Below are 52,923 nucleotides of genomic sequence, written 5' to 3'. Positions count from 1 at the left end.
GACCGGCGCCCGAGAACGGCACGTGCGTCATCTGGATCCGGCCGATGATCTTGAACAACTCTCCGGCGAGATGCGGCGTCGTCCCGAGGCCGGGGCTCGCATAGTTCAATTCGTCCGGGTTGGCCTTCGCGCGCGCAACCAGGTCGGCGACTGAATTGATGCCGAGCTTCGGGTCGACCAGGATCACGTTCGGCGAGGTGCCGAGTTCGGCGATGGGTGCAAAATCCTTGTCGGGGTCGTACGGAATCTTGCTGTAGAGGCCCGGGTTGACGACCAAGGCACTCGACGAGATCAGCAGGGTATAGCCGTCGGGATCGGCATGCGCCGCAAGACCGATCCCGATATTGCCGCCGCCGCCGGGACGGTTCTCGACCACGATGGTGGCGCCGAGCGCTTCGCCGAGATGGCTGCCGAGGATGCGCGCCATGATGTCGGTCGGTCCGCCCGGCGCGAACGGCACGATGATCTTGACGGGACGGTCCGGATAGCCGGCGGCGACTGCTTGCCGGGTGAGGGCGGCGATCGCCAGCGCGCCAGCGGCCGTCAGGATCGTGCGACGCGAGGGAGGGGCCGATCTGCTGCCTGTCATCGGAGATCCCTCATCCGCATCCCGACTTCTACAGATCGAACACCGCCACCGCGCGGATCGGCGATGCGGTGCCGCCGCGCCACTTCATCGGCAGACCGATGAAGGTGAACGGCCCTTCGCCCAGCAGGGCTTCGAGATTGCACAGGCTCTCGATGTGGGTGATGTCGAGGTCGAGGCAGGCCTTGTGGACGAGCAGGTTCTCGTCGCTGTCGGGGCCCGGCCGCATCGAGTCGATGCCGAAATGGACGATGCCCTGTTTCGCCAGCCACTCGGTGGCCGCGACATTGACGCCGGAATTGTCGGTCGAATATTCCTTGCGCGGAAAGGTCCGCGCGTGATGGCCGGTGCAGAGCAGCACGGTGCCGCCCTTCGGGATCGGCTGCCCGGCCGCCTTCGCCGCCGTGTCGAGATCAGATGGGGTGATCTCGGCACGCGGCGCAATGTGGCGCAGGTCGAGGCAGATGCCGGGGACGATGCACTTCTCCAGCGGGTATTCATTGATCGGGATGCCGCTCGGGCCGAAATGCCGGGGTGCGTCGATGTGGGTTCCGCCGTGGTCGGGCATCGAAATGAACATGGATGCCAGCCCATAGACATTTCGCGACTCCGCCAACGCCTCCTCGTGGTTCTTCCACATCCCGTGCATGATTGGCGGATGGCCGGGATAGCTCGGTGTGCGGTGATAGAGCTCCCGGCTCAGGTCAATGATCCTCACGGCGGTGCCCTTTCTTGACGGAGCTGGCGCAGGCGCGCTTCTGCGGCAATGCTGACGCGTTTGCGGCTGTTCTGCAAGATGCCGCTTGCCCTCAGTGCAGGACCTGAAGCTGCCGCGGCAGCCAGAGCGAGATTTCCGGCAGATAGGTCACGCACATCAGGACGAAGAACATCACCGTGTAGAACGGCCAGATCTTGCGCATGACCTGCTCGATGGTGACCTTGCCGACCGCGCAGCCGACGAACAGGATCGCACCGACCGGCGGATGGCACAGGCCGATACCGAGATTGAGCAGCATGATCATGCCGAAATGAACCGGATCGACGCCGAAGTTCTTCATGACCGGCAGCAGGATCGGCGTTGCGATCAGGATTGATGGCGCCATGTCGACCAGCGTGCCGAGCACCAGCAGCAGGACGTTGATCAGAAGCAGGATGACGTACTTGTTGTCGGAGATCGACAGGAAGAAGGTGGTCATCTTGGCCGGCATCTGGGTCAGGGCCATGATGTAGCCGACGCTGGAAGCGCAGGCGATCAGCGTCATCACCATCGCGACGGTACGCAGCGTGCGATGCAGCAGCACCGGCAGGTCGCGCCAGCGATAGTCGCGATAGATGAACATCGTGACGAAGAAGGCCCAGATGCACGCGATCGCGCCGGCTTCGATCGCGGTGAAGATTCCGCCGAGAATGCCGCCCAGGATGATGACCAGGGTGACGAGGCCCCAGGAGGCGTCGATGGCGATCCGGATTGCGTCCTTGGCCGGTACGGTCTGGCCGTGCGGATGCTTCTCGCGATAGGCGACGGCGAGGCACAGGATGATCAGCGAGAAGCCGAGCAGCAGCCCGGGGAATACGCCGGCCATGAAGAGGGCGCTGATCGAAATCGTTCCGCCCGTCGCCAGCGAGTAGAGCACTGCATTGTGGCTCGGCGGTACCAGAAGGGCCTGCACCGACGAGGTGATCGTCAGGTTGGTCGCGAACACGCGTGGATAGCCGTTCCGCTCCATCTGCGGGATCATCACCGAGCCGATCGCGGACGTATCGGCGACGGCCGATCCGGAAATGCCGCTCAGGAATGTCGTCGCCAGCACGTTGACGATCGAGAGGCCGCCGCGCAGACGGGTCAGCCCGACCAGCGCGTCGGCGAACGCAACCAGGCGGCGGGCCATGCCGCCCTCTGCCATGATCGCGCCGGCCAGCACGAAGAACGGGATCGTCAGCATTGCGACCTTGCTGACGCCGTCGGAGATCTTGAGCATCACCGCCTCCAGCGGAATGCCGATCCACAAGGCGCCGACGATGGCCGCCATCGCCAGCGAGTAGGCGATCGGCATACCGATCAGGAAACAGAGCAGCATGGTCGCGAGCAGAATGGAGATGTCCATGATGGCCTCGCGGGGTCAGTCGATCGATGCGTCCTGGTGCGAGCCGATCGGGTCGGGCGGCGCACCGAGGAAGATCCGTTCGATGATGAACAGCAGCAGGCAGGCGCCGCCGATCGGAATCGGAAGATAGGTGACGCCGACCGACAGTGACGGAAAGTCGGCGATCGTGTTGTGCCAGGTCACGTCGACGAGCCGGTAGCCCCAGATGATCATGAAGAGCGCGATCAGGCCCATCAGGAGCTGTACGACGAGGTCGGCGAGCGCCCGGAGCGGGTCAGGCAGCTTGCCGGCGAAATAGCCGACATTCATATGCAGGTTGAGCCGATAACCCGCCGCCGCTCCGATGAAGGTCACGACGATGGTGAGCAGCACCGCGAGCGGTTCGGGCCAGGAGGCCGCGCTGTTGAGCACGTAGCGCGTGAACACCGCCCAGGGGATGACCGCTGAAATCAGGATCAGCGCGGCAGAGCCCGTGATGACGCAGGCAAGATACAGATAGTCCATCGCGCGGCGATATGATCCGGCCATGTCATGTCCTGTCGGATGTCGATGTCCCGTGTGGCGGCGTGTCAGGCAGACTGGATGCGTCCGATCATGTCCTGGTATTTCGGGCCGTATTTGTCCCATACCGGCTTCACCGCGTTCTGGAACGGCGCCTTGTCGGCGATCTCGATGATCTCGCAGCCGGCGGCTTTCGCTTTTTCCATCGCCTGCTGCTCGTAAGTGTTCCAGAGCCCGCGCTCTTCCATCTGCGCCTCGCGAGCAAGCTTCCTGATCAGCGTCTGGTCGTCGGCCGACAGCGCGGACCATGCCCGCTTCGAGAACACCAGCACCTCGGGAACGATCAGGTGCTCGGTGAGCGAGAAGTGCTTGGCCGCGGTGTAGTGGTTGCTGAAGACGTAGCTCGGAGGATTGTTCTCTGCGCCGTCGATGACGCCGGTCTGCAGCGCGCTGAACACCTGGTCGTAACCCATCGCGACGCCGTTGCCGCCGAGCGCATTCATCATGTCGATGAAGATCGGATTGCCGATGACGCGGAATTTGAGGCCCTTGATATCGGCGATTGTCTTGATCGAATGCTTGGTGTTGTAGAGGCTGCGAGCGCCGGAATTCATCCAGCACAGTGCGACCAGCCCGGCATTGGGGCTTGCCGTGATTTTGTCCAGCAGCTCCTGGCCGATCGGGCCGTCCATCATCCGCTCGGCATGCGCCATGTTCTTGAACAGGAACGGCATGTTGACGACGTTGATGTCGTCGACGATCGGGCCGATTGAGCCCGCGCTGACACGCAGCATCTGGACCGCGCCGATCTGGGTCTGCTCGATGGTTTCCTTCTCGCCGCCGAGCTGCATCGAGGGGAACATCTGCAGCGACAGGCGGCCGTTGGTCGCCGCCGCGAGCTTCTTGCCGAGCTTTCTGTCGCGACCACGGTCGGGTAGCCCGGCGGTTGCACGTCTGACGCCTTGAACACGGCCTTCGATTGGGCGAGGGCGGTCTGCGCCGAGGTCGCAACAGCAGCGCCAAGACCGGCGCCGATCTTGATGATGTCGCGACGGTTGAGCCCGGCGGCGCGGGTCCGCGATCGGTCTGTACGATTCATGTTATTTCCTCCCAAAGATGCCTTGCCGGAGTCCGGCCGCGGTCATGGCGGCTGGCTTTGCGCGTCGAAGAACTCCGGATTGTTGTGCTGGGTGGCCGAGATGTCGGCCAGCAGCCGTTCGAGATGTCTCGTCATCGCAGCTCCCGCGGCTGCCGGGTCGCGTGCTTCGATCGCGCCCATGACCGCTTCATGCTCGGCGATGACCTCGGCCATCCGCCCACGCTGCGGCAGCGTCAGCCAGCGGAAACGGTCGACGTGAACCTTGACCTGCAGGATCAGCTTCCAGATGCCGGGGTGCCCGGCAATTTCGGCGATGGCGGCGTGAAAGGCCTCGTCGGCCTGATGGAATGCCTCGCGGTCGCCGGCCTTGTCGGCCTCGCGCTGGCGTTCGAGGATCGCTTGCAGGCCGAGGATCTGGCTGGCGCTGGCGCGCTCGGTCGCCATACGGGTCGTGGTTTCCTCCAGCGACCTGCGGACGATGATCGCCTCCGGAAGCGCAGCGAGCGGGATGCGCGAGACGAAGATGCCGGATTGCGGGAAAATCTCGACCAGGCCCTCGTCCGACAGGCGCAGGATGGCTTCCCGCACCGGGGTCCGGCTGACGCCATAGGAGCGCGCGATCTCGGCCTCGATGATCGGATCGCCCGGCCTGCGCTGCAACGAGACGAGCTCGGCGCGCAGCTCGGCATAGATCCGCGCCGCCGCCGTTGCGGTCCGTGGACGACCGGTCCGCCGTTGGCCGGCGAGGCGGCGAAGCTCCGATTTTTTCGGCGCGCGGGCGGGCATGCTTGCTCCCGGAATTGATATATTAGTATATGAAGCATTCGCTGAAGGCAAACACGCATCGCTCGCAAACCGGGAGGTCCGCATGACCGACTACCGCAAGCTGTTCGATCTCACCGGCAAGACCGCCGTGGTGCTTGGCGCCGCCTCGGGTATCGGGAAATCCTCGGCTGAAGCGCTGGCGTCGCTTGGCGCCCGCGTGCTGTGTGCCGATCGTACGCAGGAGGGCGCGGATGCGACCGCCGCGGCGATCCGGGAGCAAGGCGGATCGGCAACGGCCGCCGCTTGTGATGCGGCCGACCGTGCGGACGTCGAGGCGCTGGCGGCGAAGGCGCTCGCGGAATTGCAGCGCGTCGACATCGCGGTCACCACGCCGGGGCTGAACATCCGCAAGACCATCCTCGACTACACCGAGGAGGATCTCGACCGCGTCATCAACCTCAACATCAAGGGCACGGTCTGGTTCTTCCAGGCGTTCGGCCGCATCATGGTCAAGCAGCAAGGCGGCAGCCTGATCGCCTGCTCCTCGGTGCGCGCCGTGACGATCGAGCCGGGGCTTGCGGTCTATGGTTCGACCAAGGCGGCGATCGGCCTCCTGGTCAAGGGCTTCGCATCCGAGGTCGGCCGCTCCGGCGTCCGCGTCAACGCCATCGCGCCGAGCATCGCGGAGACCGCGTTGACCGGCCCGTTCAAGCAGCGACCCGACATCTACGATCTCTATGCCGGCCACACCGTGTTCAATCGCTGGAGCAGCGCCGACGAAGTGGCTACCGCCGTTGCCTATCTTGCATCCGACGCGGCGAGCTATGTCAGCGGCAGCACGCTGTTCGTCGACGGCGGCTGGACAGCGGTTGATGGACCGCCGACGGGTCTCACCCAATTGGCGCGCTAGCTACGACGTGGTGTTGGAGACGAAACCGGCCTGACTGCGCAGGCCAGATGCATCCGTCGACGTCAGCAGCGCGATCAGGCGTTGCGCCTGCGGTGCAGCCGAGGCCTGCGTTGCAACGGCAGCCGCATAGATGGTCGCGAGGGCGCATCCCGGCGGCAACGTGCCCGACAGCACGACACCGGGAGTGCTGATGATCTCGGTCGACTGCGTGCAACCGATCGGCCGCTTGTCTCGGGACTCGGCCAGATGCCGCATCGCCGTCGCACCGTTCGGAAAGATCTTCAGCCGGTCGGCGACGGCGTCAGTGATGCCGAGTTGCGCGAGCACCTTGGCGACATGAATTCCGGCGGTCGACGCCTTGGTATCCGGCACGAAGATCGCGTCTGCAGCGAGCAGCACGGTACGCAGGCTTGCCGGGTCCTCGGCGCGCGCCAGCGGATCGCCGGCGCGGACCGCGAGCGCCGTTTCAACGCGGCCGATGTCGGCGATCGAACTGCGCAAGACCAGCCCTTCGTCGGCAAGCGTCGCGATCAGCGCGGCAGTCAGGATGACGATGTCGGTTGCAACACCGGCCCGCAACCTGTCGGCCATGGCGCCGACCGCGCCAAAGTCACCGGCAATGCCGAGGCCGGTTTCGGCTTCAAACGCAGGCGCAAGGCTGCGCACCAGGCCCTGCGCTGCGCCGCCGCTCAGGATGTTCAACGTCTTCATAGGCCCTGTTCCATCACCCCGGTCCTGCCGCCACGTGCCTATTCGGCCTTGTCCAGTCGTTTGACGACGTCGGCCCACTTCACGATATCGGCGCGCAGGAACCCGCCGAATGCCTCCGGCGTCATCGTCATCGGCACCGCGCCCTGTTCGGCCCAGAGCCTTTCGACCTCCGGCCGCTTGATCGCAGCGCTCACGGCCGTGTTGAGCTTGTCGATGATCGGCTTCGGTGTCCCCGCTGGCGTCATCAGGCCGAGCCAGATCGTCGCTTCATAGCCGGACACGCCCGCCTCGATGACGGTGGGAATGTTGGGCAGCACCGCGGAACGCGTCTTGCCGGTTGTGGCGAGCGCGCGCACCTGGTTTTCAGCAATGTTCGGCGCCATCGCCGGAACGGCATCGATCATCATCTGGACCTGGCCACCGATGACGCCGCTGCGGGCTTCGCCACTGTTGCGGTAGGGCACGTGCACGATGTTGATGCCGGCCATGGCTTTGAACAATTCGCCCGCCATGTGGTACGGCGTCCCCTGGCCCGACGAGGCGTAGTTCAGCTTTCCGGGCTCTGCCTTTGCGAGCGCGATAAGTTCCTGCAGCGTCCTGGCCGGCACGGCGGGGTGGACCACGATCACGAGATCCGAAGTGTTCAGGGATGCGACCGGGGTCAGGTCGCGCATCAGCTCGTATTTGCGTTGCGGCACCAGCGATTCATTCGCGGTCTGGGTGTTCGACATCATCAGCAGGGTGTAGCCGTCGGCCGGCGCCTTCGCGACCTCGAGCGTGCCGATCACGCCGCCGGCGCCGGTGCGGTTCTCGACCACAAAGGGCTGGCCGAGGCTTTCCTGCAAGATGCTGCCGATCTGCCGCGCAACGACGTCGGCCGGACCGCCGGGGCCAAAAGGAACGATGATCCTGACCGGCCGCGCGGGATAGTCCTCGGCGTCGGCATGTGAGCCCGACATCGACACGGTCAGCAATGCCGCGACACACATCAAGGCGTACCGAAAGCGCGCCATTGATCGTCTCCCCCAACTTTAGTCTTCTTTCTTGACGAGAAGTCTAGCTGCAACCTGAAGGCTCTGTCGACGACAGACTCTGTCTTCACGCATCGGAATATCGGCGGGAAGACGGTGTACCAACTTCGCCATCACGTGCGGGGAATCAGATGAGGAAACATTCCGGGCTATCGCGCCGCGATCTGCTGAAGGGCTCCAGCGCCGTGCTGGCGGGCGCCACATTGTCGACGCGCGTGATGGCCGCCGCGCCACCTGCGGAACCGGTGACGCCGGCGCTGATCGAGGCGGCGAAGAAAGAGGGGCAGATCGTCTACTACACCTCGACCGATCTGCCGGTCGCCGAGAAGTTGGCGAAGGCATTCGAAGCGAAATATGCCGGGATCACCGTACGGGTCGAACGCACCGGCGCCGAGCGGGTGTTCCAGCGGGTCGGCCAGGAATATTCCAGCAACATTCATGCGGTCGACGTCGTCAATTCCTCCGATGCCGCACATTTCATCGTGTGGAAGCGCGACGGCATTCTGGCGCCCTATGTCCCGGAGGAGGTCGCTAAATACTATCCGGACGAGCATCGCGATCCAGACGGACAGTTCGCAAGCTTCCGGGTCTGGCTGTCGATCATTGCCTACAACACCAATCTCGTGAAGGCCGAGGAGGCGCCGAAGAGCTTTGCCGATCTGCTCGATCCGAAGTGGAAAGGCAAGATCGTGAAGGGGCATCCCGGCTATAGCGGCACCATCATGACCGCGACCTATCAGATGCAGCGCGATCTCGGCTGGAGCTTCTTCGAGCAGCTCGCCAAGCAGAACATCATGCAGGTGCAGTCTTCGACCGATCCGCCGAAGAAGCTCGACCTCGGCGAGCGGGCTGTGATGGCCGACGGCAACGAGTACAACATCTTTCAGCTGAAGGAAGCCGGCCGCCCGGTCGAGCCGGTCTATGCCACCGAGGGGTCGCCGATCATCGTCGGCCCCAACGGGATCTTCAAGGACTGTCCGCATCCCAACGCGGCAAGGCTGTTTCAGTCGTTCGCGCTCGGGCGTGAGGGGCAGCAGCTCAATGTCGAGATCGGCGGCCTCAGGTCCGTCCATGCGCAGGCCCAGGAGAAAGCCGGGCGCAAGCCGTTGAAGGACATCAAGACGATGAAGGACGATCCCGTGGCGGTGGAACGGGAAGGCGAATCGATCAAGGCGCGCTACACCCGCATCTTCCACGTTTGACCGACGGTTGAGGCCGGTAGCCGAGCATTTGGGCGTTTGACGCATGGCATATGCTCGGTTTTCGCGCGGACCGGGTCAATAATGCCCCTCGGCGGGGCCGGTGTTTGATGTTACCAATTTGGCATGAACCAGCATGCCAAGGTCGACATCCGCCATTCCACCTGTCCGCACGACTGCCCCTCGGCATGTGCGCTCGACGTCGAAGTGATCGACGGACGTTCGATCGGCAGGGTGCGCGGCTCCAAGCAGCAGACTTATACGGCAGGCGTGGTCTGCGCCAAGGTCGCGCGTTATGCCGAGCGCATTCATCATGCCGAACGGCTGATGCACCCGCTGCGCCGGACCGGGCCGAAAGGTTCGGGCCAGTTCGCGCGGATTTCCTGGGACGAGGCGCTGGACGAGATCGCCGCGCGTTTCGATGCCGCCGAGCGCGAGTTCGGCGCCGAGTCGGTCTGGCCTTACTATTACGCCGGCACCATGGGGCTGGTGATGCGCGACGGCCTCAACCGGCTGTCGCATGTGAAGAAATATTCGCGCTTCTACGGCACGATCTGCGCGACCATCGCGCGCATCGGCTTTACGGCCGGCACCGGCAAGATCGCCGGCGTCGATCCCCGCGAGATGGGGGTCTCCGACCTCGTCGTGATCTGGGGCACCAATCCGGTCAACACCCAGGTCAACGTGATGACGCATGCGTCGCGTGCTCGCAAGGAGCGCGGCGCGAAGATCGCTGCGGTCGACGTCTACAACAACGAGACCATGAAGCAGGCCGACATCAAGATCCTGCTGCGGCCAGGGACCGACGGCGCCTTCGCCTGCGCCGTGATGCACGTGCTGTTCCGCGAGGGATTTGCCGATCGCGATTATCTGGCGCGCTACACCGATTGCCCCGACGAGCTCGAGGCGCATCTGAAGACCCGCACGCCGGAATGGGCTTCGGCGATCTCGGGCGTGCCGGTCGAGGAGATCGAGGCGTTCGCGCGGCTGGTCGGGACCACCCAACGCTCCTTCTTCCGTCTTGGCTACGGTTTCACCCGCAGCCGCAACGGCGCCGCCCAGATGCACGCCGCGCTGTGCATCCCCGCGGTGACTGGCGCCTGGCAATATGAGGGCGGCGGTGCCTTCTTCAACAATGCAGCGCTCTGGCGCTTCGACGAGTCGATCATCGAAGGCCACGACGCGATCGATCCCACCACCCGGGTGCTCGATCAGTCGAAGATCGGCCGCATCCTGACCGGCGATGCCGAGGCGCTGCGCGGCGGCGGGCCGGTCAAGGCGATGCTGATTCAGAACACCAATCCGATGACGGTGGCGCCCGAGCAGGCGCTGGTGCGCCAGGGGTTCGCCCGCGAGGATCTGTTCGTCGCGGTGCACGAGCAGTTCATGACCGAGACGGCGCAGATGGCCGATATCGTGCTCCCGGCGACGATGTTCATGGAGCACGACGACCTCTATTACGGCGGCGGCCATCAGCACATCTCGGTCGGTCCCAAGCTGATCGATCCGCCGGGCGAGTGCCGCTCCAACCACGAGGTGCTGCAAGGGCTCGGCCGCAGGCTGAATGCCGTGCATCCCGGCTTCGACATGACGCCCCGCCAGCTGATCGATGCGACGCTGAAGAAGAGCGGACACGGCGACATCGCGGCGCTGGAGGCCGACATCTGGCGCGATCTGCAGCCCGATTTCCGGACCTCGCACTATCTCGACGGCTTTGCCCATGCCGACAAGAAGTTCCACTTCAAGGTCGATTGGGGCAAGGTGCCGGTCGGTTCGGGCGGGCTGATGGGCGCCTGGGACAAGATGCCCTCGCTGCCCGATCACTGGACGATCATCGAGGAAGCGGATGCGCAGCATCCGTTCCGGCTCGCGACGTCGCCGTCGCGCAGCTTCCTCAACACCAGCTTCAACGAAACGCCGTCGTCGCAGGCGCGCGAGGGCGCACCGACCGTGATGATCCACCCCGACGATGCGGCCGCGCTCTCGATCGCCGATGGCGACGCCGTGACGCTCGGCAACACGCGCGGCGAGACCACGCTGACCGCAAAACTGTTCGATGGCGTTCGCCGCGGCGTGCTGATTGCCGAGTCGATCCATCCGAACAAGTCGCATATTGGCGGCCGCGGCATCAACATGTTGACCGGAGCTGAAGCCGTCGCTCCGGTCGGCGGCGCTGCGTTCCACGACAACAAGGTCTGGATCAGGAAGGCGCCCGCCGCCGCATAATCCTGCTTGCAGTCGGCGCCGATCCTGCCGCAAATGTGGGCAGGAAACGGCGCACAAGGCAGGAAACATGACCGATAACAGCGTTCTTCTCGAAAAGCGCGGGCAGGCGTACTGGATCACCATCAACCGCCCGGACAAGCGCAACGCGCTCAATGCCGGCGTGATCGCGGGCATCGCCAGGGGCTATCGCGAGGCGCATGACGACAAGGACGTGCGCGTCATCGTGCTGACGGGCGCGGGCGACAAGGCGTTCTGCGCCGGCGCCGATCTGCAGAACAGCGGCGCGGCATTCTCGATGGATTTTTCGCGGCCGAATGTCGACTACGCCGATCTGCTACGGCTGTCGCAGAACGCGACCAAGCCCGCGATCGCGCGGGTCGGCGGCGTCTGCATGGCCGGCGGCATGGGCCTGCTGTGCATGACCGACATGGCGGTCGCCGCCGATGGCGTGATCTTCGGTCTGCCTGAAGTGAAGGTCGGCGTGTTTCCGATGCAGGTGCTGAGCCTGCTGCAATCGATCGCGCCACCGCGTCTCGTCAACGAATGGGCGCTGACCGGCGAGCCGTTCGATGCCAAAGCCGCGCAGGCCGCGGGCCTTCTCAACTATGTCGTGCCGGCGGCCGAGCTCGACGCCAAGGTCGACTGGCTGATCGGCCGCATCGTCGACAAGTCGCCGACCGCGATCCGTCGCGGCAAATACGCCATGCGCGCCATCGCCTCGATGTCGTTCGACGAAAGCATCGCCTACACCGAAAGCCAGATCGCGCTACTGGCGATGACCGAGGACGCCAAGGAAGGCCTCAAGGCGTTCGGCGAGAAGCGCAAGCCGACCTGGACGGGACGCTGAGGCATCGCGGTGCCGCTTCACGCCGCGCCGCGCCGCCTGCGGCCGTCGCAGGCGCGCACGACCAAAATATTGAAAACAACCCCATGCAAAGGAGCGGGCGGCGGCCGGCGTCGGACAAGTCAACTTGACACGCCGGGCAACTCAGGGGTATATTTCTAATATTCCGAAATTGGGCGCCCGCTCGCTGACCCGTCGCGTATCAGCCCGCGTTGGCCTTCAGGCCGGCGGCTTCGATGCCGGCCACGGCGCAGATCTCGTCATTGTCAGAGGTGTCGCCGCTGACGCCGACGGCGCCGAGCAGGGTGGTGCCGTCCATGATCAGCACGCCGCCGGGGACCGGCACCAGCCGGCCCTGCGCCAGCGTATTCACGGAATCGATGAAATAGGCCTGCTCCTGCGCGCGCTGGAACAGCGCCCGCGATCCCATGCCGAGCGCCAGCGCGCCATAGGCCTTGCCGTGGGCGATCTCGGCCCGCATCAGGCTGGTGCCGTCCTGCGCCGCCGTCACCTTCACCGCGCCGCGCGCGTCGAGGATGGTGACCACCAGCGGCTTCAGCTTCTTCTCGACGCCCTTGGCGAGGGCGGCATCCAGAATCTTGCGGGCGGTGTCGAGAGTGAGCTCAGCCATGGGCCTGTTCCTTTGTCGGTAATGATCTGCTGGAATTCGACTTCGCACGTTTCAGGCTCATCGCCAATACGCTGGCGACATGCAGCGGCGTGCGGCCGCTGCCGTCCTTGATCTGGTGCCGGCAGGAGGTGCCGTCGGCGACGATCAGCGTGTCCCGGTCGGCGCTGCGAACCGCTGGGAGTAGCGACAGCTCGGCCATCTCGATCGAGGCCTGATAGGTGTCCGCGCCGTAGCCGAAGGCGCCGGCCATGCCGCAGCAGCTCGACTCGATGGTCTTCACCTCGAGGCCGGGCACGAGGCGCAGCACCTTCTCCACCGGCTTGAACGCGCCAAAGGATTTCTGGTGGCAATGGCCGTGCACGACGGCTTTGCCGGCAACGGTGCCGAGCGGCAGCGTGAGGCGTCCAGCCTCGGCCTCGCGCACCAGGAATTCCTCGAACAGCAAAGCGTGCGCGCTGACGCTCTTGGCGGTGTCATCGGAACGCAGCGACAGCAGCTCGTCGCGTAGGGTCAGCAGGCAACTCGGCTCGAGGCCGATGATCGGCACGCCGCGTGCCGCGAACGGCGCGTAGGTCGCGACCAGCCGGTCGAGCTCGGCGCGGGCCTGCTCCACCAGTCCGGCAGACAGGAACGTCCGTCCGCAGCAGGGCGGCCGGCCGCCATCCGATGGCTTCGGCAGATGGACGCGATAGCCGCCGGCGACCAGCACCTCGATTGCGGCGTCGAGATTCTCCCGCTCATAGCCGCGGTTGAAGGTATCGGCGAACAGCACCACTTCGCGGCCATCGGGCGCGCCCAGCACCTCGGCCTCGGGGCGGAACGTATCGCTGCGAAACGCCGGCAGCGCCCGTTTGGCGCTGATGTCGGCGAGCGTCTCGAACAACCTGCGCAGCAGCGGACTGCTGTTGCGCCAGTTCGCGATCGGGGCGAAGCGCGAGGCGAGATCGAGGTAGCGCGGCAGATAGCCGACCAGCCGGTCGCGCAGCGACAGGCCGTGCGTCGCGGCGCGGGCGGCCAGCACCTCGATCTTCATCTTGGCCATGTCGACGCCGGTCGGGCATTCATGGCGGCAGGCCTTGCAGGAGACGCAGAGCTTCAGCGTGTCCATCATCTCGTCGGAGGAGAGGGCATCCGGCCCGAGCTGGCCCGAGATCGCAAGCCGCAGCGTGTTGGCACGGCCGCGGGTGACGTCCTTCTCGTTGCGTTTCGCGCGATAGGACGGGCACATCACGCCGCCTTCGAGCTTCCGGCAGGCGCCGTTGTTGTTGCACATCTCGACCGCGCCCTGGAAACCGCCGCCGGCGCCGGGATAGGCCGACCAGTCGAGCGCGGTCTTCAATTCGCCGACGCGATAGTCCGGCGAAAAACGGAACAGCGAACGGTCGTCCATTTTGGGCGGATCGACGATCTTGCCGGGATTGAGCGTGTTGCCGGGATCGAAGCGCTGCTTGACCTCGCGGAAATCGGCGACGATGCGCGCGCCGAACATCGTCTCGTGGAATTCCGAGCGCACCAGGCCGTCGCCATGCTCGCCGGAATGCGAGCCCTTGTATTCGCGCACCATCGCGAAGGCTTCCTCGGCAATGGCGCGCATTGCCTTGACGTCCTTCTCGAGCTTGAGATTGAGCACCGGGCGCACATGCAGGCAGCCCTCGGAGGCGTGCGCATACATCGTGCCGCGGGTGCCGTGCCTCGCGAACACGGCATTGAGCCGCTCGGTGTAGTCGGCGAGATGGGGCAGCGGCACCGCGCAATCCTCGACGAACGAGACCGGCTTGCCCTCTTGCTTCATCGACATCATGACGTTGAGGCCCGCGGCGCGGAAATCGGCGATGCCGGTCTGCAGCGCGGGCTCGATGATCTCGACCACGCCGCCCCATTTGCGCTGCGGCTTGTCCCAGCCGAAGCCGAGGTCGCCCATCAGTTCACCGAGCTGCCTGAGGCGGGCGAGATTGTCGGCCTGATCTTCCTCGGCGAACTCGACCACCAGGATCGCGTCCGGATCGCCGCGCACCGCCGCCGAGATGATCGGCTGGAACATCGCGATCTCGCGCCCGAGCGCGATCATGGTGCGGTCGACCAGCTCCACGGCAATCGGCCGCAGCTTGACCAGATGCTGGGCCGCGTCCATCGCCTCGTAGAAGCTGCCGAAATGACAGACGCCGAGCGCCTTGTTGCGGATCACAGGCCACAGCTTGAGCTCGACCTGCGTGGTGAAGGCAAGCGTGCCCTCGGAGCCGACCAGAAGATGCGCCAGATTGTTCGGCGCGTTGCGTGGCACCAGCGCGTCGAGGTTATAGCCGCCGACACGGCGCTGCACCTTGGGGAATTTATCCGCGATCTCGAGCGCTTCGCGCTCGCCGAGATCGAGCATGTCGCGGAACAGCCTCAAGCCGCCATCGGACGCATTGACCCGGGTCAGATCGCGCGGCACTTCGCCGAAATGCAGCAGCGTGCCGTCGGCGAGCGCCGCATCCATCGACAGCGTGTTATCGCGCATCGTGCCGTAACGCAGCGAACGGCCGCCGCAGGAATTGTTGCCGGCCATGCCGCCGATGGTGGCACGCGACGCCGTGGAGACGTCGACCGGAAACCACAGCCCGTGCTTCCTGAGTTGCCGGTTGAGGTCGTCGAGCACGATGCCGGGCTCGACCACGCAGGTTCGGTTCTCGACGTCGAGCGAGATGATCTTGTTCAGATGCTTCGACAGGTCGACCACGATGCCGTCATTGACGGTCTGGCCGCATTGCGAGGTGCCGCCGCCGCGCGGGGTCACGATCCGCCCGGCGTCGCGGACGATCGCAAGCGTGCGCAGCGCCTCGTCGACGGTTCGCGGCACCACCACGCCGGCCGGCATGATCTGGTAGAACGAGGCGTCGGTCGCGTACCGGCCGCGGTTGAAGGCATCAAAAAACACGTCGCCGGTCAGGTCGGACCGCAGGCGCTGTTCGAGCGATGAGGCGTTCTTCATCCCAGATCCGATGTGATCCATGGCGCAACCGAGGCTGCTCATGGATTATACATTCTTTCGATTCGAGAATTACATTATGAATTCAAAACGAGCAAGGCGAAGGGTAGTCCGATGGCCCTTCAGTCCCCCTGAGGCGTCGTCGCCGGGGTGCCGTCTGGCCCTTCCGCGAGGTGCTCGATGGCCGCGCCCCGCTTGTTGCGCAGGTGCTGAAACAGGATGTCGCTGAGCTCGCTGCCGGCGCGGCGGCGCAGCGCATCGAGGATTGCCTCGTGCTCGCGCATCGCCTCGGCCCAGCGTTGCCGCTTGCGGGCGAAATTGGCGGAATAGCGCACGCGGCGGATGCGGCCCGCGAAGTTGGCGTAGGTTGTCTTCAGCGTCGCGTTGCGCGCGGCCGCGACGATGCTCTCGTGGATCTGCTGGTTGGTCTGGAAATAGCCGTGCATGTCGCGGTGCAGATAGTGGCCGTACATCTCGTAGTGCAGTCGCTCGATCGCGGCGATTTCCTCGTCCGTGATTGCCTCGCAGGCCAGTCGTCCGGCGAGGCTTTCCAGTCCGGCCATCACGTCGAACAATTCCTCGAGGTCGCGCTGGCTGAGCTGGCGCACCCGCGCGCCGCGATTGGGCAACAGCTCGATCAGGCCTTCGGCGGCCAGCACCTTGAGTGCCTCGCGCAGCGGCGTCCTTGATATACCGAGCATCTCGCAGAGCTGGCGTTCCGGAACGCGGGCGCCGTCGGGAATGTTGCCTTCCACCACATAGTCGCGCAGCCGCAGCAGGATCTCGCCGTGCAGCGAGGCTTCCTGGCGGTCGCTGCCGTTGCCGGTGGCGGGTGGGGTGATCGGAACCCCGGTTTCGGGAATCGCGGATTTCATATTCTGAACAATAGTTTGCCGGTGCGGTCGCGTCGATGTCCTCAATCGAATACCAAAATGAGATTGAAAAGACAAAAAATGAATGCAAAATGGCGTGGAGAACGGCCGACATCCGGCGATTGGGAGGTTCTGATGCATCAAGGGCGCCATTTTCTGCAGATTCCAGGGCCGAGCCCCGTTCCGGATCGCATTCTTCGCGCGATGGATATGCCGGTCATCGACCACCGCAGCGCCGAGTTCGGCGAACTCGGCCGCACCGTGCTCGAGGGCAGCGCCAGGATCTTCCAGACCACAGGGCCGGTGGTGATCTTCCCGTCGTCGGGGACCGGCGCCTGGGAAGCGGCGATCGTCAACACGCTGTCGCCCGGCGACAAGGTTCTGATGGTCGAGACCGGCCATTTCGCCACCCTGTGGCGGCAACTGGCCAGCCGCTTCGGCATCGAGGTCGACTTCATCGCCGGCGATTGGCGGCGCGGCGCCGACCCCGCGCAGATCGAGGCCAGGCTTGCCGCCGACACCGCGCACAGCATCAAGGCGGTGATGGTCGTCCACAACGAGACCTCGACCGGCGCGACCAGCCGGATCGCCGATATCCGTGCCGCTATCGACCGCACCTCGCATCCGGCGCTCTTGATGGTCGACACCATCTCGTCGCTGGGTTCGGTCGACTACCGGCACGACGAGTGGAAGGTCGATGTCAGCGTCAGCTGCTCGCAGAAGGGTTTTATGCTGCCGCCCGGCCTCGGCTTCAACGCGATCTCGGAAAAGGCCCGCGCCGCGTCACGCACCAACAAGATGCCGCGCTCCTATTTCGATTGGGAGGAAATGCTGAAGCCGAACGCCAAGGGCTTCTTCCCCTATACGCCGGCGACGAACCTGCTCTACGGGCTGCGCGAGGCCATCGCGATGCTGCTGGAGGAGGGGCTCGACAATGTATTCGCGCGCCATCAGCGGCTCGCCGCCGCGACGCGCGCCGCGGTCAATCATTGGGGACTCGAGGTGCTGTGCCAGGAGCCCTCGGAGTTCTCGCCGGTGCTGACCGCGGTGTTGATGCCGCCCGGCCATGATGCCGACCAGTTCCGCAAGGTCGTGCTGGACAATTTCAACATGTCGCTCGGCTCAGGCCTGTCGAAGGTCGCCGGCAAGGTGTTCCGCATCGGTCACCTCGGCGAGTGCAACGAGTTGACGTTGCTCGGGGCGCTCACCGGGGTCGAGATGGGACTGTCGGTCGCCGGCGTGCCGCATCGCGCGGGCGGCGTCGCGGTTGCGATGAAGCTGCTCGAACAGCGGGACCAGCGCAACTCACCGTCGCATCTGAAAGTGGTCGGCACCTAGCGACACCAACAACCAGAAAATCGCAGACCAGGGAGGGGATATGAGGCTTCGGTTCAAGGCCACCCACGTCGTGTTGGCCATGCTCTGCGTGATGTATTTCATCACCTATGTCGACCGCGTGAACATCGGCACCGCGGCCGGCGAGATCCAGAAGGAGCTCGGCCTGTCCAACACCGAGCTCGGCCTGGTGTTCTCGGCGTTCGCCTATCCGTATCTGCTGTTCCAGGTGATCGGCGGCTGGGTCGGCGATCGCTTCGGGCCGCGCCAGACGCTGTTCTGGTGCGGCATGATCTGGGCGGCGGCGACCATCATGACCGGCTTCGTCCATGGTCTCGCCGCGCTGTTCGTCGCGCGGTTCGCGCTGGGGTTCGGCGAAGGAGCGACCTTCCCGACGGCGACGCGCGCCATGCAGTACTGGACGCCGGCGAACCGCCGCGGCTTCGCGCAAGGGCTGACGCACTCGTTCGCGCGGCTCGGCAATGCGGTGACCCCGCCGGTCGTCGCGCTGCTGATCCTCTGGCTGACCTGGCGCGGCGCATTCGTCGTGCTCGGTGTCGTCAGCCTGATCTGGGGCGTCGTGTGGGTCTGGTACTTCCGCAACGAGCCGAGGGATCATGGCTCGATCACGGAAGCCGAACTGGCGACGCTGCCGCCGCGGCCGAAAGGCGAGCGGCCGAAAGTGCCGTGGGGACCGCTCTTGCAGCGGATGTGGCCGGTGACGCTGACCTATTTCTGCTACGGCTGGTGCCTGTGGCTCTACCTCAACTGGCTGCCGCTGTTCTTCAAGAACAACTACAGCCTCGATCTGAAGAACTCGGCGCTGTTCGCCTCCGGCGTGTTCTTCGCCGGCGTGATCGGTGACAGCATCGGCGGCGTCATCTCCGACCGCATCCTCGAGCGCACGGGCAATGTGCGCCTGGCACGGCTCAGCGTGACCGTTGTGGGCTTCGCCGGCGCGCTGCTGTCGCTGATGCCGATCCTGTTCGTCCACGACATTACGGTGGTCGCGCTCTGCCTGTCGGCCGGCTTCTTCTGCGCCGAGCTCGTGATCGGCCCGATGTGGTCGATCCCGATGGACATCGCCCCGAAATATTCCGGCACCGCCGCGGGAATCATGAACACCGGCTCTGCCTTCGCGGCGATCGTCTCGCCGCTGGTCGCCGGTTTCGTCATCGACGCCACCGGGAACTGGTACCTGCCATTCCTGATGTCGATGGGCCTGTTGCTGCTCGGTGGTTTCTCGGCATTTCTGATGCACCCGGAACGGCCGTTCGAGGAGGCGAGCGAACAGGTGATGCCGGGCAAGGTGGTGGCCGCCGAATGAGGGGCTGCCGGCCCCGTTGCAGCGCCGTCAGATATGCATGACGGCCCCTCGCCGGGCCTAGGACAAACCCGGCGAATAGTGATATGCGAGCGGCTTACCAAGACCAAGGCAAGACCGGGAAAGACGCTCATGACCGTGCATACTGGAAGGCATTTTCTGCAGATTCCGGGACCGACCAACGTGCCGGACCGGGTGCTGCGGGCCATGGATATGCCGACCATGGACCACCGCGGTGCCGAATTCGCCGAGATCGGCTTTGCCGTGCTTTCCGCGATGCAGCGCGTGTTCCGCACCAAGCAGCCCGTGATCATCTACCCCTCCTCGGGGACCGGCGCCTGGGAGGCCGCGATCGTCAACACGCTGCAGCCCGGCGACAAGGTCCTGATGTGCGAGACCGGGCAGTTCGCCGTGCTGTGGCACGGCATTGCCGACAAGTTCAAGCTCGACGTCGATTTCATCGCGGGCGACTGGCGCCACGGCGCCGACCTCGAGCAGATCGAGGCCAGGCTTGCCGCCGACAAGGCGCACAAGATCAAGGCGGTCTGCGTGGTCCATAACGAGACCTCGACCGCCTGCGTCACCTATCCGCGCGACGTCCGCAAGATCCTCGACACGCTGAAGCACCCGGCGCTGTTGATGGTCGACACCATCTCCGGCCTCGGCTCGCTCGAATATGAGCACGACGCCTGGGGCATCGACGTCTCGATCGCAGGCTCGCAGAAGGGCCTGATGCTGCCGCCCGGCCTCGGCTTCAACGCCGTGTCGGAGAAGGCGCTTGCGGTGGCCAAGGCCAATCCGGGCATGCGCTCCTATTGGGACTGGCAGGAGGTCATCAACATCAACAAGGCCGGCACCTGGCCGTACACGCCCGCCACCAACCTGCTGTTCGGCCTGCGCGAGGCCGTCAAGATGCTGGAGGAAGAGGGCCTCGACAACGTGTTCGCCCGCCACAAGCGCCACAGCGAGGCGACGCGTGCGGCGATCAAGGTGTGGGGCCTGGAGACGCAATGTCAGGAGCAGGGCGCGCATTCGCCGGCGCTGACCGCTGTGCGGGTGCCTGACGGCCACGACGCCGACCATTTCCGCAAGGTCGTGCTGGATAATTTCGACATGTCGCTCGGCACCGGCCTCAACAAGGTCAAGGGCAAGGTGTTCCGGATCGGCCACATCGGTCACTTCAACGACCTGATGCTGATGGGCACGCTGTCCGGCGTCGAGATGGGTCTTGATCTGGCCAAGGTGCCGCATCGCAGCGGCGGCGTGCTGGCGGCGATGGAGGTCCTGAAGGGACGCGACGCCGCGCAGGCGTCGAAAGTCGCTTAGGAAGGCCTCGGCCGGAAAATCGAATCGTAACGAACAGAAAGAGCGAGACATGAACGCGCCCGTCGCACCGACCGAAGACCTGATCTACTCCGTCGAGGACGGGATCGCGCGCATCACGTTCAACCGGCCGCAGGCGCGCAACGCGCTGACCTTTGCGATGTACGAGCAGATGGCTTCGATCTGCGAGAACATCAATCAGGATCACTCGATCAAGGCGTTGATCCTGACCGGCGCCGGCGACAAGGCGTTCGCCTCTGGCACCGACATCTCGCAGTTCCGCGCCTTCAAGACCGCGCAGGACGCGCTGGACTATGAGGCGCGGATCGACCGTGTGCTGGGAACGCTCGAACAGTGCCGCGTGCCGGTCATCGCCGCGATTGCCGGCGCCTGCACCGGCGGCGGCGCCGGCATCGCCGCATGCTGCGATATCCGCATCGGCACCGAGGCGACGCGGATCGGCTTCCCGATCGCGCGCACGCTCGGCAACTGCCTCTCGATGTCCAACATCTCGCGGCTGGTGTCGCTGGTCGGTCCGGCGCGGACCAAGGATCTGATCTTCAAGGCGCGCCTCGTCGAAGCGCCGGAGGCGCTGGCGCTCGGGCTGTTGAACGAAGTCGTGCCCGATGTGGAGACCCTGCAGCGCCGTGCCGACGAGACCGCGAAGCTCGTCGCCGGCCACGCGCCGATCACGCTCGAGGTGACCAAGGAAGCGGTCCGCCGCATCCGCCGCACGCTGTCGCGCGACGAAGGCGAGGACCTGATCCTGCGCGCCTATATGAGCGAGGATTTCCGCGAGGGCATGGACGCCTTCCTCAACAAGCGGGCACCCAACTTCAAGGGCAAGTAGCGGCGGCGAGGGGGGGCTTGGCGCGCGCAGGGCCGCGCGCGTCGCAGACCGCTTTCACAAATTCGGTGTTGTCCCGGGCAAGCGAAGCGCGACCCGGGACCATAACCACCAAAGGCGATTGTTGCATGGCGCTGGAGCCACAGCCGGCTTCCACAACGAACGCCTGTGGTTATGGGTCCCTGCTTTCGCAGGGACGACAGCGAACAGACGGCGCGCTTTTCGCTAGCCTGCACAGCCTGCCCCTCGCAACGACGCTCGTTCCTCATTCCAAAGTCATACGTCATGCGGCAGTTCGCGGCTTGAACTCACCCTTATTCTCGGCACAATGATGCGACCTTCCGCTTCGCAGGTTTTGCCAAGCCGAACAAATAGATAGGGAAGAAACACGTGGGACAGATTGTGAAAACCACGGCTGCCATCGCGGCCCTGCTGCTAAGCACGCCGGCCTTTGCCGGCTGGGAGCCGAGCAAGCCGGTCGAGATCGTGGTTGCTGCCGGCGCCGGCGGCGCGTCCGACCAGATGGCGCGCATGATGCAGGCGGCGATCCAGAAGAACAATCTGATGAAGCAGCCGATGGTGGTGTCGCTGAAGGGCGGCGCGTCGGGTGCGGAAGCGCTGATGTACATGAAGTCCAGCGAGGGCGATCCCAACAAGGTGCTGATCGCCTATTCGCTGATCTACATGCTGCCGCTGTCGGCCAAGATCCCGTTCAACTGGCGCGACCTGACACCGGTGTCGGTGATCGCGCTCGACCAGTTCGTGCTGTGGGACAATGCCTCCGGTCCGAAAACGGTGAAGGAGTTCATCGATGCCGCCAAGGCGGCGAGCGCGCCGTTCAAGATGGGCGGCACCGGTTCCAAGCGCGAGGACCACGTGCTGACCGTCTTCATGGAGCAGAAGACCGGCGCAAAATTCTCCTATCTGCCGTACAAGTCCGGCGGCGAGGCCGCGACCCAGCTGGTCGGCGGTCACACCGAATCCAACGTCAACAATCCCAGCGAGAACCTCGAGGTCTGGCGCGCCGGGCAGGTTCGCGCGCTCTGCGTGTTCGACAAGGAGCGGATTTCCTACAAGACCAAGGTCACCGACAAGCAATCCTGGAACGACATCCCGACCTGCAAGGAGGAGGGGCTCGACGTGCAGTACCTGATGCTGCGCGCGATGTTCCTGCCGGGCAAGGTCACTCAGGAGCAGCAGGCGTTCTATGTCGACCTGTTCCAGAAGGTGACACAGACGGCGGAATACAAGGACTACATGGAGAAGCAGGCGCTGAAGCCGATCTTCCTCACCGGCAAGGACATGGTGGAATTCCTCGAGGATGACGACAAGCAGAATGCCTCGCTGATGAACGCAGCGGGCTTTGTCGCAAAATAGCGCGCGCGGTCCGGAATTGGCTTGCAAGCGGCGGCGGCGCGGTGATTACTGCGCCGCAGTATGGCCGGACGTACGGCTAGCCGTGGAGCGATCATGACCAAAGCCGTGTTGGGGATCATCGGCGGATCCGGCATTTACGATCTGCCGGGCCTGGAAAACGTCCGCGAGGAAGCGGTCGTAAGTCCCTGGGGCGAGCCGTCGGCGTCGCTGCGCCGTGGCGAGATGGCGGGACTGCCGATCGTGTTCCTGCCGCGCCACGGCCAGGGACATGCGCTGTCGCCGTCCGAAATCAACTACCGCGCCAATATCGACGTGTTGAAGCGGGCAGGCGTCACCGACCTGGTCGCGTTGTCCGCCTGCGGCTCATTCAAGGAGGAGCTGCCGCCGGGCACATTCGTCTTGGTCGACCAGTTCGTCGATCGCACCTACAAGCGCGAAAGCTCGTTCTTCGGCAGAGGCTGCGTCGCGCATGTCTCGATGGCGCATCCGGTGTCGCCGTTGCTGGCGAAGCATCTCGCGGCCGCGGCGGAAGCCGAGCGTATCGCGTTCGCGCGCGGCGGCACTTACCTCTGCATGGAGGGGCCGCAATTCTCCTCGCTGGCCGAAAGCCTGACCTACAAGGCGCAGGGCTATTCGGTGATCGGCATGACCAACATGCCGGAAGCCAAGCTCGCCCGCGAAGCCGAGATTTGCTACGCCAGCGTGGCGATGGTCACTGATTTCGATTGCTGGCATCCGGCGCATGATGCTGTCACGGTGCAGGACATCATCCGCGTGCTGAACTCGAACGCCGAGAAGGCCAAGGCGCTGGTCGCGCGGCTGGCGCGGGATTTCCCGCGCGAGCACGAGCCCTGTCCGGTCGGATCGGACCGCGCGCTCGACACCGCGCTGATCACGGCGCCCGCGGCGCGCGATCCGCAGTTGCTTGCCAAGCTCGATGCAGTTGCCGGACGGGTGCTCCGCACATGAGAGTGGATGGTCAGCATTTTCGCAGCATCTGGCTCGAGCCCGACGGCTGGTCGGTCGGCGCGATCGATCAGCGCCGGCTGCCGCATGAATTCATCGTCGCCAGGATCACGACCGCCGACGAGGCCGGCGAGGCGATCAGCTCGATGCTGGTCCGCGGTGCGCCGCTGATCGGGGCGACCGCGGCCTATGGCATGGCGCTTGCGATGCGATCAGATGCCTCCGACGCGGCGCTCGACCGTGCCGGCAAGATGCTGGCCGCGACCCGTCCGACCGCGATCAATCTGAAGTGGGCGATCGACGAGATGCAGCGCGCGCTCGCGCCGCTCGCAGCCTCGGCGCGGGTGGATGCAGCCTATGCCCGCGCCCGCGAGATCGCCGATGAGGATGTCGAGATCAATCGCGAGATCGGCCGCCACGGGCTCGGCCTGATCGAGACCATCGCCGCGACCAAGAAGCCGGGCGAGCCGGTGAACGTGCTGACGCATTGCAATGCCGGCTGGCTTGCAACCGTCGATTGGGGAACGGCGACATCACCAATCTACCAGGCGCATGATCGCGGCATTGCGGTTCATGTCTGGGTCGACGAGACCCGGCCGCGCAATCAGGGCGCTTCGCTCACCGCCTGGGAACTCGGCCACCACGGCGTGCCGCACACCGTGATTCCCGACAACACCGGCGGCCATCTGATGCAGCATCGGATGGTCGACCTCGCGATCGTCGGGACCGATCGCGTTGCCGCCAATGGCGACGTCTGCAACAAGATCGGGACCTATCTGAAGGCGCTCGCCGCCCACGATAACGGCGTGCCGTTCTATGTTGCGCTGCCGTCGCCGACCATCGATTTTCGTATCGATGACGGCGTCAGGCAGATTCCGATCGAGCAGCGCGCGGCCAGCGAGGTTACGCACCTCACCGGGCGGACGGCGGATGGACGGATCGAAACCGTTCGCGTGGTTCCGGACGCTCCTCCGTCGCCAATTTCGGCTTCGACGTCACGCCGGCAAGGCTGGTGACGGGATTGATCACCGAGCGCGGCGTTCTCCGCGCTGATCGTGCTGCACTCGCGAGCGCGTTTCCCGAACGCTCAAGTTAGCTGAAGGCTGCATTGACGGTGATTGGTTCTGCACGCTATCCCAATCGTTGCCCTCGCAACCCAGACCGTCTCGTCCATGTCCAACACCGAACTTGAGATCGTCGTCGACGATCCGACCGCGCCTGAAGACAACTCCCCCGCCGTCGTCTCGACCGGCGTCGTCGACATCGTCGTCTCGCTGCTCCTGCTGGCGCTCGCCGTCGTGCTCGGCTGGGACAATTGGCGCACCGGCGCCTCGTGGGACTCGACCGGGCCGCAGCCGGGCTATTTTCCGTTCTATCTTTCGGTGATCCTCGGCGCCGCCAGCCTCTATGGCCTGGGCACCGCCTTCGTGTCGCGCCGGGAGGCTGTCGAGACCTTCGTCACTCGGGCGCAGCTGCGCCGGGTGATGGCGGTGTTCGTGCCGACATTCCTGTTCTGTCTTGCCACCCAATATCTCGGCCTCTATGTCGCGAGCTTCCTCCTGATCGCGGGCTTCATGCGCCTCGTCGGCAAGATCGCACTGTGGAAGTCGCTGCTGACCGCCTTCATCTTCACCGCCGCGATGTTCGTGACCTTCGACATCGCATTCGATGTCATCATGCCGAAGGGGCCGCTCGAAGCGGCCTTCGGTTACTGAGCGATCGACAGGATCTCGAAACATGGAAGCTTTCGGTCTCCTGCTGCACGGCTTCGCCGTCCTTTTGACCTGGAAGACGCTGCTGTTGATGATGGTCGGCCTGGTGCTCGGCATCTTCGTCGGCGTGCTGCCGGGACTTGGCGGCCCCAACGGCGTTGCGATCCTGCTGCCGCTGACCTTCACGATGGACCCGACGTCGGCCATCGTGATGCTGTCCTGCATCTACTGGGGTGCGCTGTTCGGTGGTGCCATCACCTCGATCCTGTTCAACATCCCCGGCGAGGCCTGGTCGGTCGCGACCACCTTCGACGGCTATCCGATGGCGCAGCAGGGCAAGGCGGCCGAAGCGCTCACCGCGGCGTTCACCTCCTCCTTCATCGGTTCGCTGGTCGCGGTGCTCTTGATCACCTTCCTGGCGCCGATGATCTCGTCGTTCGCGTTGAAGTTCGGCCCACCGGAATTCTTCGCGGTCTATCTCCTGACCTTCTGCTCGTTCGTCGGGCTCGGCCGCGAGGCCAAGCACAAGACCGTGATCTCGATGTCGCTCGGGCTGCTGCTGGCCGGCGTCGGCATGGATACGGTGTCGGGTCAACTGCGCATGACCTTCGGCTCCGCGGAACTCCTGCGCGGCATCAACTTCCTTGTCGCGGTGATCGGCCTGTTCGGCATCAGCGAGATCCTGATCACGATGGAGGAGCGTTTGGCACTGCGCGGCCATGCCGCCGGCATTTCCCTGCGCGTCGTGCTGTCGGTGTGGAAGGACCTGCCGAAATACTGGGTGACGCTGCTGCGCTCGTCGGTGATCGGCTGCTGGCTCGGCATCACGCCGGGCGGCGCGATCGCGGCCTCGTTCATGGGCTACAACCTCGCCAAGCGCTTTTCCAAGGATCAGGAAAGCTTCGGCAAGGGCCGCATCGAGGGCGTGTTCGCGCCGGAGACCGCCGCGCATGCCTCGGGCACCTCGGCACTGCTGCCGATGCTCGCGCTCGGCATTCCCGGCTCGGGGACCGCCGCGATCCTGCTTGGCGGTTTGATGGTGTGGGGTCTCAATCCGGGGCCGCTGCTGTTCGTCGAGCACAAGGATTTCGTCTGGGGCCTGATCGCCTCGATGTATCTCGGCAATGTCGTCGGCCTCGTGCTGGTGCTGACCACCGTGCCGATCTTCGCCTCGATCCTGCGCGTGCCGTTCGCGGCCGTGGCGCCGATGATCGTGGTGTCCTGCGCGATCGGCGCCTATGCGATCCAGAATGCGATGTTCGACATCTGGCTGATGCTGGGCTTCGGCGTGGTCGGCTATGTCTTCAAGAAGATCGGCATTCCGCTCGCGCCGTTCACGCTCGCGCTGGTGCTCGGCAGCCGCGCCGAGGACGCGTTCCGGCTCTCGATGATCGGCTCCGGCGGCGACATGAAGGTGTTCTGGTCGAACGGCCTCGTCGGCAGCATCACGACGCTTGCGATCGTGCTGCTGTTCTGGCCGGTGATCGATCGGGCCTTTGTCGGCGCCGCGCGTCTGCTGCGGCCGGCAAAGGCGTGAGGTTCCAGAGCGTTTTCGCGCGAAGCGGACACCGGTTCGCGTGAAGGAAACACGTCAAGCCAGAATCCGGAGCTCCGTTCCGATTTGATCGGAACGGAGCTCTAGACGACCTTGCGCTGACGCAGCTCGGCGATCTCGTCACTGCCGAAGCCGAACTCGGCCAGGACTTCCTCGGTCTGCTCGCCGAACTCCGGCGGCCGCGCCACCATCTTGCTCGGCGTCCGCGACAGCGTGACGGGCTGGCTGACCAGCTGGATGTGCCGGTTCTCGTCATTGGGCACGTGCTGGGCCATGCCGAGATGCTTGACCTGGGCATCCTCGAACATCTGGTCGATCGAGTAGATCGGCCCGCACGGCACGCCGGCGGCGTTGAGCTCCTGCACCCAGGTCTCGGTCGACTTCTTCTCGGTCAGCGCGCTGATCCGCGCATTCAGGGCGTCCCGGTTCTTCGAGCGCGCCGGCGCGGTCGCGTAATCGGGGTCGGTGACCAGGTCGGGCGCGCCGATTGCCTGCGCGCAGCTTCCCAGATCCGTCCGCCTGTGGTGGCGATGTTGATGTAGCCGTCGGAGGTCTTGAACACGCCGGTCGGGATCGAGGTCGGATGGTTGTTGCCGGCCTGCTTGGCGACTTCCTTCTCCATCAGCCAGCGCGCCGCCTGGAAATCCAGCATGAAGATCTGCGCCTGCAAGAGCGAGGTCTGCACCCATTGACCCTCGCCGGACACGTCGCGCTCCAGCAGCGCGGTGAGGATGCCGATCGCGCAGAACAGGCCCGCGGTCAGGTCGGCCACGGGAATGCCGACCCGCATCGGACCTTCGCCGGGCGCGCCGGTCACCGACATCAGACCGCCCATGCCCTGCGCGATCTGATCGAAGCCCGGGCGCTTGTGATAGGGGCCGTCCTGGCCGAAGCCGGAGATGCTGCCATAGACGATCTTCGGATTGATCTTGCGGATGCTCTCATAGTCGATGCCGAGCTTGGCCTTGACGTCCGGCCGGAAGTTCTCGACCACGACGTCAGCCTGCTCGGCGAGCCGCTTGAACACCTTGAGCCCTTTGGGGTCCTTCAGGTTCAGCGTCATGGCCCGCTTGTTGCGGTGCAGGTTCTGGAAGTCCGATCCGCCGCGCGGGCCGCCCGGCTGCTCGCCGCCGCCGTCCTCCAGCAGCGCATCGATCTTGATCACGTTGGCACCCCAATCCGCGAGCTGGCGCACGCAGGTCGGCCCAGACCGGACCCGGGTCAAATCCAGCACGGTGAAGCGGGACAGGGCTTGGGATGCGCGGGGAAAGGGCATTGAGACACCTCTTGTTTGGCGGGCCGCTGTGGGGGCTATTGCTCATCTGCCATAGACAATTTGGCAGGTCTTTCCAACTGTTACCCCGGTAACAAACCGCCCGAAAACAAACAGACACGGTTCCGCGAAGGCCGGCTCTGCGTGAGGTGCGATTCGAGCCTGCCCACACTGGCGCGCCGGTCTGCCGACCGCCAACCCTCGACAATCACGCGGTTGGCTGCTAGCCCGTCGCCCCATCGGATGGGTTTTGCCCTTATGAAAGAGGGACTTGAGGCGTTTCGACGTGATGGACCGAAAGCGGGCATGGCAGTGAAGAGAGGTCCGTCCCACCTGCTCGGCAACTCGGCATGGAATGCGACCGCGTTTGCGGTCGCGGTTCTGCTCAACCTCGCCATTCTCCCGTTCGTGATATTCCGGCTCGGCCTTGCCGCGTTCGGCGTTGCGGGTTTGGTGACCGCCTGTGTCGCGCCGGCGCTAATGTTCAGCAATGCGCTTGGCCTCTCGACCGCACGCGAACTCGCGCAACGGCTGGAGCCGTCCGATCGCGACGCGGCACGGCGCTTCTTCGCAACCGCCCTCGCGCTCGCGATCGCCGTGGGCAGCCTGATCGCGGCATTGCTCATCCTTGCAGGGGCGCCGCTGGCGCGGTTGGGATTTCACCTCGGCGGCCCGGCTGCCGAAGACCTCGGGCTTGCCTTCGCCTTGGCCGGCGCCGGTTGGCTATGCCAGTGCGTGTTCGCGGTGTTCCTGTCGCTGTTCACGGCGCGTCAGGATTATCGGCGGATCGCGGCGATCAGCATCACAGGCACGGTCGTGACGACGATGTCGATGCTGCTGCTGATTCCCTATGCGCCGCGCGCCTCGACCTTCCTCGGCTGTCAGGCCCTGGGCTTCGCGACGAATCTCCTGATGGCCTTCGCCTGGTCGCGGCACGCTATCAGCGACTGGCTGGCGCAGCCGGCGCTTGATCGGGGTGCGCTCCGTGCACTGGTCAAGCTTGGCGGCTGGCAGGTCGCGGCGCAAAGCGGCGCGCTGTTCGCAGGCCAGGCGGACCGCTATCTGCTCGGCGCGCTGCTGCAGCCGCAATTCGTCGGCTTCTACAGCGTCGCGCAGCGGCTGGAAGAGGCGGTCTATATCGGCGTGCTGAAGATCGGCGAGATCCTGTTCCCATTCTTCAGCACGCTGCAGAAGGAGGATGACGACCGCAAGGTCGACCTCCTGCTTCGCTCGTCCTGGATTCTCAACGTGCTGGCCGCGAGCGCGCTGGGGGGCCTGATCCCGGTCGCCGGCGCTTTGCTGTATCGATGGACCGGCGCCGAAGTCGCCGCCGAGGCGCAGCTGGTGCTGGTGGTGCTCGCGATCAGCGGAATATTGGGCTCGAGCGCCAACGTGTTCGCGTACTATCTGCTGTCGCAGGGACGCTCCAGTTTCAACGCCTTGATCTCGCTCGTCACCGGCATCTTCACGCTGGCGACCAGCGCTGTCGCGTTGCCGTATTTCGGCTGGCAGGCGGCCGGCTGGAGCTCCTGCGTCGGAATGCTCGCCCAGATGGTGATCACGGTGCTGTTGCTGCGGCGAACCTTCAGGCTTTCGGGGATGTGGTCACGAATGCTGCACTTCGTCTTGATCCCGCTCGGCACCGGCATCGCGATTGCGTTGGCGCTGCGCTCGCAGCTTGGCCATGTATCATTCGACCACGCGCCGTCATGGTGGTATGTGGTGTCGCTCTACGGCGTGTCGGCGGCGGTGATCTTTGTCGCCGCGGTTGCCGTGTCGCAGTTGGGTCCCTATCGCGCCGTCTGCTGGCGGGATCTCCGCATCATCATCACCCGCTTCTTGCCCTTCAAGGCCGCCTAGACATGTGTGGTATCGCAGGCATCGTCAATCTTCGGGGCAATCCCGTGGAGCCGGCCGAGATCTCACGACTCACCAGCCTGATCGCGCATCGCGGACCGTTCGGCGAAGGCACCTGGTTCAACGCGAAACGAAACGTCGCCTTCGGCCACCGCCGGCTTGCGATCATCGATCCCGGCGAGGGCGGCTATCAGCCGATGGTGTCAGGCGATGGCCGCCATGTGATCGTCTACAATGGCGAGATCTACAACTTTCTCGAACTGCGCCGCGAACTCGAAGCGAAGGGCGCGGCCTTCCGCAGCCAGTCCGACACCGAGGTGATCCTTGCCGCCTGGCAGGCGTGGGGCGAGGACATGCTGCTGCGCTTCAATGGCATGTGGGCGCTGGCGATCTACGACACGACGACGGACGAGCTGTTCCTTGCGCGCGATCGCTTCGGCATCAAGCCGCTGCTTTATGCGTTGTCACCCGAGCGGTTCGTGTTCGCATCCGAGCAGCGGGCGCTGGCGCGGAGCGGGCTGCTCGAGACGTCGCTCGACATCGACGTGGCGCGGCGATTGTTGCTTGATCCGTTCGGAATCGAAGGCAGCGAACGGACATTGTATTCGCAACTGCGCCGCCTGCAGGGCGGCCACTGCATGTGGCTGCGTCAGGGGCGGGTGCAGGTGCGGCGCTGGTGGCGGACCGTGGACCATCTGCCTGCGATCCCCGACACCGAAGCCGAACGCGTCGCACGCTTTCGCGAGCTGTTTCAGGATTCCGTGGCGCTACGGATGCGCAGCGACGTTCCGATCGGGACCTGCCTGTCCGGCGGCTTCGACTCGTCCGCGGTGATCTGCGCCATGGCGACGCATGAAAAGGCCGGCATGGGACCGCGCGACTCCACAGCCTGGCGGCACGCCTTTGTCGCGACCTTTCCCGGCGCGAGCAATGACGAGCGGCCGATGGCGGAGGAGGCGGCCGCGTGGGCCAAGGTCGCGCCGAGCTTTCTCGAGATCGGACGCTCGGATGCTCTCACCGATCTTGACCGCATCCTCGACGACAATGACGACGTCTATATCGGGCTGCCCAGCGCGCCGTGCTGATCTATCGCGAACTCCGGCGTCAGAACGTCACCGTGTCGCTTGACGGTCACGGCGCGGACGAACTGATGGGTGCTTACTTCCAGGAAGGACAGTCGGCCGCGTTCCGGATCCGCAACGCAGCCGCTGCGCTGATGTCGCGATCGAAGCTGGCGCAGCGCGGCATCGACTTCTTGCGGGCGCAGATGATCAGGCGCCAGGGGCGCTATTTCCTGCGGGGAGGCCTGACAGCGATCCCCGCAGCGTTGCCGCTGGTCGCCGAAAATGACGAACTGCCGGATAAGTGGGGCGCGCTGAACCGGCGTCTCTATCGCATGTTCCACTCGACCACGCTGCCGACCATTCTGCGCAATTTCGACCGGCTCTCGATGGCGCACGGCATCGAGGTCCGGATGCCGTTCATGGACTGGCGGCTGGTGACCTATACAATGGCGCTGCCGGAAACGAGCAAATCGGCCGATGGCATGACCAAGGTGATCGCGCGCCAGGCGATGGCGAATTTGATGCCCGAGAGTATCCGTACTGCGCGTCGCAAGGTCGGTTTCAACTCGCCGATGCCGGAATGGCTGAATGGACCGTTGGCTGGTTGGACCGCCGAGCTGCTCGATAAGAAGGTCCCGGCCTTTGCCGAGTTCGTCGACGAAGCACTGCTCCGAAAGACGGTTGGCCACTTGACGGCAACGCAGCGCTGGGATTGGGAATCCGTTGGCCGGATTTGGCCATACCTGAACATGAAATGGCTGTTGGCAAGGTCCGCATAACCGATGCGTCTGTTCCAGAATAGTGGTCTCTATCCGTCCTATCTGCCGCGGCTGAACCAGCTTGCGGCAAAAGCGTCGACCTTCGCCGCACGGCGCGACGTGTTCCTGCACGATCGTTTCGGTGCGGCGCATTTTCTCGAGCCGGTGCTCGACGGCGCGCCCGAAGCCTTCTTCACCAATGCCGACGACGAACTGCTGCAACGGCAGTGGGCGCGTGAGCAAGGCATGACGGCGACGCCGACGCTCGAGGCCATTCTGCTCGCACAGATCGAGCATCACCGAACCGAGGTGTTCTACAATCTCGATCCGGTGCGCTTTCCGAGCGCGTTCGTCGCCAAGCTTCCCGGCTGCGTGAAGAAGACGTTGTGCTGGCGCGCGGCGCCCTCGGGAAACGCTGATCTCACCGCCTATGGCGCGGTGCTTGGCAACTTTCCCTCGATCCTCCAGGCCTGGCGCGACAAGGGATGTCGGGCCGAGCTGTTCTTCCCCGCCATCGATCCTGTCATGGAGCAATATGGTCACGGCGAGCGGCCGATCGACGTGGCGTTCGTTGGTGGCTATTCGCGGCATCACAGCGCGCGCGGCAGGACGCTCGAACAGGTCGCGGCGCTTGCGGCCGATCGCAACATCGTATTCTGCCTCGACGCGTCGCGGCTGACGCGGCTTGCCGAAAGCCCGCTCGGTCGGTTGCTGCCGCTCGGGAAGCATCGGCGGCCCGACGTCATCGCGCGCATCGCAAGGCTGCCGCTGTTCGGTCGTGACCTCTACGAGCTGTTCGGGTCAGCGAAGATCGTGCTCAATGGCGCCATCGACATGGCCGGCAATGATCGCGGCAATATGCGCTGCTTCGAGGCGATGGGCTGCGGGTCGCTGCTAGTGTCGGATGCCGGCAACTATCCGGCGGCGATGCAGGACGGCGTCACGATGCGCACCTATGATGTTCCCGAGCGGGCCGTGGAGGCGATTTCGAGCAGCCTGCGGGATTGGCCGCAATGGGCCCGGATCGCCGCAACCGGCAGAGCGCGCGTGCAGGAGACCTACAGCAAGGCCTCGCAATGGGCGCAGTTTATCGATCTCGTCGCGCGGATTGAGCCGTGCTAGAGGGGGCACAGAGCCGGCCAGCGGGCGGGCGATCGGGCCGAGATGATGTCTGCAAGTGACTTGATCCATCAACTGAAATGGGCGGCCGACGGGCTTGCCGTGCCGCTCTTCAGGCTGCGGCCGCGGCCGTTCGGCCCGGGCTATCAGACGGTCAAGCGCGACACCATCACCGCGGCCATCGATGCGGGCCTGCTGCAGGCGGGAAAGGAGCTTCCGCCCGGCTACGGTGTCGCCATGGACGAGCGCGTGGTCGAATATCCCTGGGTCTATGGCCGATTGAGCAATGTCGGCAAAATGCTGGACGCGGGATCGACCTTCAACCACGACTACCTGCTGGCGCGTCCGCCATTGCATGGCGCCGATCTCACCATCATGACGCTGGCGCCGGAGCGGCGGTGCTACTGGCATGACGGCTACTCCTACGTCTTCGGCGACCTCCGTAAGACGATGTTCGGCGATCAGGTGTTCGACACCGTCGCCAGCATTTCGACGATCGAGCACATCGGGCTCGACAATCAGATGCTGTACACCGGCGATCCGCGTGATGCCGAGACCGATCGGGACGGCTTCGTCCCGGCCGTGAAGGAATTCAAGCGCATTCTCAAGCCTGGTGGGACATGTCTGATCTCCGTGCCGTTCGGCAAGCGCGACAATCTCGGCTGGTACCAGGTGTTCGATCTTGCGATGGTCGAGCGGATCATCGACGCGTTCGGCGCGACGTCGCACCAGGTCGACTATTTCGGCTATTCGCGGCAGGGCTGGTCGCGCCAGAGCGCCGAAGCGCTCGCCGACGCGACCGTTTTCGACGTTCATACCGGCAAGGGGCAGGGCAATGACCTGGCGGCGTCGTCGCGCGCGGTCGCTTGCCTGCAGTTGACGGCATGAATCTCGATTACCTGATCCAGCGCCTGATTGGTCGCGCGACCTGCCGGTTGCAGGCCGACGCGGCGCTCGGGCGCTCGGCAAGGATCCGAAACATCCGCGGCGATTCCGACAAGATCGTCGTCGGCCGCAACAGCCGCATCCTGGGCGAGCTCCTGACCTTCGCACATGGTGGAGAGATCAGGATCGGTGAGTGGTGCTATGTCGGCGAGGGCACGCGGATCTGGTCAGCGGCCTCGATCGAGATCGGCAACCGCGTGCTGATCTCGCATTCGGCGAACGTGTTCGACAATCTCACCCACCCGCTGCGGGCAGCGGAGAGGCACCGGCAGGTCAAGGAGATTTTCACACGCGGACATCCGAGCGATATATCGCTTGATGAAGGCGCGGTACGGATTTGCGACGATGCCTGGATCGGCGCCGGCGCCATGGTCCTGCGCGGTGTCACGATAGGTCAGGGCGCGATCGTTGCCGCCGGTGCGGTCGTGACCAGGGATGTCGCGCCGTTCTCGATCGTGGCGGGTAATCCGGCCGTGCTGGTGAGGGAGCTTGGCCCCGATGAACGGTGAGCGCAAGTTTACCAGCTGGGAGGAAGCGGTGGTCTGGTTGCGCAATCAGCCGGACCAGCGCCAGCTCGTGCTCGACGCATTTTACGACGATCCCCTGGCTCGCGCTGCTGAACGCTATTTCCAGAGCTCCGAGTGGCAGGCGGTGGCCGCGCTGCTTGCCGGCCGGTCCGGCGCTGCGCTCGACGTTGGCGCTGGTCGCGGCATCGCGAGCTACGCGCTCGCCCGAACTGGCTTTTCCGTCACCGCGCTCGAGCCGGATCCCAGCGCGATCGTCGGAGCGGCCGCGATCCGGGATCTGGCAGCGCAGACGCAATTGCCGATCCAGGTGGTCGAGGAGTTCTCCGAGCGGCTGCCGTTCGCCGACGCGACGTTCGATCTCGTGTTCGCGCGCGCCGTGCTGCACCATACGCGCGATCTCGACGGCGCCTGCCGCGAGATGTTTCGCGTGCTGCGGCCGGGTGGCATGCTGATCGCAGCGCGCGAGCATGTCATCACCAAGGAGGCGGACCTTCCGCAATTCCTCGCGCAGCACCCGCTGCACCATCTCTACGGCGGCGAGCATGCCTTCCTGCTCGATCGCTACACCGGCGCGCTGACCACCGCGGGATTCTCCGCGATCGACACGCTGGCACCGTTGCAAAGCCCGATCAATCTGTTTCCCTACACGCACGAGACGCTGAGGGCGGCGATCGTGACGAAGCTGTCGCAAAGGATTCCGGTTGCTCCGTTGTGGCGAACCGCTTTCGCCTCACGGCGTGTGTTTGGCTCGCTGCTGTCGATGGCCGAACGTTTCGACAATCGACCGGGCCGGCTCTATTCCTTTGTCTGTCACAAGGCCTGAGCGATGATCGTCTGGGTTACCGGAGCGAATGGGTTCATCGGCCGCCATCTCGCCCACGAGTTGGCGGGAGCAGGCCGTGCGGTGCATGGCGTCGGACACGGGGCGCTTGATGCAACGGAAGCCCGGCGGCTTGGTTTGCAGAGCTGGATCAACGGTGAGATTGACGCGGCCAATCTGAATGCGCTCGCAGCGGCGCACGGGCTGCCGGCGCGTATCTTTCATCTGGCCGGCGGATCGTCAGTCGGCGTCTCGATCGAGCGGCCGTTCGAGGATTTTTCGCGAACTGTCGCCAGCACCGCGCGCATGCTCGAATGGTTGCGCGGGGCAGCGCCTGATTGTGACGTGATCGCGGCGTCAAGCGCGGCCGTTTATGGTGCCGACCATGCCGGCCCGATCGCGGAAGGTGTCGTCCCGGCTCCGATGTCGCCCTATGGGCAGCACAAGTTGATGATGGAACAATTGTGCCGGAGCTACGCGCAGTCCTTCGGCATCCGCTGCACCGTCGTGCGGCTGTTCTCGGTCTATGGCCCCAATCTGCGCAAGCAGCTGCTCTGGGACATCTGCTCGCGGCTGGCGGCCGACGAGCCGGTGCTCACGCTCGGCGGGACGGGCAACGAAATCCGCGATTGGACCGACGTTCGCGATGTTGCGAGGCTGCTTGCCAGTCTCGCGCAATCGCCGTCCCAGGAGACGTTCCGGATCATCAATGGCGGCTCGAGCCGAGGGACCAGCGTCGCCGGCATTGCAGCCGGTGTCATCAAGCAGTGGGGCGGCAACACGGTCGTACGGCATTCGGGAGTAGGCCGGCCCGGTGATCCCGTGAGCCTGCTGGCCGACGATGCAATGCTGCGCCAGATCGGCTTCGATTGGCGCATCCCGATCGACCAGGGTCTCGCCGACTACGTGGCGTGGTTCAAGGGACAGGCTTCGTGACGCCGCGCCCATGGCGGTTCGCGTTCAGTCACATTTCGCGGCGGCTTTGGGCCGGCGGCTACAATTATCAGCGCAATCTTTTCGCGGCGCTCGACCGGTTCTTGCCCGGCGAGTTCGTCCCGGTGGTCTTTGCCGGGACGCAAGCCGATGAGAGTGAGCTCGGCGAGCTTGCCGCGATACCCGGCGTCGAGGTCGTCCGGTCGGAAGCATTCGATGGACAGCCAGGCTTGGCCGCGGCGCTCGGGTTCGGTCTGGATCGCGGGGCTGCGGCGGCGTTTCGCGCCGCGCGCGTCGATGTCGTCGTCGAAGCGGCTCGCTTCTTCGGCTGGCGGCTGCCGATCCCGGCGGTGGCGTGGATCCCCGACCTGCAGCATCGTTCGCTACCTCAACTCTTCCCACGGACTGCACGCTGGAGGCGCGAGATCGGCTTTCGCGTTCAGATCGCGTCGGGGCGAACGATCATGCTGAGCAGCGAGAGCGCCTTGCGCGATTTCAGGGCTTACTATCCGCATGCCCGAAACCAGGTCAGCGTCGTTCGCTTCGCGACCCAGCCGCCCGCCGCATTCCTGAACACGGACCCATCAGAGGTGATCGCCGCCTACAATCTGCCGGCGCGCTACTTCTATTTGCCCAACCAGTTCTATCGCCACAAGAACCACCAGTTGGTCGTCGACGCCCTGACGATCCTGAAGCGTCGCGGGGTCGACGTGGTGGTCTGCGCCTCCGGTAGCACGGAAGATCGGCGCGAGCCGGGCTACTTTGATCTGGTCAACTCCGAGATCCAGAAACGCGGTCTCGATACGCATTTCCGGCACCTCGGCGTCATCCCGCTGCCGCACGTCTACGCGCTGCTGAGGGCGTGCACCGCGCTGCTCAACCCATCTCGCTTCGAGGGCTGGAGCACGACGGTCGAGGAAGCGAAATCGTTCGGCGTTCCGCTGATCCTGTCCGACATCGACGTGCATCGGGAGCAGACCGCGGGTGCCGCACGCTATTTCGGCGTCGATGATCCGGCCGCGCTGGCCGATCATCTGACGCAGCTCGCGAAGCTCAGCGGCGAGCCGGTGATCCGAAATGTCGTCCCGCATCAGGACGACGATGTCCGCGCCTTCGCAGCGAGTTTCGCAGCCACAATGCGACAGGCCGTTCGCCAGGGGTGAGTCGGCTGCAAAATAGAAGCGTCGCACGCCTGGCGGCGTGATTCGACAGCGCCATGTCCGATTGTTCCACAAGGTGACGCAATCGTGTGGTCGTGGCGATATGCCGCAATACACCAGTTCAACACGGTCGCGAACCTCGCTGGTATCTCCACAGAAACAATAGTGCGCGGCAATCGCATATGACCGCTCGTGTCGGTGCGTCCAATCTCGCATTTGTCGTCACTTCAGTTGCGAGAACGGCGAGTGGCCGGGCTCTCGAGATTGCTCATTCGTTTCGGAATATTTCACAAGGCGACCGCCACCCATCGCGGTATCATTTAGTACGCGATGTTTCGCTAGGGCTGAGTGGCATTCTCGCGAGCCGAAAGTTGCGATATCAGCCACGATGAAGGTGTGAGCAGGTCATTTGAAAACGACGCACGAGAGCATATGAAGCCGAAGGTACTTTGTGCGTTGTCCGTGGTGGCGGTTTGCGCAGTCGTCCTGATTTCCTTGACGTACAGCAAGTGGAACGCGCCGATTGAGCTCACCGCCACGATTCTCTCGACGGCTGAGCGGATGACACGCTTGGAAGAGAGCGAGCGTCAGGTCAGGGCGCGCTTGGAGTCGATGCCGGGTCGCGAGCGGAAAATGCCCGACCTGCGCGGCACCTTGGTTGACGTCACGCTGGATCGGCATGATGACGGACCCATGGGGCCGGTGTCGGCGGCGAGGATCGGGGCCCATGAGTTCCTGATCGCCAACTATCAGGACATCTTCCTCTTCGATCAGGATCGTCGCACCGCCGTGCCGGTTCAGACTGATGTCGAGTTGCCCGTTTGGAATCCGACAGCGGTTTTCTATTCCGCGTTTTACGATCGGGTGTTCATCGCCAATTATTCAGGAAAGGACATCGTCGTCGCTCAGCTCGTGCGCGACGGAGGGGGGCCCAAGCTCCATCTGACGGATCGGATCGTGAACGAGGCTGCCATCCAGGGCGCGGAGGGCGTTGCGGTCTCCAAAGGCGGACGTTTCATGGCGATCGCAGACTACGAAGGTAACGCGCTGTCCTTGTTCGAAAGGATTGATGACCAATGGGCGTTTCGGTGGAAGCGGGAGATCATCGGCTCTCACGGCGTGGCGATTGCCGGTGATTACGTATTCGCCTCCGGCCAGGGAGCCATTGTGAAATTCTCAATCGAAACCGGACAGGAGGTGGCCAGAACTTCAAAGCTCGGTTCCGAACCAATTCTTTTTGCGACGTGTCTCAACGTGGATGAAAGTAGCGGACAGTTGATCGGATCGGATGCGATGTCCGGAATCGTTTTTGGGATGACCAAAGATCTCAAGGTCACCAGCAAGTTCGGCGCCAACGGACCGACCTATTCGAACTTCTCATCACCGTTCTGCGCCTACCGCGATCGCCAGGGAATTTATGTTCTCTCGACCTATCAAGACAGGTTCGTAAGCATCGGTCGCGACAGCGCGACCTCGTATGAGTTCAGCGGCGCGCAATGGCGATACATCGACTTTCCGTTCGGGCTGCGAAACGCATCGAACATGCTGCATGGAGCGGTGCAGTTTGATCGTCCAAGCTACAGAATGTTCGACAAGAATGTCCGCGCCGGCTATGGCGGGCTGTATACCGATGACGGAAAACTGCTCCTGATGCCCGGACGGCAAGAGTTGTTTGACGGCGCGTCGCCATTCTACGTCACGAGCATAGCCAGTAACTCGACCTGGCTTGTGATTGTGGCCAACTCCTCGCCAAGAGCGATGCTCTACAACCGAAAGACCGGCGACCTTGGAGCCGTGACAATTGGCGAGTGGGACTGCTGGGCGATTGCTGCCGACGTCCTGTGTCCATCAAGGCGATACTCAGTCGATGAGCTTTCGGCGCAGGTCAATCTGTTGGAGCCGGAGCAACAAGCCGCTGCTCCGGGAGGTTGGACCGAGAATGCGATCCCGATCATTCAATATTGGGCGGGATGGAAGTTGGCGCAGGGACCGCGCGCCGTTGCTTCGAGCAATGGAGCCTCGTCGCCTGATCCGGCCAACGTCCGCTGAGGGGCCGCTCGCGTCAACCGGCAAGCGGGACCAGCTCGAAATTGCTGTCGGGGCTTTCATAGGCGTTGAGCATCGCCTTGGCGATCAGCTTCGGATTGTGCCATCGCTCGACATAAAGGCGCGATGCCTCGCCGCGTGCGCACCATTCGGACCGTCGGTCAAGAATGCCGGCAATGCTTTCGACAAGGTTCCCCGGGTTCAGTCCGTAAGCGGGCAACTCGCGTCTGATGGCATCCGGAACGAACATCATGTCTTCGTCCCTGATATAGCACGCGACCGGCTTTCCCATCGCCATCATCTCGACGGCGAAGCCTCCGTACCAGCCTGCCAGTACCTGGTCGATTGCGAGGTCTGCCGACCGATAGATTTCCAACGCCCGTTCATGGCTCGTATTTTCGACGAGGATGAGTTCGAAGTCATACCGCGACCGCAGCTGTTCGAGGGCGTTCAGGATCATCGGCGTACCTTTGATCCGTCCCGCGGTCGGGGCATGAACGATCTTCAGTCGGCCCTGCGCGGAGGGCGGCGCGACGTCGAACTTTTCGATCTCGACGTTTGAATACGGCAGGAAGCGGCCGTTCGGTACGACGTGTCCGAGTTCCGGATTGAGGTAGAAGACCCGATCGAACAGCGGCAGAACCTTTTCGATCAGGAAATGCCGCCGATGGTCGAGAGCGTCCGTGCATCGTTGATACAGCTCGCAGTGTTGCGGAGCGCACATCGTCCACTCATTGCGTCTGTTTCCCTCTTGCGCCAGCCGCACATCACAGCCTTGTAATGTCATGAACAGCTTCTTGTTGAGCAGGCGCGCGGCGTGCAGGTCTGCGGTCCCCAGTCTGTTGGCGATGTCCGTTATCAGCGATGCCCGGGAGAGCACCGATCCCGGTGCGGAGAGGGGGAAGCCCGGCGACAGAAAGGTCTGTCCGAAATAGTAGTGAAGAACATCGTAGCGCCACTGGTTCTTCAGGCCGAACGCCGCGCTGCGGATAGCCGTCTCGACAAAGCCGGCGTTCTTTGCGGATAGCGTCCGGTCCGCCGAATATTCGAGCCACGTGTCGCTGCGAACGACCACGTCGCTGGATGCGCCAAGCTGCCGTTCGGCGCGGGATAGCACCCAGGGCTGATTCCCGACATTGACTGGTCCGTGCAGGATTCTCATGTGCGCGTATTCAGGTCCGCTGACCCGGGAATAGGCCGCGCGGACTGCATGGCATGATCAGGTTTCGCGAGCTCGTCGACTTGCCTTGCAAGGCTTGCCTGCAGGTCCGCGGGAAGATCGGCCGTCTCACAATAGAGCCGCCCGAGCCTGGCCGCGACTGCCTCCAGGCTGTAATGCGTTTCCACGTAGCGGCGTCCGGCATTGCCGATGCCGTTCAGCTCGAGCTCGCCTCTCAAGCATCGCTTCAGGACATCGTAGATCTCGTCAGGACGCGTGTTGATGATCGGGCAGGTCGCCGGGTCGATCATCATCCGGTCGTTACGCAGAAAGCAGAGGACCGGTTTGGCCATGGCCATCGCCTCGAGGGCCGTATAGCCGTGAAAGCCGGCGACGAACTGATCCGCAACCACATGCGATGCGCCGAAAAGCTCGATGACTTTCTTGTTGGGAACCCCCTGCACGGAGATCAGCTCGATCTTCTCGCCCTCTTTCGCCAGCCGATCAACTGCTTCGATCAGAAGCCGGGTGCCCTTGAAGTGCCCGTGGTTCGGCGCATGTGCAACCTTCAGCGTGTCACCTGCTCGGTACGCCGGTGGCTTCGCGACCAGCTTGCTTGCGTCGATCGGCCAGTAGTGGATGTCCCGGCAGCCGGGCACATACGTCACCATGTCGCCCATCGCGATCTGCGCGGTCGCACGGCCCTTCAGGCGGTCGATCGACGAGGCATGCATCTCCGTCGTGCACACGCAGAACTTGCCCGGCGCCGGGCATTCTTCGCACAGGTTGGGATGACCGAGTTCGAGCGTTAATTCCCTTGCACGGACGTCAGCACCATAGGCGTAGGTATATAGCCGCTTTCCCGAGCGGACGAGGAGGTCGAGTTCCTCGGGGTTGATGCCGTAGCGCCCGTCGCTCAGCATCAAGCCGCGGTCATAGAAGTAGTTGAAGAAATCGAAGCGTAGCAGGGCCCAGGCAAAGACGAGGCGACGAAACAGGCCGAGGCCTTTTCGACTGCGGGTCAGTCGAAGGAATCCCTCGAACAGGATCAAATTGATGTCGAATGACCGGGTCACATAGTAGGTATTGAACACCAGCGACGACGAGCGGAAGCCGAGCATGCGATCGCAGCGTGCGAGCAGCGGCAAGGTGAGGATCGGAGTGGAGGCCCACAAGGTGCGGACCTTTCCCTTTGCAAGACGCTTCTCGGTGGCGCGCCGCGCCGCGCGCACGAGCATGCGCGTAGCGAAACCTGCGCCGGCAGATTGGGTTGGCCGGGGAGATTCAACACCGCCGGCGGGAAGGGTGACTTCCTTCGGCGACGTTGGTCCGATGGGTTCGATCTTGTTCACTCGGGATCCGATGGATGCCAACTCAACGTCAACCAAAAGCTTTTAGCACATGTTCAGTTCGACGTGCCGCTCGACCGGCCGCGTACCCCTCGGAGGAGCTAGACAGAATTGGTAGCCGGCCAGCGCTATCTCAGGTTTCAGCGGCGCATGGAAACAGCTTCGATCGATCCGGGAACGTTGACGTTCAATACATGAACAGGCTAAGACAGCGGCGGTTTGTTCCAAATGCGCACATATTCTGACGCGGCGGTTATACCGAGCTCCGCCATCGAATCAATCTGGATAGGCATTTCGTGTGCGGCATATTTGGCCTTGTAGATAAGACCGGGCCCGTCGATGCCCGCCGAGTGGATCAGATGACCGATCTCGTTGCCCACCGTGGACCGGATGGGCGCGGCGTGAGGGTGAGCGGAAAGGTCGGGCTCGGCCATCGGCGACTGGCCGTTATCGATCTGACCGATGACGGCGCGCAGCCGATGCGCGACAGGCGGCTTCCGATCTGGATCACCTACAACGGCGAGATCTACAACTATGTCGAGCTCCGCGCCGAGCTCGAAGCGCTCGGATACGTTTTCCATTCGGCCTCGGATACCGAGGTGCTGCTGACCGCCTATATTTGCTGGGGTACGGCGTGCCTCGCGCGCTTCAACGGCATGTGGTCGTTCGCGATTCACGATGAGCGCGACAATACGTTGTTCTGCGCCCGCGACCGGTTCGGCGTGAAGCCGTTCTACTATGTGAATACGGCAACCCAGTTCGCATTCGGCTCCGAGATCCGCCAGCTTCTTCCGTTGATCGGGCGCCCGGTCGCGGATGATGATCTGATCAACGATTTCCTCGTTTGCGGCATGACCGACCATACCAATCGAACCTTCTTCAAGGGCGTCGAGAAGCTGCCATCCGGGCATTGGATGCGTGTCGAGGTATCGACAGGCCGGGTTGAAATCGAGCGCTACTATTCGCTTGCTCCGGGTTCGGCGGTGACCGATGAGGCGAGCGCAGCCGGGTCGCTGCGCGAGTTGCTTGACGACGCGACGCGTCTGCGGCTGCGTTCGGATGTCCGTGTCGGAACCTGCCTCTCGGGAGGGTTGGATAGTTCGAGCGTGGCAACGCTGGCCGCGCGGCGTTATGCGCCAGGTTCCGGCGAGCGCTTCTTTGCGATCACGGCCGTCAGTGAGCAGGCCTCCAACAACGAGGAGGCCTACGCGGCGGAGGTTGCGGAGAAGGCGGACTTGAACTGGCTGCGCACCAAGCCGACCTATCAGGATTTCGCGTCTACGGCGGAGACCTTGCTCGAGGTTCAGGAGGAGCCGTTCGCCGGCCCCTCGATCATGATGCAGTACGAAGTGATGAAGGCCGCGCGATCGAATGGCGTCATCGTGCTGCTCGACGGCCAGGGCGGTGACGAAACGTTGTTGGGATACCATCGCTATTATGCTGCCTGGCTGCTCGACCATCTTCGCCGCGGCGGCGTCGGTGGATTTCTGTCGGCCTTCAGCGCTGCAACGCGGGCAGGTATTTCGCGCGGACGGCTGCTGTTCTATCTGTTCGGCGCAAGTTCGGCAGGACTGCGTGCAGCCTATTACCGCTTGCGCTACGCCTTTCTGAAGAAGCCCGACCTGCCCGAACCGCTTCGCCGCTTTGCTTCGAAGGCGCGGGATGCGCAGGGCATGCAAGTGCTGGAGATCAACGAAACCAATCTACCGATGCTGTTGCGTTTCGAAGACAAGAATTCGATGAGGTTCGGCATCGAAACGCGGCTTCCATTCCTTGACTATCGCTTCGTCGAGTTTGCCCTGGCTCTTCCGACACGCATCAAGCTGAACAAGGGGTGGGCAAAATGGCCGCTCCGTGCCGCGATGAATGACCTCTTGCCCGCCAGTATCAGTTGGCGCAGGGACAAGATCGGTTTTGCTGCCCCGGACCGGATATGGCTCACGCGGCACTCGGCCACGATGTACGACAAGGTGATCGCGAGCGAGCTGCTGGCCCGCTATGTCGACATGCCGAAGCTCAAGCGGAAATTTCACCGGCTCGACCTTGGAATGCGCTGGAGGCTTTATTGCGTGGCGCTCTGGGGGGAGCGCTTTCGGGTCGAAGCGCCATGACGCCTGATGATTCCTGGATGTCATCGTCGCCGTCGCAGCTGCCGATCTGTCAGCGGATTTTTTCCGGGCCGGCTCATGAACATCTGGCTATTGCATCCGTTCGCCGGGGGGCCGGGTCTCGGCCGTCACTATCGTCCGTTCTGGCTCGCTGACGCCTGGACAAAGATGGGGCATCGGGTGGTGGTCGTCAGCGCGGCCTTCCACCATCTGCACAGGCAGCCGCGCGCGCCCGGTCCCCAGCGGATCAATGACGTCGACTTCTGGTTCCTCGACGCGCCGCGCTATCGCAGTGGCAGTCTGGGCCGGCTTCGCAACAATCTGAGCTTTGGGCCGGCCGTCCGCTCGGCAGCTTCGGCGATTGCCGCGCAGTTCGGCAAGCCGGATCTGATCATTGCGTCGAGCCCGCATTTGTTCTTCATTTCGGCTGCGCATCAGGTCGCGCGGCGCTTCGATGCGAGGTTCTGGGTGGAGATCCGCGACCTCTGGCCGGAGAGCATCATTGCGCTCGGGATGACTCCGGCATGGCATCCGCTGATGAAGGTGCTCGGCTGGAAAGAGCGCGCCGCCTATCGCGAGGCCGATCGCGTGATCTGCCTGCTGGCCGGAGCTGAAGCCCATATGCGCGCGCGGGGCTTGGCGGCCCGCAAGTTCCTGTGGATCCCGAACGGAGTATCCGACGGCGAAATACAGAGCGCGCTGACGATCGAGGGTCTCGATCATCCCCTGGTCGACCGCATCAAGGCGCTGAAGCAGCAGGGCAGGCGCGTCGTCCTGTACGCCGGAGGCATGGGCCCGCCGAATGCGGTGGAGGCCATTCTCGATGCGGCTTCGATCCTCGGCAAAGCGAATGCCGGGATCCATTTCGTGATGATCGGCTCCGGCACCTCGCGGGACGCGCTGAAGCAGCGGGCGGCCGCGCTTGCCAATGTGGAGTTTCACGACGAAGTCGATCGGTCGGTCGTGCACGGCATGCTGCTCGCTTCCGATTGCGCCGTCGTCGCCTTTCACAAGAACGCGCTCTATCACCACGGCATCAGTCCGAACAAGCTGTTCGACTACTGCCTGTTCGCGCCGCGCAGCGTCATTGCCTGCGAGGAGCGGGCGCTTGCCGGACTCGAGGATCTGGTGACCGCGCGATGTGCGCCTGACGACGCCGATGCGCTCGCCGCGTCCCTGCGTGCCGCGCTGGATGGTCCTCCGCGTCCGCTTGGCGATCGCGTCGCCGTCGCGCGCCGGTACAGCTATTCAACGCTGGCGGCGCAATATCTGGCCGAGTCCCCGGATCGGGCTTGAAGTGTGGCCGTCGTGACACATTGTTTGGATAAAATCCATGTGTAATCAATCGGTTGTCATGTTCATCGCGTGAACGAATTCGCTTGACGTTCATCGGGTGAACGCGCTATCAGCCTGCTCCAGTGGGGATAGCGTGATGGCAGGCATTCTACCGACGGATGAGAATGACAGCGACCGGCTGGTGCTCGGCCTGCTCACCTCGCTCGAGGCGGATGGTGCGCAATCGCAGCGGCGGATCGCAGCCGAATTGGGCGTCGCGCTCGGCCTCGTCAACGCCTACCTGAAGCGGGCGATCAAGAAGGGTTTCGTCAAGGTCGGGCAGGCGCCCGCGCGGCGATATGCCTACTATCTAACGCCGCAAGGCTTCTCCGAGAAATCGCGGCTGACCGTTCAGTTCCTGTCCGACTCCTTTTCGCTCTTCCGCAAGGCGAAGGAGGAGTATGGCAGGCTGTTTGAACGTGCGCAGGCGCGCGGCTTCAGGCGGGTCGTGCTGGCCGGACAATCTGACCTTTGCGAAATCGCGATCCTGTGCGCGGTCGACGGGCCGATCTCGGTCCTTGCGATCGTCGACCCCGACGCGACCGCCACCCGGTTCATTGGCGTCAAGGTGGTTTCCTCCTACGCATTGGTCGAGGAACCGTTTGATGCTGTCGTCGTGACCCATCTCACGGCGGCACGAAGCGTGTTCGACCAGGCGGTCAGCAATTTCGGCGCGGAGAAGGTGCTCGCGCCGGACCTGCTCGGCTTGCGTCCAAAGCAGCCGCAGGGAGCGTGATGGCCATGGAGCACGCGTCCCGCTGGTACGTCGTCCAGACCCAAGTCAACGCCGAGGCAAAGGCGGTCGCCAACCTCGGGCGGCAAGGGTTTTCCACGTATTTTCCCCGTTACCTGAAGCGCCGCAGTCATGCCAGAAAGGTGGAGACTGTGCCGCGTGCGTTGTTTCCGCGCTATGTCTTTGTCGCGATCGATGTTGCGTCCCAGCGCTGGCGCGCGATTCAATCGACGCTCGGCGTATCGCATCTTGTGTGCGTGGGAGATCGGCCGGCCGCGGTGGAAACCGGCGTCATCGATGCCTTGAAGGCGCGTGAGGACAAGGCTGGCTTCATCACGCTTGCGCGCAGGCCGGCTTTCTCGCCGGGTGACAAGGTGCGAATTATCGAGGGCGCGTTCGTTGACAGCCTTGCGCTCGTCGAAGACGTCAGCGATCACCAACGTGTTGCTGTTCTGTTGAATTTGCTTGGCCGCCAGGTTCGCGTTCTGGTCGGGGCGGATCTGATCGCCGCGGCATAAGTACGTCTGCTGCCGGCAGGCGTGATCGAGATGTTAGGCTCGGGTGTGATGTTCGATTCACCCCGAGTGCGGTAGCTTGCCTGAAGCAAGCGGAAGGTTCGAAAGAGGGGCCCATGACGACTTACGCATTGATCGGCGCTGCCGGCTACATCGCTCCGCGGCATATGCGTGCGATGGCCGAGACCGGCGGCAAACTGGCGGTATCGTATGATCCGAACGATTCCGTGGGCATCATGGACAGCCACTTTCCCGATGCCGAATTCTTCACGCAGTTCGAGCTGTTCGATCGTTACGTCGACCAGCTGCGCAGAGGCGGCACGAAGATCGACTATATGTCGATCTGCTCGCCGAATTATCTGCATGACGCGCATTGTCGGTTTGCGCTGCGTTCGGGCGTCGATGCCATCTGCGAAAAGCCGCTGGTCCTCAATCCCGGCGATATCGACGAACTGGCGGCCATCGAGCAGGATACCGGCCGCCGCATCTCGACCATTCTGCAATTGCGTCTGCATCCGGCGATCATCGCGCTGCGTGATCGCTTCGCGAATTCCAAGAAACGCCACAAGGTCGAACTGACCTACATCACGTCGCGCGGGCGCTGGTATCACACCTCCTGGAAGGGCGCGGACGCGAAGTCCGGTGGCGTGGCGACCAATATCGGGGTGCACTTCTTCGACATGCTGAGCTTCGTGTTCGGCCCCGCCAGCCGCAACGAGGCGCACCTGCGCGAGGCGGAGCGGGCGGCCGGCTCGCTGGAATGCGAGCGGGCGGATGTGAGCTGGTTCCTGTCGCTGGACCGCAACGATCTGCCCGACAGCGTGAAGGGCAAGAAGACGACCTACCGCTCGATCACGGTCGACGGCGAGGAGGTCGAGTTTTCCGAAGGGTTCACCGACCTCCATACGCGGAGCTATGAAGAGATCGTCGCCGGCCGCGGCTTCAGGCTGGACGAGGTTCGCCCGTCGATCGATATCGTCTCCACGTTCCGCAATGCGCCGATCGTCAGAAGCAACGGCGTTCATGCCTTTGCCCAGAAGGCGATGCACAGATGAGCGAGATGCGCGAGGATCCGCGCTTCCCTGGTGTCCTGATCCATCAATCGAGCTACGTCGACGACGGGGCAGTGGTTGGACGCGGCACCAAGATCTGGCACTTCTGCCACATTCTGCCGCGCACGGTGATCGGTGAGAACTGCTCGATCGGCCAGAACGTGATGATCGGTCCGAACGTCAGGATCGGAAACGGCTGCAAGATCCAGAACAACGTCTCGATCTATGACGGCGTCGAACTCGCCGATGACGTGTTCTGCGGTCCGAGTTGCGTTTTTACCAACGTCAACAATCCGCGCGCCGGGGTGTCGCGGAAGGACGAGTTTCGCAGGACGCCGATCGGACGCGGCGCCAGCATCGGCGCCAATGCGACCATCGTCTGCGGGCATTCGCTGGGCGAGTACTGCTTCATCGGAGCCGGTACGGTCGTGACCAAGGATGTTGCTGCATTTTCGTTGATGGCGGGCAATCCGGCGCGACGAATTGGTTGGATGAGCAGGGCAGGCGAGCGGCTGGGCAGCGACCTGGTGTGCCCGCGTACTCATCGTCGTTATGAGCTTCACAATGAAGCGCTGGTGGAAATCGAGGATTGAAGAAAATGGACATTCGCGGAAAGAAAGTTGTCGTGATCGGCGGCGCCGGGCTGATCGGGTCTCATGCGGTCGATCAGCTGACGCAGACCGATGTCGGCGAGATCGTGATTTACGACAACTTCGTGCGCGGCACGCATGAAAACCTTGCCGGCGCCCTACGCGACCCTCGTGTCAAGATCTTCGAGGCCGGCGGCGATATCACGCAGGTCGACATCCTCGATGCTGCCCTGAAGGGGGCTGACGGCGTGTTCCAGTTCGCTGCGCTGTGGCTGCTGCAGTGTCACGAATATCCGCGCACGGCTTTTGACGTCAACGTCAACGGCATGTTCAACGTCCTGGACGGCTGCGTGCGCAACGGCGTCAAGCGGCTGGTCTGGTCGTCCTCGGCATCGGTGTACGGCGATGCCGTCGAGGAGCCGATGACGGAGGATCATCCGTTCAACAACAAGAACTTCTACGGGGCCACCAAGATCTGCGGCGAGGCGATGGCGCGCGCCTATCACTTCCGCTACGGCCTCGACTATGTCGGGCTTCGCTACATGAACGTGTACGGGCCGCGTCAGGACTATCGCGGCGCCTATATCGCGGTCATCATGAAGATGCTAGACGCCATCGACAAGGGAGAGGGACCGACGATTCTCGGCGACGGATCGGAAGCCTTCGATTTCGTCGCGGTGGAAGATTGCGCGCGAGCCAATCTCTGCGCCATGGGCGCGACCGCGACGGACCGCTTCTACAATGTCGGCACCGGGCAGCGGACCTCGCTGAAGCAGATCGCCGAGAAGCTCCTGAATCTCACCGGCTCAAACCAGCCGATCAACTATGCGCCGCGGAGCCAGGCCACGCTTGTGCGCAATCGCATCGGATCGCCGAAGCGGGCACAGGAAGAAATCGGCTTCACCGCCGCGATCGACCTCAATGACGGGCTGCGGCGGCTGATCGAGTGGCGCAAGAGCCATATCGATCAGGTCGATCAGCGGCGCGCCAAGGCTCAAATCTGAAAGGCTCAAATCTGAGCGCGCGCAAGATCATTGAATAAATCGGCCAGGTTCACATGTGCGGCATAGCCGGAATTCTGCACCGCGACGGGCGTCCCGCTTCGATCACCGCGTTGACGGCAATGACCGATATCATTGCCCATCGCGGCCCCGACGGCGAAGGCCATTACTGCAACGGTCCCGTTGGACTGGGTCATCGCCGGCTGTCGATCATTGATCTGACCGACGCCGCGCGGCAGCCGATGGAGACGCGCGACGGGCGCTTTGTCCTGACCTACAATGGCGAGATCTACAATTTCAAGGAATTGAAGATCGAGCTTTCGGCCAGGGGGCACGTCTTCAATTCGTCCGGTGACAGCGAGGTGCTGCTGCACGCCTTCGCGGAGTGGGGCATCGGTGCGCTGCTCAAGTTCAACGGCATGTTCGCCTTTGCGATCTGGGACAATCAGGAGCGCAAGCTCACATTGGCCCGGGATCGCTTTGGCGTGAAGCCACTGTACTATGCGGAGCTCGGTCAGACATTCGTCTTCGCGTCCGAGCACAAGGCTTTTCGGGCATTTCCCGAATACAAGCCGCGCGTCGACATCAGGGGCCTCTCGGAGTATCTCAGCTTTCAGAACTTCTTCGCCGAGCGGACGCTGTTCGCCGGTGTGAAGCTGTTGCCGGCCGGCTGCTATCTGCAGATTTCGCAGGGAGGCAAGGCTACCGAGCCGGTGCAGTACTGGGATTTTCATTTCGAGGAACCCGAGTACGCCGTCGATGAGAACGAGGCGCTCGACGAACTCGATCGCCTGTTCAGACAGGCGGTCAACCGGCAACTCGTGAGCGACGTCGAGGTCGGCTGTTATCTCTCCGGCGGCATGGATTCCGGCTCCATTACCGCGCTCGCATCCAGCCAACTGCCGTTCATGAGGACTTTCACGGTCGGCTTCGATCTCAACTCGGCCTCGGGCGTCGAGCTCGGATATGACGAGCGGACCAAGGCCGAGTACATGTCCTATCTGTTCAAGACCGAACACTACGAAATGGTCTTGAAGGCCGGCGACATGGAGCGCGCGCTGCCCAAGCTCGCATGGCATCTGGAAGAGCCGCGCGTCGGGCAGTCCTACCCCAACTTCTACGCCGCGAAGCTCGCGTCCAAATTCGGCAAGGTGGTGCTGACCGGGACCGGGGGAGACGAACTCTTCGCCGGGTACCCCTGGCGCTACTACCGCGCTGTCGTGAACGATGATTTCGATCACTACATCGAAAAATATTTCGGTTTCTGGCAACGCATGGTTCCGAGTGGAACGATGCCGAGCCTGCTCGGACCGGTATGGGATGAGGCCAGGCAGACCTCGCCGATCGATATCTTCAGGGGGGTGTTCAAGGAGCACGCTTCGGAGCTGCGGCGGCCCGAGGACTACGTCAACCATTCGCTCTACTTCGAGGCCAAGACGTTCCTGAACGGTCTCCTTGTCGTCGAGGACAAGCTGGCGATGGCGCACGGGCTAGAGAGCAGGGTGCCGTTCCTCGATAATGATCTGGTCGATTTCGCGATGAAGCTCCCCGCGAAAATGAAGCTTGGCAATCTGACCGAGGTCATCAGCCTCAACGAAAACGAGCCCGGTGGAAAGGCGCAGCGCTATTACGAGCGCACCAAGGATGGCAAGCTGATTCTGCGGAAGATGATGAGCCGGCACATTCCCGACGAAGTGGCGGAGCGCGAGAAGCAGGGCTTTTCTGCGCCGGATGCCAGCTGGTTCAAGGGCGAGAGCATCGAGTACGTCAAACGCAGGCTCTTCAGCAATACGGCTCGGATCTACGACCTGGTGGATCGGAAGACCGTTCGTTCACTGGTCGATGAACATCTGGAAGGCCGGCAAAACCGGCGGCTGCTGATCTGGTCCTTGCTCAATCTCGAGCAGATCATGGAAAGCAGCTTTTAGGCACGCACGAATGGGAGCGCGCTGAAGATGAATGGTCTTTTTCCGGCGGCAAGATGGGTGCGGGTTGGCCTGTCGCCATACCGCAACTCTCAGGCCCTATGGATCACGATCAATCAGATCCGACGCTATCGCGAGCTGTTGCGTGAGATGGTCGATCGTGACCTGAGCGCAGCGCATGCCCGGCACGGATTTGGCGCCTTGTGGGTCTTCATACACCCGCTCGTCGTCGTGGGAACATACCTGCTCATCTTTGGCTTCGTGCTGGGCAGCAAGCTGTCGATCACCGCGGATTTTCCCGGCGACTACTCTGCCTACATCCTCGCAAGCCTGGTTCCGTGGCTGATACTCCAGGCGGCGCTGGTGCGCGGGCCGGGGGCGTTGATCGGGAGCGCAAATCTCGTCAAGCAGGTCGTGTTTCCGATCGAGCTGCTCCCGATCGCGGCGACCATTGCTGCGACGATCCCGCATCTGCCGGCTCTCGGGCTCGTCATTCTCTACAAGGCCTATGTGGGCGGCCTCAGCTGGATGGTGCTGTTGCTGCCGGTCGTGTTCGCCATCCATGCAATTCTGGCGATCGGATTGAGCTTCGCGCTGTCCGCGATCACGCCGTTCTTCCGGGATATGCGCGAGATCGTCACGGTCTTCACCTCGATTGCGATGTATCTGATGCCGACGGTGTACCTCCCCGATTGGATGCCGCGGGCACTCCGTCCATTGATCTATTCGAACCCCTTCAGTTACGTCGTCTGGGTCTACCAGGACGTTCTCTTCTTCGGTTCGTTCAGACATCCCTGCGCCTGGGTGGTGACCATCGTGTTCGCGCTGCTCAGCCTGGGGCTCGGATACCGCATCTTTGAAAAGCTGAAACCCTACTATGGCAATGCTCTCTGACAATCCGGAAGCCGGCGTGCTGATTCCGCTTGCCGGGTCATTGGAGCCGCAGTGCGCCATTCGGGTCACCGATCTGGGCAAAGCCTATCGGCTCTATCAGCAGCCGTTGGATTTCCTGAAGGAGATCATTACCGGGAAGCCTCGGCACCATGAGCATTGGGCGATCCAGAACGTCTCCTTCGAGGTGTTGCGCGGACGCGTGGTCGGCATCATCGGGCCGAACGGCGCGGGAAAGAGCACTCTCCTGAAGATCATTGCCGGTCTGCTGGATGCCTCGACCGGACGGGTCGAAGTGGCGGGACGGTTGTCCGCGATCCTGGAATTGGGGACCGGCTTTCATCCGGACGTGTCGGGGCGCGACAACATCGTGCTCGGCGGCATGTGCCTGGGTATGACACGAGCGGAAATCGAGGCGAAGGTTCCCTGGATCATCGATTTCAGCGAACTCGAAGATGTGATCGATCAGCCGTTCCGGACCTACTCGAGCGGCATGCAGGCCCGGCTCACCTTTGCGACGGCGATCAGCGTCGATCCCGAGGTATTCATCGTCGACGAGGCGCTCGCGGCGGGTGATACCGCCTTTGTCAACAAGTGCATGAAGCGGGTTCGTCAGATCTGCGAAAGCGGCGCCACCGTGCTGTTCGTCTCGCACTCGAGCGGGTTGATCAGCGAACTGTGTGACGAGGCGATCTGGATCGACAAGGGTCGGGTGCTGATGCACGGAAACGCCCAGCGCGTCAGCAAGGCATATGAGCAGAGTGTCTGGGATATCGAGGAAGCGCGCAATCTCAGGGAAACCAAGAAACTGAGCCAGTCAATCGAAAGCACGGCTGAAACCGGAAAATACGAGCTCGGCGGCAGCACCTTGCGGAT

45 protein-coding genes and 2 pseudogenes (1 of these 47 cut by a window edge) are annotated in these 52,923 nt (G+C 63.6%); 33 read left to right on the top strand and 14 right to left on the bottom strand.

Annotated features, from left to right (window positions below; genetic code table 11):
* From ALC15_RS29140 to ALC15_RS29115, 6 genes are all read right to left on the bottom strand, one after another.
* A partial coding sequence (locus ALC15_RS29140; RefSeq protein ID WP_200914704.1) for a tripartite tricarboxylate transporter substrate-binding protein occupies positions 1-589 on the bottom strand: 589 nt, incomplete at its 3' end.
* A gap of 28 nt (positions 590-617) precedes the next feature.
* Positions 618-1,304, bottom strand: coding sequence for a cyclase family protein (locus tag ALC15_RS29135; RefSeq protein WP_063781887.1), 687 nt, complete (start codon positions 1,302-1,304; stop codon positions 618-620).
* 91 nt (positions 1,305-1,395) lie between these two features.
* On the bottom strand, positions 1,396-2,691 hold the full coding sequence (locus ALC15_RS29130) for a TRAP transporter large permease (RefSeq protein ID WP_050630263.1): 1,296 nt from the start codon (positions 2,689-2,691) through the stop codon (positions 1,396-1,398).
* A 15-nt stretch (positions 2,692-2,706) separates the two neighbouring features.
* The gene (locus ALC15_RS29125) at positions 2,707-3,219 is read right to left on the bottom strand and encodes a TRAP transporter small permease (RefSeq protein WP_050630262.1); all 513 of its coding nucleotides are present in this window, start codon (positions 3,217-3,219) and stop codon (positions 2,707-2,709) included.
* 41 nt (positions 3,220-3,260) lie between these two features.
* Positions 3,261-4,055, bottom strand: coding sequence for a TRAP transporter substrate-binding protein (locus ALC15_RS29120; protein ID WP_244486310.1), 795 nt, complete (start codon positions 4,053-4,055; stop codon positions 3,261-3,263).
* A 278-nt stretch (positions 4,056-4,333) separates the two neighbouring features.
* Positions 4,334-5,077, bottom strand: coding sequence for a GntR family transcriptional regulator (locus ALC15_RS29115; RefSeq protein WP_050630261.1), 744 nt, complete (start codon positions 5,075-5,077; stop codon positions 4,334-4,336).
* An 82-nt stretch (positions 5,078-5,159) separates the two neighbouring features.
* Here ALC15_RS29115 and ALC15_RS29110 point away from each other — a divergent pair, with 82 nt between their 5' ends.
* Positions 5,160-5,966, top strand: coding sequence for an SDR family NAD(P)-dependent oxidoreductase (locus ALC15_RS29110; RefSeq protein WP_050630260.1), 807 nt, complete (start codon positions 5,160-5,162; stop codon positions 5,964-5,966).
* On the opposite strand, the gene ALC15_RS29105 is transcribed toward ALC15_RS29110, so the two are convergent.
* Together ALC15_RS29105 and ALC15_RS29100 are read right to left on the bottom strand one after the other, a co-directional pair.
* Entirely contained in the window at positions 5,967-6,677 is a 711-nt protein-coding gene (locus tag ALC15_RS29105; protein ID WP_050630259.1) for a molybdate ABC transporter substrate-binding protein, read from the bottom strand.
* A gap of 38 nt (positions 6,678-6,715) precedes the next feature.
* A complete protein-coding gene (locus tag ALC15_RS29100) occupies positions 6,716-7,666 on the bottom strand; it encodes a tripartite tricarboxylate transporter substrate binding protein (RefSeq protein ID WP_162240520.1) in 951 nt (316 codons plus the stop codon).
* Positions 7,667-7,839: 173 nt separating this feature from the next.
* On the opposite strand from ALC15_RS29100, the gene ALC15_RS29095 reads away from it, so the two are divergent.
* From ALC15_RS29095 to ALC15_RS29085, 3 genes are all read left to right on the top strand, one after another.
* Positions 7,840-8,910, top strand: coding sequence for an ABC transporter substrate-binding protein (locus ALC15_RS29095; protein ID WP_050630257.1), 1,071 nt, complete (start codon positions 7,840-7,842; stop codon positions 8,908-8,910).
* A 123-nt stretch (positions 8,911-9,033) separates the two neighbouring features.
* A complete protein-coding gene (locus ALC15_RS29090; RefSeq protein WP_050630256.1) occupies positions 9,034-11,133 on the top strand; it encodes a molybdopterin oxidoreductase family protein in 2,100 nt (699 codons plus the stop codon).
* A 67-nt stretch (positions 11,134-11,200) separates the two neighbouring features.
* Complete coding sequence (locus tag ALC15_RS29085; RefSeq protein ID WP_050630255.1) at positions 11,201-11,980, top strand: enoyl-CoA hydratase/isomerase family protein; 780 nt, start codon at positions 11,201-11,203, stop codon at positions 11,978-11,980.
* A gap of 199 nt (positions 11,981-12,179) precedes the next feature.
* Here ALC15_RS29085 and ALC15_RS29080 read toward each other — a convergent pair whose 3' ends face one another.
* The 3 genes from ALC15_RS29080 to ALC15_RS29070 form a co-directional block, all read right to left on the bottom strand.
* Positions 12,180-12,608, bottom strand: coding sequence for a GlcG/HbpS family heme-binding protein (locus ALC15_RS29080; protein WP_021080440.1), 429 nt, complete (start codon positions 12,606-12,608; stop codon positions 12,180-12,182).
* Positions 12,601-15,579 (bottom strand): FAD-binding and (Fe-S)-binding domain-containing protein, encoded by a 2,979-nt coding sequence (locus tag ALC15_RS29075; RefSeq protein ID WP_050630254.1) that lies wholly within the window; start codon positions 15,577-15,579, stop codon positions 12,601-12,603. The genes ALC15_RS29080 and ALC15_RS29075 overlap by 8 nt, the downstream gene beginning before the upstream one ends.
* Positions 15,580-15,698: 119 nt before the next feature.
* Positions 15,699-16,451, bottom strand: coding sequence for a GntR family transcriptional regulator (locus ALC15_RS29070; RefSeq protein WP_050630253.1), 753 nt, complete (start codon positions 16,449-16,451; stop codon positions 15,699-15,701).
* A gap of 132 nt (positions 16,452-16,583) precedes the next feature.
* Here ALC15_RS29070 and ALC15_RS29065 point away from each other — a divergent pair, with 132 nt between their 5' ends.
* The 9 genes and pseudogenes from ALC15_RS29065 (at position 16,584) to ALC15_RS29025 (ending at position 26,869) form a co-directional block, all read left to right on the top strand.
* Positions 16,584-17,786, top strand: a complete 1,203-nt coding sequence (locus ALC15_RS29065; protein WP_050630269.1) for a pyridoxal-phosphate-dependent aminotransferase family protein — start codon at positions 16,584-16,586, stop codon at positions 17,784-17,786.
* A 40-nt stretch (positions 17,787-17,826) separates the two neighbouring features.
* The gene (locus ALC15_RS29060; RefSeq protein ID WP_050630252.1) at positions 17,827-19,110 is read left to right on the top strand and encodes an MFS transporter; all 1,284 of its coding nucleotides are present in this window, start codon (positions 17,827-17,829) and stop codon (positions 19,108-19,110) included.
* Positions 19,111-19,239: 129 nt separating this feature from the next.
* Positions 19,240-20,433, top strand: coding sequence for a pyridoxal-phosphate-dependent aminotransferase family protein (locus ALC15_RS29055; protein ID WP_050630251.1), 1,194 nt, complete (start codon positions 19,240-19,242; stop codon positions 20,431-20,433).
* A gap of 49 nt (positions 20,434-20,482) precedes the next feature.
* Positions 20,483-21,280: an enoyl-CoA hydratase/isomerase family protein gene (locus ALC15_RS29050; RefSeq protein ID WP_050630250.1), complete on the top strand. Its 798-nt coding sequence runs from the start codon at positions 20,483-20,485 to the stop codon at positions 21,278-21,280.
* Positions 21,281-21,676: 396 nt separating this feature from the next.
* Positions 21,677-22,654 (top strand): Bug family tripartite tricarboxylate transporter substrate binding protein, encoded by a 978-nt coding sequence (locus ALC15_RS29045; protein WP_430649202.1) that lies wholly within the window; start codon positions 21,677-21,679, stop codon positions 22,652-22,654.
* Positions 22,655-22,747: 93 nt separating this feature from the next.
* The gene (locus ALC15_RS29040; protein WP_050630248.1) at positions 22,748-23,623 is read left to right on the top strand and encodes an S-methyl-5'-thioadenosine phosphorylase; all 876 of its coding nucleotides are present in this window, start codon (positions 22,748-22,750) and stop codon (positions 23,621-23,623) included.
* Positions 23,620-24,716 (top strand): annotated as a pseudogene (mtnA, locus tag ALC15_RS29035) (S-methyl-5-thioribose-1-phosphate isomerase). The gene ALC15_RS29040 and the pseudogene mtnA overlap by 4 nt, the downstream one beginning before the upstream one ends.
* A 76-nt stretch (positions 24,717-24,792) precedes the next feature.
* Positions 24,793-25,335 (top strand): tripartite tricarboxylate transporter TctB family protein, encoded by a 543-nt coding sequence (locus tag ALC15_RS29030; RefSeq protein ID WP_050630247.1) that lies wholly within the window; start codon positions 24,793-24,795, stop codon positions 25,333-25,335.
* Positions 25,336-25,357: 22 nt separating this feature from the next.
* On the top strand, positions 25,358-26,869 hold the full coding sequence (locus ALC15_RS29025) for a tripartite tricarboxylate transporter permease (protein WP_050630246.1): 1,512 nt from the start codon (positions 25,358-25,360) through the stop codon (positions 26,867-26,869).
* 101 nt (positions 26,870-26,970) lie between these two features.
* On the opposite strand, the pseudogene ALC15_RS29020 reads toward ALC15_RS29025, so the two are convergent.
* Positions 26,971-28,163: pseudogene (locus ALC15_RS29020) on the bottom strand (CaiB/BaiF CoA transferase family protein).
* Positions 28,164-28,466: 303 nt separating this feature from the next.
* On the opposite strand from ALC15_RS29020, the gene ALC15_RS29015 reads away from it, so the two are divergent.
* The 10 genes from ALC15_RS29015 to ALC15_RS28975 all read left to right on the top strand — a co-directional run bounded on the left by ALC15_RS29015 (position 28,467) and on the right by ALC15_RS28975 (position 39,392).
* Positions 28,467-30,020 carry a lipopolysaccharide biosynthesis protein gene (locus ALC15_RS29015; RefSeq protein WP_050630245.1) on the top strand — a complete coding sequence of 518 codons (1,554 nt, stop codon included), beginning with the start codon at positions 28,467-28,469 and terminating at the stop codon, positions 30,018-30,020.
* Positions 30,021-30,022: 2 nt separating this feature from the next.
* Entirely contained in the window at positions 30,023-31,102 is a 1,080-nt protein-coding gene (gene asnB / locus ALC15_RS47320) for an asparagine synthase (glutamine-hydrolyzing) (protein ID WP_283806306.1), read from the top strand.
* Complete coding sequence (locus ALC15_RS47315) at positions 31,096-31,860, top strand: asparagine synthase-related protein (RefSeq protein ID WP_283806305.1); 765 nt, start codon at positions 31,096-31,098, stop codon at positions 31,858-31,860. The genes asnB (ALC15_RS47320) and ALC15_RS47315 overlap by 7 nt, the downstream gene beginning before the upstream one ends.
* Positions 31,861-31,863: 3 nt before the next feature.
* Positions 31,864-32,961: a glycosyltransferase family protein gene (locus ALC15_RS29005; protein ID WP_050630244.1), complete on the top strand. Its 1,098-nt coding sequence runs from the start codon at positions 31,864-31,866 to the stop codon at positions 32,959-32,961.
* A gap of 45 nt (positions 32,962-33,006) precedes the next feature.
* Positions 33,007-33,846: a methyltransferase domain-containing protein gene (locus ALC15_RS29000; RefSeq protein WP_063781889.1), complete on the top strand. Its 840-nt coding sequence runs from the start codon at positions 33,007-33,009 to the stop codon at positions 33,844-33,846.
* Positions 33,843-34,412 carry an acyltransferase gene (locus ALC15_RS47310; RefSeq protein ID WP_050630242.1) on the top strand — a complete coding sequence of 190 codons (570 nt, stop codon included), beginning with the start codon at positions 33,843-33,845 and terminating at the stop codon, positions 34,410-34,412. The genes ALC15_RS29000 and ALC15_RS47310 overlap by 4 nt, the downstream gene beginning before the upstream one ends.
* Complete coding sequence (locus ALC15_RS28990; RefSeq protein WP_050630268.1) at positions 34,402-35,253, top strand: class I SAM-dependent methyltransferase; 852 nt, start codon at positions 34,402-34,404, stop codon at positions 35,251-35,253. Before ALC15_RS47310 ends, ALC15_RS28990 begins: the two co-directional genes overlap by 11 nt.
* A gap of 3 nt (positions 35,254-35,256) precedes the next feature.
* Positions 35,257-36,186: an NAD-dependent epimerase/dehydratase family protein gene (locus ALC15_RS28985; RefSeq protein WP_050630241.1), complete on the top strand. Its 930-nt coding sequence runs from the start codon at positions 35,257-35,259 to the stop codon at positions 36,184-36,186.
* A complete protein-coding gene (locus tag ALC15_RS28980) occupies positions 36,183-37,346 on the top strand; it encodes a glycosyltransferase family 4 protein (RefSeq protein ID WP_050630240.1) in 1,164 nt (387 codons plus the stop codon). Before ALC15_RS28985 ends, ALC15_RS28980 begins: the two co-directional genes overlap by 4 nt.
* Positions 37,347-37,775: 429 nt before the next feature.
* A complete protein-coding gene (locus ALC15_RS28975; protein WP_050630239.1) occupies positions 37,776-39,392 on the top strand; it encodes an NHL repeat-containing protein in 1,617 nt (538 codons plus the stop codon).
* 13 nt (positions 39,393-39,405) lie between these two features.
* Here ALC15_RS28975 and ALC15_RS28970 read toward each other — a convergent pair whose 3' ends face one another.
* Together ALC15_RS28970 and ALC15_RS28965 are read right to left on the bottom strand one after the other, a co-directional pair.
* Positions 39,406-40,551 (bottom strand): glycosyltransferase family protein, encoded by a 1,146-nt coding sequence (locus tag ALC15_RS28970; protein ID WP_128089623.1) that lies wholly within the window; start codon positions 40,549-40,551, stop codon positions 39,406-39,408.
* A complete protein-coding gene (locus tag ALC15_RS28965; RefSeq protein ID WP_128089622.1) occupies positions 40,548-41,900 on the bottom strand; it encodes a glycosyltransferase family protein in 1,353 nt (450 codons plus the stop codon). Before ALC15_RS28965 ends, ALC15_RS28970 begins: the two co-directional genes overlap by 4 nt.
* A gap of 293 nt (positions 41,901-42,193) precedes the next feature.
* On the opposite strand from ALC15_RS28965, the gene asnB (ALC15_RS28960) reads away from it, so the two are divergent.
* From asnB (ALC15_RS28960) to ALC15_RS28915, 10 genes are all read left to right on the top strand, one after another.
* Positions 42,194-44,008 (top strand): asparagine synthase (glutamine-hydrolyzing), encoded by a 1,815-nt coding sequence (gene asnB / locus ALC15_RS28960; RefSeq protein ID WP_157860953.1) that lies wholly within the window; start codon positions 42,194-42,196, stop codon positions 44,006-44,008.
* A 75-nt stretch (positions 44,009-44,083) separates the two neighbouring features.
* A complete protein-coding gene (locus tag ALC15_RS28955; RefSeq protein WP_050630235.1) occupies positions 44,084-45,301 on the top strand; it encodes a glycosyltransferase family 4 protein in 1,218 nt (405 codons plus the stop codon).
* A gap of 136 nt (positions 45,302-45,437) precedes the next feature.
* The gene (locus ALC15_RS28950; protein ID WP_050630234.1) at positions 45,438-46,076 is read left to right on the top strand and encodes a winged helix-turn-helix transcriptional regulator; all 639 of its coding nucleotides are present in this window, start codon (positions 45,438-45,440) and stop codon (positions 46,074-46,076) included.
* Positions 46,076-46,591 (top strand): transcription termination/antitermination protein NusG, encoded by a 516-nt coding sequence (gene nusG / locus ALC15_RS28945; RefSeq protein ID WP_050630233.1) that lies wholly within the window; start codon positions 46,076-46,078, stop codon positions 46,589-46,591. The genes ALC15_RS28950 and nusG overlap by 1 nt, the downstream gene beginning before the upstream one ends.
* A gap of 113 nt (positions 46,592-46,704) precedes the next feature.
* Positions 46,705-47,643 (top strand): Gfo/Idh/MocA family oxidoreductase, encoded by a 939-nt coding sequence (locus tag ALC15_RS28940; RefSeq protein ID WP_050630232.1) that lies wholly within the window; start codon positions 46,705-46,707, stop codon positions 47,641-47,643.
* Positions 47,640-48,233: an acyltransferase gene (locus tag ALC15_RS28935; RefSeq protein WP_050630231.1), complete on the top strand. Its 594-nt coding sequence runs from the start codon at positions 47,640-47,642 to the stop codon at positions 48,231-48,233. Before ALC15_RS28940 ends, ALC15_RS28935 begins: the two co-directional genes overlap by 4 nt.
* Positions 48,234-48,238: 5 nt before the next feature.
* On the top strand, positions 48,239-49,234 hold the full coding sequence (locus tag ALC15_RS28930; protein ID WP_050630230.1) for an NAD-dependent epimerase/dehydratase family protein: 996 nt from the start codon (positions 48,239-48,241) through the stop codon (positions 49,232-49,234).
* 53 nt (positions 49,235-49,287) lie between these two features.
* Entirely contained in the window at positions 49,288-51,159 is a 1,872-nt protein-coding gene (gene asnB, locus ALC15_RS28925; protein WP_050630229.1) for an asparagine synthase (glutamine-hydrolyzing), read from the top strand.
* 57 nt (positions 51,160-51,216) lie between these two features.
* On the top strand, positions 51,217-52,050 hold the full coding sequence (locus tag ALC15_RS28920) for an ABC transporter permease (protein WP_157860952.1): 834 nt from the start codon (positions 51,217-51,219) through the stop codon (positions 52,048-52,050).
* Positions 52,034-52,923, top strand: the 5' portion of a protein-coding gene (locus ALC15_RS28915) for an ABC transporter ATP-binding protein (RefSeq protein WP_094194174.1). The gene runs 430 nt beyond the window's last position; 890 of the gene's 1,320 nt are visible here — the first part of the coding sequence; the start codon lies at positions 52,034-52,036; its stop codon lies off the right edge, out of view. The genes ALC15_RS28920 and ALC15_RS28915 overlap by 17 nt, the downstream gene beginning before the upstream one ends.

Source organism: Bradyrhizobium viridifuturi, from assembly GCF_001238275.1.
GTDB lineage: Bacteria > Pseudomonadota > Alphaproteobacteria > Rhizobiales > Xanthobacteraceae > Bradyrhizobium > Bradyrhizobium viridifuturi.
The sequence above is the reverse complement of the archived record's forward strand: the minus strand, read 5'-3'. Positions and strand labels throughout refer to the sequence as shown.

Bases quoted from the DNA above. Each gene is read 5' to 3' on its own strand.
- ALC15_RS29065 (WP_050630269.1), top strand. From the start codon at position 16,584: ATGCATCAAGGGCGCCATTTTCTGCAGATTCCAGGGCCGAGCCCCGTT.
- ALC15_RS28940 (WP_050630232.1), top strand. From the start codon at position 46,705: ATGACGACTTACGCATTGATCGGCGCTGCCGGCTACATCGCTCCGCGG.
- ALC15_RS28975 (WP_050630239.1), top strand. From the start codon at position 37,776: ATGAAGCCGAAGGTACTTTGTGCGTTGTCCGTGGTGGCGGTTTGCGCA.
- ALC15_RS29080 (WP_021080440.1), bottom strand. From the start codon at position 12,608: ATGGCTGAGCTCACTCTCGACACCGCCCGCAAGATTCTGGATGCCGCC.
- nusG (WP_050630233.1), top strand. From the start codon at position 46,076: ATGGCCATGGAGCACGCGTCCCGCTGGTACGTCGTCCAGACCCAAGTC.
- ALC15_RS47310 (WP_050630242.1), top strand. From the start codon at position 33,843: ATGAATCTCGATTACCTGATCCAGCGCCTGATTGGTCGCGCGACCTGC.
- ALC15_RS28935 (WP_050630231.1), top strand. From the start codon at position 47,640: ATGAGCGAGATGCGCGAGGATCCGCGCTTCCCTGGTGTCCTGATCCAT.
- ALC15_RS28950 (WP_050630234.1), top strand. From the start codon at position 45,438: ATGGCAGGCATTCTACCGACGGATGAGAATGACAGCGACCGGCTGGTG.
- ALC15_RS29060 (WP_050630252.1), top strand. From the start codon at position 17,827: ATGAGGCTTCGGTTCAAGGCCACCCACGTCGTGTTGGCCATGCTCTGC.
- ALC15_RS29005 (WP_050630244.1), top strand. From the start codon at position 31,864: ATGCGTCTGTTCCAGAATAGTGGTCTCTATCCGTCCTATCTGCCGCGG.
- ALC15_RS29050 (WP_050630250.1), top strand. From the start codon at position 20,483: ATGAACGCGCCCGTCGCACCGACCGAAGACCTGATCTACTCCGTCGAG.
- ALC15_RS29075 (WP_050630254.1), bottom strand. From the start codon at position 15,579: ATGAAGAACGCCTCATCGCTCGAACAGCGCCTGCGGTCCGACCTGACC.
- ALC15_RS29015 (WP_050630245.1), top strand. From the start codon at position 28,467: ATGGCAGTGAAGAGAGGTCCGTCCCACCTGCTCGGCAACTCGGCATGG.
- ALC15_RS29040 (WP_050630248.1), top strand. From the start codon at position 22,748: ATGACCAAAGCCGTGTTGGGGATCATCGGCGGATCCGGCATTTACGAT.
- ALC15_RS29025 (WP_050630246.1), top strand. From the start codon at position 25,358: ATGGAAGCTTTCGGTCTCCTGCTGCACGGCTTCGCCGTCCTTTTGACC.
- ALC15_RS29130 (WP_050630263.1), bottom strand. From the start codon at position 2,691: ATGGACATCTCCATTCTGCTCGCGACCATGCTGCTCTGTTTCCTGATC.
- ALC15_RS28955 (WP_050630235.1), top strand. From the start codon at position 44,084: ATGAACATCTGGCTATTGCATCCGTTCGCCGGGGGGCCGGGTCTCGGC.
- ALC15_RS29055 (WP_050630251.1), top strand. From the start codon at position 19,240: ATGACCGTGCATACTGGAAGGCATTTTCTGCAGATTCCGGGACCGACC.
- ALC15_RS29090 (WP_050630256.1), top strand. From the start codon at position 9,034: ATGAACCAGCATGCCAAGGTCGACATCCGCCATTCCACCTGTCCGCAC.
- ALC15_RS29070 (WP_050630253.1), bottom strand. From the start codon at position 16,451: ATGAAATCCGCGATTCCCGAAACCGGGGTTCCGATCACCCCACCCGCC.
- ALC15_RS28970 (WP_128089623.1), bottom strand. From the start codon at position 40,551: ATGAGAATCCTGCACGGACCAGTCAATGTCGGGAATCAGCCCTGGGTG.
- ALC15_RS29085 (WP_050630255.1), top strand. From the start codon at position 11,201: ATGACCGATAACAGCGTTCTTCTCGAAAAGCGCGGGCAGGCGTACTGG.
- ALC15_RS29125 (WP_050630262.1), bottom strand. From the start codon at position 3,219: ATGGCCGGATCATATCGCCGCGCGATGGACTATCTGTATCTTGCCTGC.
- ALC15_RS28990 (WP_050630268.1), top strand. From the start codon at position 34,402: ATGAACGGTGAGCGCAAGTTTACCAGCTGGGAGGAAGCGGTGGTCTGG.
- ALC15_RS29110 (WP_050630260.1), top strand. From the start codon at position 5,160: ATGACCGACTACCGCAAGCTGTTCGATCTCACCGGCAAGACCGCCGTG.
- ALC15_RS28930 (WP_050630230.1), top strand. From the start codon at position 48,239: ATGGACATTCGCGGAAAGAAAGTTGTCGTGATCGGCGGCGCCGGGCTG.
- ALC15_RS29120 (WP_244486310.1), bottom strand. From the start codon at position 4,055: ATGTTCCCCTCGATGCAGCTCGGCGGCGAGAAGGAAACCATCGAGCAG.
- asnB (WP_283806306.1), top strand. From the start codon at position 30,023: ATGTGTGGTATCGCAGGCATCGTCAATCTTCGGGGCAATCCCGTGGAG.
- ALC15_RS29030 (WP_050630247.1), top strand. From the start codon at position 24,793: ATGTCCAACACCGAACTTGAGATCGTCGTCGACGATCCGACCGCGCCT.
- asnB (WP_050630229.1), top strand. From the start codon at position 49,288: ATGTGCGGCATAGCCGGAATTCTGCACCGCGACGGGCGTCCCGCTTCG.
- ALC15_RS29100 (WP_162240520.1), bottom strand. From the start codon at position 7,666: ATGTGTGTCGCGGCATTGCTGACCGTGTCGATGTCGGGCTCACATGCC.
- ALC15_RS29095 (WP_050630257.1), top strand. From the start codon at position 7,840: ATGAGGAAACATTCCGGGCTATCGCGCCGCGATCTGCTGAAGGGCTCC.
- ALC15_RS28985 (WP_050630241.1), top strand. From the start codon at position 35,257: ATGATCGTCTGGGTTACCGGAGCGAATGGGTTCATCGGCCGCCATCTC.
- ALC15_RS29105 (WP_050630259.1), bottom strand. From the start codon at position 6,677: ATGAAGACGTTGAACATCCTGAGCGGCGGCGCAGCGCAGGGCCTGGTG.
- ALC15_RS29115 (WP_050630261.1), bottom strand. From the start codon at position 5,077: ATGCCCGCCCGCGCGCCGAAAAAATCGGAGCTTCGCCGCCTCGCCGGC.
- ALC15_RS29000 (WP_063781889.1), top strand. From the start codon at position 33,007: ATGTCTGCAAGTGACTTGATCCATCAACTGAAATGGGCGGCCGACGGG.